Origin of the sequence: Streptomyces scopuliridis (genome assembly GCF_042790125.1) — a bacterium.
GTDB classification, from domain to species: domain Bacteria; phylum Actinomycetota; class Actinomycetes; order Streptomycetales; family Streptomycetaceae; genus Streptomyces; species Streptomyces scopuliridis_A.
Window position 1 is genome coordinate 57,220 of record NZ_JBHTZS010000010.1, and the last position, 49,172, is coordinate 106,391.

A 49,172-nucleotide genomic window follows, 5' to 3' on the forward strand; every position below is an offset into this window, starting at 1 on the left:
TTGACGGCCGGGGCACGCAAGGATCGAAGGGGGCCGGCGCATGAGCCTGGCGCAGCTGCACTACACCTCGGCCCCGCAGGGACCGGACGGACCCGACGGACCGGACTCCCGGTTCACCGCGGTCACCCCGGGCATACCCCGGTCGCTGCTCAGGGAGGCCGAGCCGCTGCTCGGGTACGAGCCGCCGCACGACGCCCCCGAACATCCCGGCCCCGCCGAACTCGCCGCGTTTCCGCAGGCGTTCAGCCACACTCTGCTCTCCGACGGTACGCGCCTGCTCGCCCGCGCGGTCCGCACCGGCGCGAACGGCGGCGGCCCGGCCGGCTCCCACACCCACGCCGTGCTGCTGCCCGGGGACGCGGGACTGCCCGGCGGAGGGCTGCCCATCTCCGCCTGGAACTCCTCGCGCTGGGCCTCCGCCGCCCCGGCCGGCGGGTCCCCCGCGCAGCTGGAGGCGCTTCCCCCGTCGGGTCTCCTCGGCCGGGAGGCGCTGGTCGGATTCGCCGCCTCGCGCGGCCCGTGGCTGCCCGGCTTCCTGGCCAGTCTGCGCGAGCTGACCGAGGAGGCGTCCGGGCCGCGGGACGGGGAGCGGGCGGCGCGGATCGTCCTCGTCGAGCGGGACAGCGCCGACGTGGCGCTGTGGATCGCGCTGGCCTGCGCCGTACTGCCGCGCGACCGCGCCGACCTGCTGACCTTCACCACCTATACGCGCCGGCCGCGCGACGCCCGGCAGCGGATCGTCGGCGTCCTGCCCGGGGACGCGCCGGAGCCGGACGGGCGCGACCACCACTGCCGGGTGCACGACTGCACCTCCCCCGCACCCGCACCCGCCGAGCAGACGACGACGGACGTCTGGGCCGGGATCGCCGCGCGCGTCTGGCTGGGCCGGGCCCCCGAGCTGTTCACGGAGGCGGCGGCGCTGCCGGGCGGCGTCTTCTCCCCCGGCGCCCTGGCCGTCGTCGCGCTCTGCGCGGATCTCGCGCCAGGCCCCGGCGGCCGTGCGGCCGCGGCCGACTGGGCACACACGCACGCGCGGGCCCTGGGCGACGCCCGGCTGCGCCGGCTCGTCGAGACGTTCCAGGCGGAATCCGATGACCGTACGACGGCCGAATTCGCCGCGCTGACACGGCTGTTCACCGCGCTTCCCGAAGACCTGGGGCAGCGGCTCGCCGCCGGGCTCGCGCCCGAACTGCGCGCGGGCGTCGCGGACTCCGGCCCCGGTATCACCCGGCCGGTGGAGCTGCTGCGCGTCGCCGACGCGCTCGGGGTGGACTGTACGGATCTGCTGCCCGGACTCGCCCGCCGACTGGCCCGCTCGCTGCTCGCGGACCCTGAGACCGCCGACACCCCGGATCTGCTCACCGTCCTGGAGGAGCATTTCGAGCTGCGTACCGCGCTGCTCAGCGCGCTGGACGCCGTCGCCGCCGAGGATCCGCCCGCCGCCGTCCGGCTGCTCGGCCGTACGTCCCTGGCGCTCACCGGGGTCCAGGCCCTGCCTCATCTGCGGATGTGCGCCGGCGCGCCGTGGACACCGGCCGCCGCCGGCGGCGACGGTCTCGCCGCGCTGCATGCCGCGCTGCGCGCCTGCGGGGTCTCGCCGTTCACCGATCCGCTGGTGCTGCGGACGGCCGTACGGCTGGTGTGGGACGGCGGCGCGCCGGCCCCGGGCGAGGCGCGGCGGCTGCTCAGCGAGACGGGTTCCGACGCGCACCGCGCCGCGGGCACCTGGCGCACGCTGGTACGGGCCGCGCTCGACAGCCCCGCCGATGCCCCCGCCGACACCGCCACCGGCGTCGACGACGCGGACGCCGCCACGCTCGCCCACGATCTGCTGCGCTGCTTCCCCGACGAGCTGGAGCCGCGCGTACGGGGCGCCCTGCTGCTCCTGGAGTTCGCCGGCGAGATCGGCGCGGGCCGGGCCGGGCCGCCGTGGACCGAGCGGGTGCTCGCGCTGCGCGCGGAGGCGGAGCCGGTGGAACCGGCCGTACTGGACCGGGTGTTCGGGACCCTGACCCGCCGGCTGCTCTCCGAGGAACGGCCGGAGGGCGAGCTGTACGCCCTGATCCACTGCGGCGAGCCGGAGCTGCTCACCGCGTACGCGACCGCCGCCCAGGAGGAGCGGGTACGCGACCGGCTGCGTACCGCCCCGGCCTACGCGGCCGACTGCTTCATCGCGTGGAGCTCCCTCCCCGGCGCGAACCGGGCCTGGGACAGGACCCGTACCTCACTGCTCGACAAGGTGCTGCGGCCGGCCGTGCGCGCGTTCTCCGACGAGGACACCGCCTCCGTCGAGCGCGGCCTTGAGCGCGCGGGGCTGCACCGCGCGGAGGAGTTCAGGGCCTGGAACCGCCCGGGAGCCCTCAGCCGGCTGAGCCGCCGCCTCGGCGGCCTCGGACGGCCCCGTTAGGTCTCGGACGGCCGCTGTCAGGTCTTGGACGGCCCCGTTGGCAGGGCCGTCCGTACCGCGCTCCTCGGGCAGGTCAGCTCTCGTCCGGGGCCAGCCGCAGCGAGATGCTGTTGATGCAGTACCGCTGGTCCGTCGGGGTCGGGTAGCCCTCGCCCTCGAAGACATGGCCGAGGTGCGAGCCGCAGCGTGCGCAGCGGACCTCGACGCGGACCATGCCGTGGGAGCGGTCCTCGATCAGCTCGACCGCGTCCGTGTCCTTCGGGTCGTAGAAGGACGGCCAGCCGCAGTGCGACTCGAACTTCGTGTCGGAACGGAAGAGATCGGCGCCGCACGCGCGGCAGGAGTAGACGCCGGTCGTCTTGGTGTCCGTGTATTCGCCGGTGAAGGCGGGCTCGGTGCCGGCCTTGCGGAGTACCTGGTACTCCGCGTCGGTCAGCTCCGCGCGCCACTGCTCGTCCGGCTTGTCGATGTCGTACGGCATGCGCTCTCCTCAGTCGGTCGGACGGGGCCGGCTGCCCGGTGGGCTCAGTCCCCCAGCCGGGCCAGGATGCCGGGACCGAGGTCCGTGACATCGCCCGCGCCCATGGTGAGAACGAGATCACCGGGGCGTGCCATTCCCGCGACCGCCTCGGCGACGGCTCCCTTGTCGTGGACGGCGGTGACGGTGGCGCCCGCCTCCTCGGCCGCGTCGATGATCAGGGCGCTGGTGACACCGGGCAGCGGGTCCTCACGGGCCGGGTAGATGTCCAGCACCAGCGAGGCGTCGGCGAGGGCCAGGGCCTGGCCCATCTCCGTGGCCAGCTCCTGCGTACGGGAGAACAGATGCGGCTGGAACACCACCAGCAGCCGGGAGCCCGGAGCCGCCGCGGCCCGCATCGCCTCCAGGTCGGCGGTCATCTCGGTGGGGTGGTGCGCGTACGAGTCGATCACCTGCACTCCGGCGGCCTCGCCCTTGAGCTGGAGGCGGCGCTTGACGCCGGTGTACGCGCCGAGGGCCGAGGCCAGATTGTGCGCCGGGATGCCGAGGGCGATACCGGCGGCGAGGGCGGCGACCGCGTTGTGGGCGTAGTGGCGGCCGGGGACCGAGACGGTGAAGGTCAGGAAGCGGCCGTCGAGCAGGACGGTGACCTCGCTGGTCAGCCCGCGTGCGGTGACCTTGTGGACACGTACGTCGGCGCCCTCGGCCTCCCCGTAGGTGACGACCTTGAGTGTGCTGAGCCCGCGGACCCGGGAGGCCAGCTCGACGGCGCCGGGCTGGTCGGCGGCGATCACCAGCGTGCCGCCGGGGACGATCTTGCCGGTGAACGCCTCGAACGACTCGTAGATCTCGTCCATCGACGCGTAGTTCGCGTGGTGGTCCAGCTCGACATTGAGGACGATCGCGACCTCGGGGTCGTACTTCTGGAAGCTGCGGTCGCTCTCGTCCGCCTCGGCCACGAAGATCTCGCCCGCGCCGTGCCGGGCGTTCGTGCCGGGTCCCGTGAGATCGCCGCCGATGGCGTACGAGGGGTCGAGGCCCAGTTCGGTGAGGGCGACGGCCAGCATGGAGGTCGTGGTGGTCTTGCCGTGGGTGCCCGCGACGGCGATCGCGCGCAGCCCGCCCATCAGCGAGGCCAGCGCGTCGGAGCGGTGCACGACGGGTACGGAGAGCTCGGCGGCCCGCGCCAGCTCGGGGTTGTCGGCCCGGATCGCGCTGGAGACGACCACGCACGAGGCGTCGTCCGCCAGGTGCTCGGCGGCATGGCCGATATGCACGGTGGCCCCCAGCGCCCGCAGCGCCTCGGCGGTCTCCGACTCCTTCGCGTCGCTGCCCGCGACCTTGGCGCCGCGCTGGGCGAGGATCTTGGCGATACCCGACATTCCGGCGCCGCCGATACCGATGAAGTGCGGCCGTTCCATGGCGGCGGGGATACCGGGTGCCGGTGCCATACGTGTTCTCTCCCAAGGTGCGGGTGGGGTTAGCGGGCGAGGTACAGCTCGCAGTTGCAGCGGACCCCAGCTTATTCGCTGTGCGCGAAGAGTTTGAGCACCGGTACGCCGACCTTGTGGCGCGCCCGGGACGCCCAGTCGCGGTGGAAGAACTCCTCCACGTAGTGCGGCTCGGTGAGCACGATCACCTCATCGGCGCCGGCCTCGTCCACGACCTCCTTGAGCCGGTCGAGCGGATGCTCCTCCACGACCTGGCCGGTGGCCGCCGATCCCTGGCCGCGCAGCGCCGCCAGCGAGTGTTCGAGAGCGAGTTCCGCGGGCTGTCTGGCTTCCTTGCCCTCCGGCACCTCGTCCTCCCTGGCCGCGTCCCGCAGTTCGCCGATCGCGATGTCGTCGATGGCGCGCAGCAGCAGGTCCGCCTGGTCGCCACGCGGCTGCATGAGCACCACGAACGAGGTCTCCTCGTCGCCGTGGAGGGTGGTGACGAACTCCACGTCCTCCCGCGACAGGGGCTTCTCGATCATCAATACGCTTGTGAACACGACAGGCGCCCTTCTTCTTCCAGGGCCGTGCGGCCCACTGCTGAAACCATCCTTCCCCGTGCCCGCACGGGGTCTGTGCCTGTAAGTCTGCCCAGCGGAAGCTAACCGGAACGACAAATTCCGCTGATTGTCAGACACACGGGTCCGGGTGGTTCAGCCGCGCCGGTAGCGGGTGAAGAGGAAACCGTCCTGCTCCAGCAGCGACACCAGCGCGAACCGTTCGGGCACGGCGGGAGCCGGCCCGCCCGCGATGCGCTGCGCGTACCCCGAAGTGAGCATCGGAGACACGGTCAGACAGAGTTCGTCCAGCACCCCCGCCGCCACGAACTGCCCGAGCAGCCGCGGTCCGCCCTCGGTGAGCAGCCGGACCAGTCCGCGATCCGCCAGGGCGTGGACGACCCGCTCCGGATCCGCCCCGGAGCCGTCTCCGGCGATCACCACCTCCACGCCCGCCTTCTCGGCCGCGAGGATCCGGTCCGCGGGCGCCGCCGCGCCGGTCAGAATGAGCGTCGGCACGAGCGGGGCGGTAAACAGCGGCAGCGAGAAGTCCAGCTCCAGACTCGCGCTGACCACGGCGATCGCCGGCGCGGGCGGCTGACCGGCCGCCGCCCGGCGCGCGGCGAAGGCGTCACGGGCACGGGCCGGCCCGTACTGCTCCAGACGAACCGTTTCCGCGCCCACCACCACCACGTCGGCGAGCGCCCGCAGAGTCCCGAGGATCCGCATGTCGGCGGCGGAGGAGATGGACTGCGAACGGCCCTCGTGGTGAGCGGCGCCGTCCAGCGTGGACACCATGTTGGCGCGCAGCCAGGGCCGGGCGCCGCCGTCGGCACCGGTGACGCGGGGGTACGCGTAGGCGTCCGCCAGCTCGTCGAGCGTCCAGTCACGGTCCGCGCCGGACACAAGGGCTGAATCCCCTCCGGAAGCCGCGGCGGAGTGTGTCTGATCGGTCACAGGGAACAGGCGTCGCATGCGAAGCAGTCTGGCATGGCGCATAGAGTTACGAACTGTGTCGTCCTCCACCGCGGCGTCCGGCCGTCAGTCGATAACCGAAACGGCCCCGCTCTCCCTCTGCGCACGTGAGCCACGCGTCCCCGCCGACCGGCTGGTCGCGGAGATGGTGCCGCCGCCGCGCTTCGACTCCGTACGGTTCGACACGTACGTACCCGACCCGCGGCAGCCCAGCCAGACCGAGGCGGTCTCGGTCCTGAGCGCGTTCGCGGCGGGGCTGGGCGGAGCCCATCGGGCCGGTGGCGGACACGGCGGACGGCGCTGGTTCGCCAGAAAGCCCTCGGCCCCCACCGGTCCGCGCGGGGTCTATCTGGACGGCGGCTACGGGGTCGGCAAGACGCATCTGCTGGCGTCCCTCTGGCACGCCACTCCGGCCGCGCCGGAACAGAAAGCTTTCGGCACGTTCGTGGAGCTGACGAATCTGGTCGGCGCGCTGGGCTTCCAGGAGACCGTACGGACGCTCAGCGGCCACCGGCTGCTCTGCATCGACGAATTCGAGCTGGACGATCCGGGCGACACCGTCCTCGTCTCCACCCTGCTCGGCAAGCTGGTCGACGCGGGGGTGGCCCTGGCCGCGACCTCGAACACCCTGCCGGGCAAGCTCGGCGAGGGCCGGTTCGCCGCCGCCGACTTCCTCCGGGAGATCCAGGGGCTGTCGGCGCGGTTCCGCCCGCTGCGTATCGACGGCGAGGACTACCGGCACCGCGGACTGCCCGCGGCTCCCGCTCCGTACTCCGACGAACAGGTCACCAGGGCCGCGTACGCGACCGAGGGCGCCAGCCTGGACGATTTCCCCGGGCTGCTCGAACATCTCTCGCGGGTCCATCCGAGCCGGTACGGAGCGCTGACGGACGGGGTGCGGGCGGTCTGCCTCACGGACGTCTCGCCGGTGCCCGACCAGTCGACCGCGCTGCGGCTCGTCGTCCTCGCGGACCGGCTGTACGACCGGGAGGTGCCGGTGCTCGCCTCCGGGCTCCCCTTCGACCGGCTGTTCAGCGAAGAGATGCTGAACGGCGGCTACCGGAAGAAATACTTCCGGGCGATCTCGCGGCTGACAGCCCTGGCGAGGGACGCGAAGGGGCTGGTCGCCCAGTAGGTTCGGTGCCGTCACGCCGTAAGCGGTAGTGCCGTGAGACGTCACACCGCTGTCCCCCGAAGCCGTCACATCCCGCTCACCGCTCACACCCGTTCACCAAGAAACCGATCAGAAGGGTTCCACCATGGCCACCACGCGCCAGGCGCACACGGTCTGGGAGGGCAATCTCCTCCAGGGCACGGGCACCGTCACCTTCGACTCCTCCGGCATCGCCGACCAGGCGGTCTCCTGGCCCTCCCGCGCGGAGGCGGCGAACGGCAAGACCAGCCCGGAGGAGCTGATCGCCGCGGCCCACTCCAGCTGCTTCTCGATGGCGCTCTCCAACGGTCTCGCGAAGGCCGGCACGCCGCCGACCAGGCTGACCACGCAGGCCGACGTCACCTTCCAGCCCGGCACCGGCATCACCGGTATCCACCTCACCGTTCAGGGCGAGGTCCCGGGCATGGACGCCGCGGACTTCGAGAAGGCGGCCGAGGACGCCAAGGTGAACTGCCCGGTCAGCCAGGCGCTCACCGGCACGACCATCACGCTGAGCGCGTCCCTGGCCTGACGCGACACCCGAGGCGCGTTGACCCGCATGGTTCACGTGTGACACCACACGTGCTACACACATGCGGGTCACGTCTCCTGTCCGCCAACAGGGAGTTGCCTCATGTCAGCAACACGGCGTCAGATCCTCGCCCGCACCGGCGCCATCGCCGCGGGCATCACCTTCAGCGGAGCCGTCTCCGAGCTCTTCTCCGGCACCGCCGCCGCCCAGGGACTCGGTCACCGCGGCTACGGTCCGCTGATCACCGACCCGGACGGCCTGCTCGATCTTCCCCGGGGGTTCCGCTACAAGGTCCTCTCCAGGGAGGGCGATCCGCTGCGCTCCGGCGAGGGCCGGGTCCCCAGCAACCACGACGGCATGGCCGCCTTCCCGGGCCGCCGGGGCCGCGTACACCTGGTCCGCAATCACGAGAACCGCGCCACCGCCCCGATCCCCGTCCCCACCGTGCCCGGCCTCACCTACGACCCGATGGGCAAGGGCGGCTGTACGGCACTGGAGCTGGACGGCCACGACAAGGTGCTGGGCGAACGCGTCGCCATCGCCGGAACCGCCGTCAACTGCGCGGGCGGGCCCACCCCTTGGGGCACCTGGCTCACCTGCGAGGAGACCGAGGACAGAGCCGGCACCAACGGCTACACCAAGGACCACGGCTTCATCTTCGAGGTCGACGGCGCCGATCCGCGCCGTACCGGAGCCGTACCGCTGACCGCCATGGGCCGCTTCCAGCACGAGGCGATCGCGATCGATCCCGGCACCGGCATCGTGTACGAGACGGAGGACGCGTTCGACCGTCCGTTCGGGCTCTTCTACCGCTTCCTGCCGGAGAAGCCGCACGGCGGGACCGGATCGCTGCGCGCGGGCGGCGCCCTGGAGGCCATGCGGGTGCCGGGGGTGCCCGATCTGTCGGCCGTCCGGGAGCCGGGCACGTCCTTCGACCGCGTGGAGTGGGTCCCCGTACCCGACCCGCTGGCGCGGGAGACCCCGATCCGGCTCCAGGACTTCGGCCCCCGGGGCATCACCCACGCGCAGAAGCTGGAGGGCTGCTACTGGGGTGGGAGCGCGGTCCACTTCGTGTCGAGCTACGCGCGCAGCGCGGAGGGCTCGGCGGCGGATCACTACGGGCAGGTGTGGAAGTACGAGCCGAAGCGGCGCCGGCTCACCCTGGTGATCGTCTTCGGCCCCGACACGGACATCCAGCTGCCCGGCGAGTCGCCCGACAACATCTGCCTCGCGCCGAGCGGCGGCCTGATGGTGTGCGAGGACGGCGGGGGCGCCCAGCATGTGTTCGGCGTGACGCGCCGGGGCGAGGTGTACGCGCTGGCCAGGAACGCTCAGGCGCTCACATCAGCCGCTGCCGCGGCGGGCGGCACCCCGGAGGAGCCCGAGTGGGGCGAGTTCGCGGGCGTCACCTTCTCGCCGGACGGCGCGACGATGTACGTGAACTGCTATACGCCGGGGACCACGTTCGCGGTGACCGGCCCCTGGAAGTAGTCACCCGCGGCAGCGGTCGCAGAACGCGCCGATCCGACGCACCCTCTAAGGAGTCGACCTAAGGGGTGCGCAGTGGCCAAGAAGGACAGGAAAGCCGGGCAGCGGAACCAGCCACCACCGGCGCTCCGTGAGCTGCTGCGCATCCCCGAGGGCGAGCCCGTCGACCTCTCCTCGTACGACTCCCGGGCCACCCCGGGCGGCCCGGCGAACAAGGCGGCGGCGCTCGCCGCCGTCGCTCCGCTGGCGCAGCGGCTGTCCGGTCTCCAGGACCGGCTGTACGCGGCCAGCACGGCGGGCGAGCGGCACCGGGTGCTGCTGATCCTCCAGGGCATGGACACCAGCGGCAAGGGCGGCACGATCAAGCATGTGATCGGCCATTTCAACCCGGCGGGCTGCCGGGTCAGGGCCTTCAAGACCCCGACCCCGGAGGAGCGGAGCCACCCCTTCCTGTGGCGTGTCAGACGGGCGCTGCCCGAGCCGGGCGAGATCGGGATCTTCGACCGTTCGCAGTACGAGGACGTCCTGATCACCCGCGTACGGGAACTGGTCCCCCGGCGGGATCTGGGCCGCCGCTACGGCCAGATCAACCGCTTCGAACAGGGCCTCGCCGACAACGGCGTGACGCTCGTGAAGGTCTTCCTCCACCTCGGCCACGAGGAGCAGCGCGACCGTCTGCTGGCCCGCCTCGACAACCCGGACAAGCACTGGAAGTTCAGTCCGTCCGATATCGAGGACCGCGAGCTGTGGCCCGCCTACCAGGAGGCGTACGAACTGGCCCTGCACCGCTGCTCGACGGCGGCGGCCCCCTGGTATCTGGTCCCCGCGGACCGCAAGTGGTACCGCAACTGGGCGATCAGCACGCTGCTGCTGGAGCATCTGGAGGCGCTGGACCCGGCGTATCCGCCGGCGGACTTCGATGTCGAGGAGAGCCGCCGGGAGCTGCTCGCGACGGGCTGATCCCGGGCGTGACCGTACGGGGCGACTTCGGCGTGGGCGAGTGCCGTGCGACCGATCCAGGCGGATCATCATATATTTTCCGTGAATGACCACATATGTACGTATTCTCGCCACCGTCGCCGTCGCCGTCCTGGGCGCTGCCCTCTGTGGTTGCGCCGGCGACGCCGGCAAGGCCGTGACCTCCGGCTCCTCCGCCGCGCGCGCCGCCGCGACGTCCAGTCCCGGAGCGGTGGAGGGACCACCGACCCTGGCCCCCGGTCCCGGCGGGCTGACCCCGGTCTTCAAGCGCGGGAACCCGGCCGCGGGCAAGACCGTGGCACTCACCTTCGACGCCGATATGACGGCGGATCAGGGCACCCGCGCGGCACAGGGCGAGCGGTTCGACAACCCCTCGCTGATCGCCCTGCTGCGCCGGCTGGAGGTGCCCTCGACGGTCTTCATGACGGGACGCTGGGCCGAGGAGTACCCGACGCAGGCGAAGGCCATCGGCGAGGATCCGCTCTTCGAGATCGCCAACCACTCCTACAGCCACTACGCCTTCACGGCGGACTGCTACGGGCTGCCACGGGTCGGCGAGACCAAGATGAACGAGGACGTGCAGCGGGCCTTCACCGCGTTCGCCGAGGCCGGGGCGCGCAATGTGGTGCCGTACTTCCGCTTCCCGGGCGGCTGCTACGACGACGCGGCGCTCCGCGCCCTGGCCCCCTCGAAGGTGACCGCGGTCCAGTGGGACGTCGTCAGCGGCGACGCCTTCGCCACGGACGCGGAGGCGGTCGCGCAGCAGGTGCTGGAGGGCGTGAAGCCCGGGTCGCTGGTGGTGATGCACTGCACCCGCAGCGCGGCGCCGGTGACGGAGGACGCCGTACAGCAGATCGTTCCCGAGCTGCGGAAGCAGGGCTACCGGTTCGTCAAGGTCTCCGAGCTGATGAGCCACTGAGACGCGCCACTGACGCGGCGGTCAGTGCGCGGCGGCCTTCTGCGGGGTGGCCTCGCTCGGGCGGACGATGACGAAGCCCTCGCCCTGGAGCATCAGCTGGACAGCCTCGCCCGAGCCGCCGCGGATCATCGAGCCGACGGACTGCGAGCGGTGCAGCGAGGTGGAGAGCTGCGCGCTCCATCCGACGACCGCGTCGGTGTCGACGTACACCGGGGCCTGGGCCGTGACGGGGATCACTATGGGGTTGCCCTCGCAGATGACGCCGAGCTTCCCGTAGCCGGTGAAGAGGCTGTTGAAGAGCCCGCCGCCGGTCATCCCGGCACCCTTCACCGTCTTGATCTCGTACGAGAGGGTCGAGTCGAAACAGAGCACGTTGCGGCCGTTGATGGTGAGCGCGTCGCCCTGCTCGACATCGACGATGAAGCAGTTGGCGGCCTCATGCGCGAACCACGCCTCGCCCTGGCCCGTGACGCTCATCAGGGGCAGGCCCTCGCCGGTGACGGCCCGCTTGAGCATGCCGCCGATGCCCTGGCCCTTGCGTTCGAACTGGAGGCTGCCACGGAAGGCGATCATGGATCCCTGCCGCGCGTACATCTCGCCGTGGACGGCGTACTTGATCGATTTGGGGTTCTGAAGCGTCATCCCGGGGGCGGTGGCCGGCTGCGCCAGGTGCTCGGTGGCAAAGAGATCGCTCTTCATGCCGTGCATACTCACCCGGACGCTCCTGTTCCGCCAAGAAAGGTTTGGCCAAGAAAGCGGGACCGGGGCTGCTGGCAGACTGGACCCGTGAGCAGTGACATCAGTGACCGTAGCGACCCCGGTGACCGTAGCGACCACGGCGACGGCAGTGACCGCGTGCCCGGCCGGACCTCCCCCGACGAGGCTCCCCAGTTCGTACTGCCGCTGGTGGTCCGGATCGAGAAGGCCGCGCCGCCCGCCCGTACCGACGCCCTGGAGACGGCCGCCCGCGCGGTGCTCATGATGCTCTCCGACGAGCGGTCGGTGGGCGAGGGCGAGTGGGCGCGGGCCATGCGGGACTGGCAGGACGCCCGGATCCGCAAGGTGGTACGGAGGGCGCGCGGCGCGGAGTGGCGCCGCGCCTCCGCGCTCCCCGGGCTCACGGTCATGGGCGCGGGGCCCACGACGGAGACGGCGTCCGCCGCCGAGGTACGGGTCTTCCCGCCCGTCCCGCTCGACGGCTGGCCCAAGGAGCTGGCCAAGCTCCAGGTCTCCGGGACCGAACTGGACGACGCCGGGCCGCCGCCCGCGCCGGACCCGGCGCGGCCCGTGCTCTGGATCGGCCCCGATCTGGACATGTCGGCGGGCAAGGCCATGGCCCAGGCCGGGCACGGCGCCCAACTCGCCTGGTGGGAGCTGTCGGAGACGGAGCGCAAGACCTGGCGCGAGGCCGGCTTCCCGCTCGCCGTCCGTACCGCCGACGCGGGGCGCTGGCGCGAACTCACCGCCAGTGGACTGCCGGTGGTCCGTGATGCCGGATTCACGGAGATCGCGCCCGGCTCCTGCACCGTGGTCGCTGATCATCCGGCGCTCCGGGGCTGAACACGGCGGCCGGGCCGTACGTATCTTCCGTTACCGCGAAGCGGGTTGAACAGCCGGTCGGACCGGCGGTGGGTTCAGCGGTGTCGGAATTCGGTTCGGGAGGCAGCACATTGTTGCGACGCATCAACGGTACGGCGCTCATCATCGCGGCCCTGGTCGTCACGGTCGGGGCCCTGGCCTTCCCCGTCTGGTCGTACGCCGACCGCTCCGGTACCGGTCAGGCGAACCTCAACGCGTCCAGTGTGGCCACCCAGTGGGGCCCGCTCTCCGCGACCGACCGCGACTTCCTGGTGAAGGTGCGGCTGGCGGGGCTCTGGGAGCTGCCGGCCGGGCAGCAGGCCATCGAGCGCGCCCCCAGCCGGGCGATCAAGGAGTGCGGTGACCATCTGGTCGTCGGCCACACCGATCTCGACAAGCGGGCCCGCGAGGTCGCGGCGAAGCTCGGGGTCGAGCTGCCGAACCAGCCGAACGAGCAGCAGCAGGGCTGGCTCAGGGAGTTGTCGGCGGCCACCGGCCAGGAGTACGAGCGAAAGTTCGCCAATCTGCTGCGCAACGCCCACGGCAAGGTCTTCGCGCTGATCGCGCAGGTCCGGCACACCACCAGGAACACGCTGATACGGCAGCTGGCGAGCGACGCCAACCAGACCGTCCTGGACCACATCACCATGCTGGAGGCCACCGGCAGGGTCGACTTCGACGCGCTCGCCAACGAGGCGGCCGGCACCATGACTGCCAGCCCGACCGGGCCGCCGCCGCCGAACGGGAATCTGCCGCCGGCGCCGGACGCCCTGGCGCCCAGCGGCAACGACACCTTCACCTCCCGGCCCTCCACCCAGCCGGGCGCCCCGACGGCGATCAACACCGACCGGCCGCCGCCGGGAACCGGTCCGTAGAGACCCGTCCGTACGTGAGACCCGGCGCCGGCCCGAAACCTCAAATCATCCTCTGAACGTCCCCTCGGGCGGATTGACCGGCGCGCCGCGGGGTCATGACCTCTGCACCGCGCCCGGCGCGGACAGGGGAGGACCTCGGACACCGAGGAGGGGGAGCCATGAACGGCACACCACAGCTGGGGATCGGCATCGGCTGGCGCCCGGAGATCGCGGACACGGTCGAGGCGCTGTCCGGTGTCGACTGGGTCGAGGCCGTCGCGGAGAATCTCTGCCCCGGCCATCTGCCCGACTCGCTGGTACGGCTGCGGGAGCGCGGCGTGACCGTCGTACCGCACGGGGTCTCGCTCGGCCTCGGCGGAGCGGACCGGCCGGACGCGCGGCGGCTCGCGGATCTCGCGGAGCGCGCCGAGGCCCTGGGCTCCCCGCTGGTCACCGAGCACATCGCGTTCGTACGGGCCGGCGGGGCGCTGACCGCGTCCCCGGTCCTGGAAGCCGGTCATCTGCTGCCGGTCCCGCGCACCCGGGACGCCCTGCGCGTGCTCTGCGAGAACATACGGATCGCCCAGGACGCGCTGCCCGTACCGCTCGCCGTGGAGAACATCGCCGCGCTGATCCGCTGGCCGGACGAGGAGATGAGCGAGGGTCAGTTCCTCGCGGAGCTGGTCGAGCGCACGGGTGTACGGCTGCTGATCGATGTCGCCAATCTGCACACCAACCAGGTGAACGGGGGCGAGGACCCGGCGAAGGCGCTGGACGAACTGCCGGTCGAGGCCATCGCGTACGTCCATGTCGCGGGCGGGACCGAGCGCGACGGTGTCTGGCACGATACCCACGCGCACCCGGTCACCGCGCCGGTGCTGGACATACTGGCCGAGCTGCGCGCCCGGGTCGCGCCGCCGGGCGTCCTGCTGGAACGGGACGACGACTTCCCGCCCGCGGCGGAGCTGGCCGGTGAACTCACCACGATCCGGGAGACGATCACGGCCGCGGCGGCCGTCGCGTCTCCGCGCCCGGCGGCGGGGGCGGGTCCGGCGGCCGGGGCGGGTCCGGCGGCCGGGGCGGCTTCGGCGACAGGGGCGGGTTCGGTGACAGAGGCGAGAACGGGGGCAGGGGCAGGGGCTGCGGAGGAGCGGGAGGCGGGCGACACCGGCGCCGCCCGTGGCCGGCTCGCGCTGAGCGAGGCCGCCCTGCTCTCCTCGCTGGTCGCCGGTACGCCCGTACCCGAGGGGTTCGATCCGCGGCGGCTGCGCGTCCAGAGCCGCGCCCTCGCCGCCAAGCGCGCCGGGGTCGTGGCCAAGGTCGCCCCCGAGCTGCCGGACATCCTCGGCACGGGCTTCCGCCCGGCGTTCCTGGCGTACGCCGCGCACACACCCATGCGCGCCGGATACCGCCGTGACGCGCTCGACTTCGCCGAGAGCCTGCTGACCGAGGGGCGCCCCGAGGACTCCGCCGCCCGGCGCCGGCTGGCCCTCTGGTGGCGGGAGCGGGCCGCCGCCCGTCCGCCGCGCCGGGCGACCCGTCTCCTCCGCGTGGCCCGCGCCGCGCTGGTCGGGAGATGAGGGCGGTGACTGCTGGGGGCACGTAGGGACCGGGGTTCCCAGGGATCCGGCCGGGCACATCCCGTACCGTACGGCCACCCCTCAGACCCTTCGGAGTGGCCGTACGACGCATCGGGGTCATTGCGACCGACACCGCGCACGGATGCTTGTCCGGCCCCGCCGCTCTGCCGACCCTCGGTCCGCGGATCACCCTCCGGTCCGCACGCACGGAAGGGAACGCGATGAGAGCAGTAGCGAAATACGGGGCTCTGGCCACCCTCGGCTCCGTGGTCCTGTCGGCCCTCGTCGCCGCCCCCGCGGACGGCGCCGACGCCACCGGCGCCCCCACCACACCCGGCGCCACCAGCGGTGTCGTCCGCGCCGCCCAGCGCGCCGCCACCGCCGGGATCGTCTTCGGCGCCTGCCCCAAGGCCGAGCGGCTGCCGGCCCCCATCGTCTGCGGCACGGTCGAGGTCCCGCTCGACTACACCGAGCCCGACGGCCGGACGATCAGCCTCACCGTCAGCCGTGTCCCCGCGAGCGGGACCCCGGAGCGGCGGCAGGGCGCGCTCGTCTTCAACCCCGGCGGGCCCGGCGCCTCCGGTATGTACTTCCCGATGGCCGCCGGGGTGCCCCAGTGGAAGCGGATCGCCGAGGCGTACGACCTCGTCGGCTACGCCCCTCGCGGGGTAGGCCGCTCCGCCCCGCTCTCCTGCGGGGATCCGGCGGACTTCGGCAAGGCCCCGACGCAGTCCCCGGTCCACCCCTCCGAGTCGTACAAGCGGGAGCGGATCGCCGAGGCCAAGGCGTACGCGCGGGGCTGCGCCCGCACCGCCGGTACCGCGCTCCCCCACTACAACTCGCTGAACAACGCCCGCGATCTGGAGGTGCTGCGCGCGGCGCTCGGCGAGCAGAGGCTGACCTTCATGGGTGCCTCGTACGGGACCTACTTCGGCGCGCTCTACGCGACGCTCTTCCCCTCGCACGTGGGCCGGATGGTCCTCGACTCCGCCGTGAACCCGGACCCCGCGCAGATCTGGTACCGCAACAACCTCGATCAGTCGGTCGCGTTCGAGCGGCGCTGGGAGGACTTCCGTACCTGGGTGGCCAAGCATGACGCGACGTACCACCTGGGCACCGACGCCGAGGCGGTGCGGCACAGTTACGAGCGGGTACGCGCCGGGGTGGCGCGCAAGCCGGCCGGCGGGAAGGTCGGGCCCGGCCAGCTCCAGGCGGCGATGCTCGGAGCCGGTTACCACGACGACTACTGGCCGGCGCGCGCCTCGGCCCTCTCCGCGTATCTGAAGGGCGATCAGCAGCCGCTGATCGACCAGGCCGCGCCCCGTCCGGCCGCCGCCGCGGAGAGCGAGAACGCCACGGCGGTCTATACCGCGGTCGAGTGCAATGACGCGCCCTGGCCCACGGACTTCGCGGTGTGGGACCGCGACAACACCGCGCTGGCGCGGCGCGCGCCGTTCGAGACCTGGGACAACGCCTGGATGAATCTGCCGTGCGCCTACTGGCCGGCGCCCCGGCAGCGGCCGGCCGACGTCCGCACCCGGCCGGGCCAGTTGCCCCCGACGCTGATCCTGGCCGCGGAGCGGGACGCGGCGACGCCGTACGAGGGGGCGGTGGAACTGCACAAGCGGCTGGCGGGTTCGGCCCTGGTGACCGAACGGGACGCCGGTACGCACGGGGTGGCGGGCGGCGGCAACGCCTGCGCCACCGCCTATGTGGAGGACTATCTGCTGCACGGAAAGACGCCCGCGCGGAGCGCCGAGTGCGCGCCGCGCGCGGAGCCGGACCCGGCGTCGCCGGAACCGGCCGACAGGATGGTCCACCTGCGCGCGAGGCACAATCCGGGGGCTCGTTTCTGAGCGCCCGGCGACCCGTCGCGGGCCCCGGAACGGACCGGGCCCGCTGCCGGGTCGCGGGCACCGGCCCGTCAGACGGTGCTCTGTTCCGCGGGTGAGACCCGGAACAGGAACGACAGCCCGTTGACCGTCGAGCGCGCCCTGTCCACCGCTTCCGCCGCGGTGGGGGCGGTCGCGCGGGCGCGGGCGACGCGGGCGAACGAGCCGTGGCCCGTCAGTTCCGAGCCCGGCGCGAGAAGCACCAGGACGTCGGCGTCCGGGCTCTCCGGTGCGCCGTCCGCCGGTCCGATGAACGTGCCCTGCGCCCGCGGAGCCGTGTACCAGATGGCCTCGCAGCGCGGAGCGCGGTCGGATTCCAGGATGGCCCGGATGTCGGGGAGCACCTTGTCGCCGAAGGTCTGCCGGGTCTGGAAGTCGATCATGTCGACGCCGACGGCGTCCTTGGTCAGCTCGAAGATCTCGTCGCCGCCCACCCGCAGGTGCGTCTCGATGACGCGCGGACCGTCGGCGGTCAGCACGATCTCGGTGTGCGTCGGGCCGAACTCCACCCCCAGGGCGTCGAGGACGTCCCTCACATGACCGTCGATCGCCTCCTCCGCTCCGGCGTCCAGCGGAGCCGGGAGGACATGGCCTAGCTCCACCATGTTCTCCGGGTCCGAGTACTTGCGCGTGATGGCGACGACCACGTGCTCGCCCGTCTCCGAGAACGCCTCCACGCTGTACTGCGGGCCGCTGTGGTACTGCTCCGCCAGGACCCCGAGCCGGGAGATGCCCGGGAAATCGCCGGTCGCCGTGCGGTACGCCGCCGCCGCCTCCTCCGGGGAGTGGACGAGGGTGACGCCGAAGCTCGCCGTGCCCGCCGCCGGCTTCACGATGAAGGGGTACCCGGCGCTCTCGCCGAAAGCCAGCAGGTCCGCCTCGCCGTACACGCGGGCGGCGGCCGTGTCCTCCACCCCCACCTGACGCAGCCGCTCGCGCATGGCGTGCTTGTCCTGCACCAGAGATACGGTCTCGGGGCTGTGGGTGGCGACACCGAGCGCGGCGCCCACGGCGGCGGCACGGTCCTGGTCGTGCTCCCAGAAGGTCGTGATCCGGGTGACCGGCAGGAGTTCGTGGACGGTGCGGGCCAGCGCGACGACCTCCCCCATCGGGGCGTCCTGGCGCACGGCGACGACCCGCAGGTAATTGCCGGACTCGGTGATCCGGGACAGGTGCTCCGGGCGGCAGATCACCGAGATCCGCGCCGACTCGTCCAGGGCGCGCAGCCGAGCGGCGTAGTCGAGCTTGGGGCCGATCGCGAACATCAGGAAGTGGTCCGACGCCGGGGCCGGTGCGACATCTGACATGGGGAAGCCTTTCGTGAGGGTCGGGAGACAGCTCTGGGGCACTACGGGGCGACAAGGCGGCTCGATCGGCCAGGGGCCGCCACTTCGCGCGACGGGGCCGCTTCGACCAGTCCGCGCGACAGCGCCGCTTCGATCAGCCGGAACGGCGGACGCGGGGTCAGGTAGAAGTGGTCCCCCGGCACGGTGTGGTGGGTGAACGGCCCCTCGGTCACCTCCGCCCACGCCGCCGCGTCCTCCGCACCGACCAGCGGGTCCGCGTCCCCCGCGATGGCGGTGACCGGGCAGGTCAGGGTCGCTCCGGGCCGGTGGGCGTACGCGTCGAACATCCGGAAGTCCCCGCAGACGTAGGGGAGTATGAGCTCGCGGAAGTCCGGGTCGGCCAGCAGCTCGGCGTCCGTTCCGCCCAGTGCCGTCAGGGCGTCCGCGATGGCGTCGTCGTCCATGTCGGCCGCGCCGGAGCCCTCGGGATGCGCCAGCTGCGGGGCGCGGGCTCCGGAGGCGAAGAGGTGGGCGATCCCATGGCCCCGTGCCTGGAGCAGACGGGCGGTCTCGAAGGCGACCACCGCGCCCATGCTGTGGCCGAGGAAGGCCACCGGCCGGTCCAGGAGCGGTCGTACCGCTTCGGCCACGTCGGCGGCCAGTCGCGGCAGGCTGGTGGGCAGCGGCTCGTCGAGCCGGGCGGCGCGCCCCGGGTAACAGACGGCGTGGACCTCGTACTCGGGGAGTCCTTCGGACCAGCCGCGGAAGGAGGACGCCGAACCTCCCGCGTGCGGGAAGCAGATGAGGCGGTACGCCGCCTCGGGGCGCGGGGCCGTACACCGCAGCCAGGTCGTCATCGCCGGTCTCCCGCCGGGAGCAGGGATTCCACGAGCGCCGTATGACGGGCCAGGGTGGAAGCGGTCATCAGAGCGCGGACCGGAACGCGGACCCCGAGGTCCTCTCCGATCCGGCGGGCGAGCCGGACCACGAGCAGCGAGTCCCCGCCGAGGTCGAAGAAGTCGGAATCGTCCGACAATCCGGTGCTGCCCAGCAGTTCGGTCCACCGGGCCGCCACCGACTCGGCCGGGGTCCTCGCGGGTGCCGGTGCGACGTCCGGGCCGGGCGCGACTGCCGTGGACGCGGGTACGGCGCCGGTACGGACCGATCGGACCGCTGCCGTACGGACCGCTGCCGCCGGTGCCAGCAGGCGCGGCCCCGCGAAGACATGGCCGGGCAGACGCACCGGGCGGCCGGGTCCGGTCAGGCCGGCCGGGTCCACGGGCAGGCCCCTCGCCCACAGCTCCGCCAGTGCCAGCAGAGTCTCCTCGCCGCGGCGTCGCGAGCGCCCGGCGCTGAGCGGCAGCGCGGCCAGCCCGGCGGCTTCCGCCATCCCGCTCAGCGCCTTGCCGGGACCGGCCTCGACCGCCACGGCGCCGGGGAAGGCCCGCGCGATCGCGGCCAGGCCGGCGGCGAACCGCACGGCTCCGCGCGCCTGTTCGGCGAACGAGCCGGGCTCGACGACGCTCCCGGCGGGAACGAGCGCCCCGGTGGCGTTGGAGAGGTACGGCAGCACGGGCCGGCCGAGGGTGACGCACCGCGCCGCCTCCCGCAGCCGGGCGACGGCCGGGTCGAGCATCCCGGTGTGGAAGGCGTGGCCGGTACGCAGCCGGCGGACGGTCTCCCCGCTGCCGAGCCATGCCTCGAAGGCGTCCACGGTCTCCACCGGCCCGGCCAGCACCACGCTCTCGGCGGTATTGACGGCGGCGAGCTCCAGCCGGTGCCCGCCCCCCGCCGGGGAGGACGTCGAGGCCGTGAACCGTTCCGCCAGCTCCAGCGCCCGCTCCTCGCCCACCGCGAGCGCGAGCATCGCACCCGGCGGACACGCCTGCATGGCCCGGCCCCGCACGGTGACCAGCGCGGCGGCGTCCGCGAGCCCCAGCACACCGGACAGCGCGGCGGCGGTGATCTCACCGAGGCTGTGCCCGGCGAGCGCGACCGGGGCGACGCCGAGCGCGGTGAGCGCCGTGGCCGCCGCGTACTCGACGCAGAACAGCGCGGGCTGCGCCAGTTCCGTACGGGCCAGCTCACCGGCCGGGAACTCCGCCGTGCGGAGGGCGGACCGCAGCCGGGCCGCCAGGGCGGGCTCGAAGTGGGCCAGGCACTCCTCCAGCACCCCGGTGAACCCGGGCAGCGCGTCCTGGAAGGGCAGGGCCATGCCCGGGTACTGGCTGCCCTGGCCGGGCAGCAGGAACACCACGGGCGCCGCCGGGGCGGCCGTCCGCGCCGAGGCGGACCGCAGCCGGTCGGCCAGCTCCTGGTGGGTGCGGCCCGCGACGGCGGTCCGGTACGGAAGACGGGGCCGCCCGGTCGCCAGGGTGTGGGCGATGTCCGTGAGCGCCGTGGAAGCCAGGTTGTCCGTCAGGTGGTCCGCGAGCCGCCGGGCCGTGCGCCCGAGGGCCTCCGGGCTCGCGGCCGAGAGCACGAGAACCCGGTCGCCCGGGTCGCCCGCCTGGATCTCATCGCCCGTCCGAGGGCCTGTCTTCGAAGTAGCGCCGTCCGCCCGCAGGGCGGGCCCGGCGGCGTCCGGTGCGTGCGATCGCAAGGCGGAGGGTCTCCCCAGTACTGGACGTACTGGGGAGACCCCGACAACGCCGCGAGCGTGCGTGCCGGGCGTCGCCGGGCAGGCGGGACTTTGAAGACAGGCCCGAGGTCGGACCGGCGGCTGCTCGACCACGACGTGTGCGTTCGTACCGCCGATACCGAAGGAACTGACGGCCGCCCGGCGCGGCTGCCCCGGCCCGCTGCCCCAGTCCTGGCGCTCGGTGGGCACGTACAGCGGCGAACCCTCCGTCTCCAGCAGCGGGTTGAGGCTCCGGAAACCGGCCACGGGCGGCACCTGGCCGTCCCGTACCACCAGCAGGGTCTTGATGAGCGAGACCAGGCCCGAGGCCGCGTCGAGATGACCGATGTTGGCCTTGACCGCGCCGACCGCGATCTGCCCCGGCCGGGCGCCGAGTTCGCGCAGGACGGCCGAGGCGGCCGACCACTCGATGGGGTCGCCGACCCGGGTACCGGTGGCGTGCGCCTCCAGATAGCCGAGGGAGTCGGCGTCGATGTCGGCGGCCGTGAGGGCGGCACGGATGACCGCCTCCTGGCCGGTGGCGGACGGCGCCTGATAACCCGCCTTCGCGGACCCGTCGTTGTTGACCGCGGTACCGAGAATGACGCCGTACGCGTCGCAGCCGCCGTCGACCGCGTCCGCGTACGGGCGCAGGACGACGGCCACGACACCGGAGCCGGCCAGCGCGCCGTCGGCGTCCGCGTCGAAGGGCCGGCACGCGCCCGACGCGGAGAGGATGCCGCCGGGCAGGTGGACATGCCCGGACTGCGGGAAGTCGACGGCCGCCGCGACGACCACGGCCTGTTCGCACTCGCCGTTCAGCAGCGCCTGCACGGCGAGGTGGACCGCGACCAACGAGGAGGAGCAGGCGGTCAGCACGCTGAGGGCGGGGCCGGTGAGACCGAGCCGGTAGGCGATGCGGGTGGCCATGTAGTCGGGCTCGTTGGCGCGCAGCGCCTCTTCGATGCCCGCCGCGTCCAGGGTGTTGGAGGTGAGCATGGCGCGCAGGTACGCGCTGCTGCTCGCGGAGGCGTAGACGCCGGTGACCCGGGACTCGGCGGTCGGATCGCAGCCCGCGTCCTCCAGCGCCGTCCAGGCCGCCTCCAGCATCAGCCGGTGCTGCGGGTCCATGAGTTCGGCCTCGCGCGGGCTGATGCCGAACAGCTCGTGGTCGAACCGGTCGGCGTCGTCGAGCAGTCCGCGCACCGGGACATAGTCCGGGTCGTCGACCAGGTGGGCGGGCTCGCCCGCGTCCAGCAGCCGCCGGCGGTCGAGGCGGGTGGTGAGGATCTCTCCGCGAAGCAGCGCCTGCCACCAGGTGGGGATGTCGGCACTGCCCGGGAAGCGCCCGGCCATTCCAGTGACGGCGATGTCCAGGGACCGGTCGCGCTCCGCGTCCTGTGCGTCCCACGCGTCCGCTGTGTTCTCGGCGTTCTCGGCGTTCTCGGCGTTCTGGGTGTTCTGGGTGTTCTGGGTGTCCCGGGAGTACGAGCCGGTCATCGGGCCGCTCCCTGCTGTACGCGGCGCCGGCGGGCACGGGCGGCGCGCTCGCGGCGGGCCCGCTCGGCCCGGCCGGCGGCCTGCTCTCCCGTGCCCGCACCGCCGGTGCCCACCGCGACGCCGGCCCGGACCAGCTCGGCCTGCGCGGTCACCGTGGCGCAGCGGAAGAGGTCGACGACGGAGGGCTGTACGCCGGTATGGCGGGCCAGGGCCTCCTGGAGACGGATCATCAGCAGCGAGTGCCCGCCGAGGTCGAAGAAGTTGACATCGCCCGGCACCGAGGAGATCTCCAGGACCTCGGCCCACGCGGCCGAGACCTGGGCGACGGCGTCGCCGTCCGGCGGTACGGGCACCTTCTGCCCGGCGGACCGGCCCTCCTCTTCGAGAAGTCCGGCCAGGGCGGCGCGGTCCGCCTTGCCGTTGACCGTGACGGGGAAGGCGTCCAGCGCCTTCAGCCGGGACGGTACAGCGGCCTCCGGCAGCACCCGCGCCAGGCTCTCCCGTACGGCGGACAGCTCGTCCGGCGCGCCGGTGACCACGAATCCGGTGAGCCGGGTGCCCGTGGCGTCCGGTACGACCACGGCCTCGCGGATGCCGGTGCAGGCGCGCAACGCCGCTTCCACGGCGCCGAGTTCGACGCGATGGCCGCGGATCTTGACCTGGTTGTCGCGGCGACCGAGGAACTCCAGGGTGCCGGTCCCGGTCCAGCGCACCAGGTCGCCGGTGCGGTACATCCGGGCGTGACCGCCGGCGAAGGGGTCGGGGGTGAAGGCCCGTGCGGTGGCGTCGGGGCGGTCGAAGTAGCCGCGGGAGACGCCGGCGCCACCGATGTGGAGCTCGCCGGTGACGCCGGGGGGCACCAGGCGGCCCGCTTCGTCCAGCACGTAGAGCCGGGCGCCCGGCACCGGACCGCCGATGTCGACCGGTCCGGCCGCGTCGAAGCGCCGGTAGGTGGCCCAGACGGTGGCCTCGGTCGGCCCGTACTCGTTGACGAGTACGGTGCCGGCGCCGAAGGCTTCGGTGTGCCGCCGCAGCAGGGCCTCGGGAAGCGCCTCACCGGCCGTGATCACCGTGGTGAGGGTGGCGAGCGGAGAGAGGCCGGAGCGTTCGCCCGCCACGAGCAGCGCGTCGTACAGGGAGGGGACACTCAGCAGATGCGTGACGGCGTGCCGCTCGACGAGGCCGAGCAGGGCCGGCGGGTCGCGGAACTCGTCGGGCCCGGCGACGACCAGCCGTCCGCCGGCCGTCAGCGTGCCCCAGAGGCCGGCCACCGACGAGTCGAAGGCGAGCGGGGAGAGCAGCAGGAAGACCGGTTCGCCGGGGTAGACGTCGCGGCGGGCCCGGGTGGAGGCGGCCAGCTGGCTGTGCTCGACGACAACACCCTTGGGGGCGCCGGTGCTTCCCGAGGTGTAGATGAGGTACGCGGCGTCCTGCGGGCCGCTCCGCGCGGGCGGCAGGATCTCGCCCTCCTCGCGTATCGACGGCTCGTCGACGGTGACGACGCTCAGGCCGGGCGATGTCACACGACGCGCCGCGTCGCCGGTCACCAGGACGACGGACACGCGGGCGTCGGCGAACACCGCGGCGATCCGCTCGTCCGGATTGGCCAGGTCGACCGGTACATAGGCGGCTCCGGTACGTACGACGCCGAGCACCGCGGCGACCATGGCCGTGGAGCGGTCGGCGAGGACACCGACCCGGTCCCCGGGGCCGATACCCGCGCCCGCCAGCCGGGCGGCGATCCGCCCGGCCCAGGCGTCGAGTTCGCCCCGGGTGACCTGGTCCCCGCCGCAGACGACGGCGACGCGGCCGGGTTCGGCCGCGGCGAGCGCGGCAACCTGTGCGTGCACCGGCTCCCGGCCGTCCTCCGGCAGCGGGCTGCCGAGCCCGAGGTCCAGCACCGCCCGCCGCCCGGCCTCGTCGAGCAGCGGCAGAGCGCCTCCGATGCCCAGAGGCCGGTCGGTGATGGCTGCGCGGACCTCGTCGGCCCGCTGCCGGAACTCCTCGCTACCGCCCCCGGCCGGGGGCTGGTCAAGATGTGCGGCGGACGGCGATGACATCGGAACTCCTTGGGTGACGGTCGGAACGCGTGGCGGTGGGGTCAGTCGGCCAGCGTCATCGTGAGGTGGATGCGCTCCGTGCCACCGGCGTTGTAGGCGGAGTGGTGGCGGAGGGTGTTGAGGATGTGGATCCGGCCGTCGGTGGGCACGTGGTACGTGTGGCCGCTGCGGAAGAGCAGTCGGCTGTCCTCGTTGCTCTGGATCGCCACGTGCGCCACCCGGGAGTGGTCGGTGTGCATGTGGTAGATCTCGCCCGGGCCCAGGGTGACCAGGCGCATCCGGCCGGGACGGAACGGCAGTTGCCGGTACAGCTCATGGAAGTAGGTGTCCTTGAGCGCGTCGTTGAAGAACGCGAACTCGTTCTCCTCGAAGTTCTTCGTGCCGGTCCGCTGGTCGAACTGGCCGTTGCCGGCGTCGCGCCACGGGTCCTCGGCTCCGGCGCGGTGCGTCAGGCCCAGGCGGCGCAGCCGGTCCTCGGGCCTGCCCGAGGGAGCGTCCGGGACGCGCTCGATGTACTGGTGGTACGCCTTGACGATCTCGTCGTGGTCGAGCTGGAGCCCGGGGACGATCTCGACGAGATCGCTGTCGATGGGGCTGAGGGTGGGCGTGGCCGTGGCCATGGTGATCTCCGGTTTCTCCGGGCGGTCGCCCGGACGCTGAAGGGGAAGGGGGTGAAGGGGTCGTTCGCGGGAGTTACGCGGAAGGGGCTTCGTACGCCCGGACCTGCGGTGAGGTACGGACCGTCCAGGAGACGAGCGGGCGGCTCACCAGGCCGACGACGAGGAACAGCGCGCCCAGCAGGAACCAGCCGGGCCGGCCGAGGCTGAAGGCGAGGGTGCCCAGCAGGGCGGGCGCGAGCGCTTCGGCGACACCGCCGCCGAGCCCGAAGATGCCGGAGTACTGGCCCTGCGCGTGCGGGGCGGCGAGTCCGAAGGAGTACTCCATGGCCGCCGCCGCGTGCCACAGTTCGCCGAGCGTATAGACGGCCGTTGCCACCAGGAGCAGCGCGGCGGCGGCCCATGGGGACACGCTGCCCGCCGTCATCATCAGCAGCAGGCCGGCGCAGACCGCGACTCCCGCCCAGCGCATCCGGGTGCCCGCCGACTCGGGGTCGGAGACGTTCTTGCTGACCGCCACCTGGAGGGTGATGACGAGGACGGTGTTGAGCACCAGTACCCCGGAGACCATCCAGCGGGGTGCCTCGGTGTGGTCGACGATCCACAGCGGCAGGAGGAAGGTCGGCACCGCGAAGTGCAGGGACATCAGGCAGTTGAGGACCGTGGCCGCGAGGTACGGGCGGTCCCGCAGGGCGTCCCAGCGGCCACTGAGCGGCGGTGCGGGGACGGGCACCAGCCGGGGCAGCCACAGCAGCGCCACCGCGCTGCCCGCGAAGGCCAGGGCCCGGCCGCCGACCAGGCTCAGATAGGCCGGCGCGGTGTCGAGCTGGATGGCCACACCGGCACCCAGCGCGCCGAGGGAGATGCCCAGGTTGGTCGCGGCCCGCAGGTAGGCGCGGAATCTGGCCGGGTCGTCCCCGCCGAAGCCGCGCACCAGCGGCGCCCGGCTGGACTTGTCGGCCGCGAAGACCACACCGGTGAGGACCGAGATCAGGACGAACGACCAGAAGGCGTCGACCAGCAGGAAGCAGCCCATGAAGACGGTGCCCGCGAGCATGACCGCGATCTGGGTCTCCCTGGCGCCCCAGCGGTCGGCGATCCGGCCGCCGAAGACGCCGGCCACCAGGCCGACCATCGCCCCGGCGAACAGCCCGAACGCGACCTGGGACATCGGGAGGTGCACGACCCTGGTGAAGTACAGGGCGCTGGACGACATGAACATCCCACTGCCGAGGGCGTTCACGAAGGTGGCCAAGGCCAGGGGGCGCTTGGGCCCGCGCTCCGGCAGGAGCCGCGCGAGCGGCCCCGGCCGGCCGGCGGAGGTGCCCGCCGGCGGCTCCGTGGTCACTGCCACAGCGGGTCCCGGAAGTCGGCGTCGGGGCGCGTCTCACGGCCCCAGGCGCGCAGTTCGCGGCCGGTGACACCCTGGGGGGCCACGACCATGCGCTCGTCGAACCAGGCGCGTACCTCCGCGAACCGGGTTTCGAGCTCCTCCTCGCTGCGGGCCGACACCAGCACCTGACCCATCCGGTGATTGGTGTTGTCGATGTCGCCGAGGAATGTGCCGCCCGCCGGGAACTCCACCCGGGCGTACTCGACACCGGGCAGGGCGCGCAGTTCGGCGGGGGACGGGCAGGAGAAGAGTGTCCCGGCCCGCCCCTTGAGGTAGGTGGTGCCGAAGAGCTCGGGGCGGTGGTCGAGGTCCCCGCGCGGCTCCCGCCCGAGGGCGCTCAGCAGCGCCTCCTCGCCCAGGTGGATGCCGAACTTCGCCTGGACCTGCTCGTGCACGAGGGCTCCGCCGCGCCGGGCCGCGCACTCGCTGAAGGTGAGGCGGCCGGTGCGCGGATCGTGGAAGAGCTCCATGTGGAAGACGCCGTCCCGCAGGCCGAGCGCCTCCAGGCAGCGGCGGACCGTCGGTTCGGCCCGGTCGTAGGCCCAGGTCTCGGACTTGGGGTCGAAGTGCCGCATCCACAGCGGGGTCTGCTCGTCGATCATGGTGAGGCAGGGCGCGCCGTACCGTCCGACGGCCAGGAAGCGCAGCTCGCCGTCGCGGAGAAAGCCGTCGGCGATCCATTCCTCGCCGCCGATGTACTCCTCCAGGACGAAGGTGCGCTGTGCGGAGCGGTCCGTGCGGTAACGGCGGCTCAGGACGCTCAGCGCCGCCGGGCTGTCGACGACGGTGGTCCGCGCGGTCGCCGCGCCCGCCACCGGCTTGAGCACGGCCTTCTCGTACTCCCACGGGACACCGGAGACGTCGTGCACGTCGTCGATGACGGTGACGCGGGCGGTGGGCACGCCGGCGGCGGCGACCTTGCGCTTCTGGAGCGACTTGTCCCGGAAATGGACGGCGGTCACCGGGTCGATGGCACGGCAGCCGAGATACGAGGCGAGGACGCCCGCTGTCACCAGCCCCCATTCGTCGGAGGTGTGGACGGCGTCGAACCGGTGCTCGCCGAAGCCGTTCCGGTGCAGGGCCATCAGGATGGCCTCCGGGCTCTGCTGGTCGTCGACGAGCAGCCGAGTGAACTCCCGCGGTACCTCGGCGAATCCATGGTCGTACCCACCGGGGCCCTGGACGACGACCGCGCCGACACCGTTGCGTACGCAGGCCTGCATGACGTACTTGTCGGTGCCGAGCAGGAGCACGCTGGGGCGGGAGTCGCCCTCGGTCACCCGGTAGACCTCGTCCTTCAGGGTCTGGATGGTCGCGCGGTCCGCGCGGATCGTGGCCGGGTCGGGTGCCGTCAGGAAGATCCGCAGCGGGCTGGTGAGCAGGTCGGCCGTGGGCCTGATCCGCTTGCCGGGCGCGAGCTTGACGCCCACCAGGTGCACGCTGGGCAGGGCCGCGATGCGATCGACGGCGTCCTGGTTCACGGCTTCCACGACGCCGTCGCGTTCCGTACGGGTGCTGTGTACGGCCGCCGCCGCGCGGGGGGAGTAGACGAGGCCGGCGTACCGGTGCGCGAACTCCTCGGGGCGGGCGTAGGCGAGGGCGGTGAGGTCGGCCTGGTTGGCGCCGAGGCAGCGGTCGTGGAACCCGGGGTTCATGTTGCCGTTGAGGCGGGCGCCGATCTCGACCAGGGCCGGACCCCGCGGGGTCATGATGACCTCGGCATGGGCGGGGCCGTGCAGGATGCCGAGCGCCTTGAGCACGGTGTCGACGTAGGCGATCAGCTCGGGGACCGGCTCGGTGGCCGGGTCGAGCAGGACATCGAGGTCGTAGACGTTCTTGCCACCCGGCAGGATCTGCTTCTCGTACTCCCAGACTCCGCACACATAGCGGTCGCCGTCGACGCTGACGGTGTCGACGATGTACTCGGTGCCCTCCAGGAACGACTGGACGAGCGCCTCGGTGTTGGGCCGGTCGAAGATGTCCGTGGAGCCGAGCACCGCGCGGGCCGCCGCCAGGACCTCGGCGGAACTGTGGCAGCGGTAGACGTGGTCGGTCGAGGCCGAGCTCAGCGGCTTGACGACGACGGGGTACGAGCCCGCCCGCTCGGCCCAGTCGGCGAGGGCCTGGGGGTCACTGCCCTTGTACTGGTCGGCGCACCGCACTCCGGCCCGGCGCAGGGCCTCGATCATCTCGTACTTGTCCCGGCGGGCGCCGGAGAGCGCCGTGCCGTTGGTGGCCAGCCCGAGGCGCTCGCTCAGCGCGTCGGCGAGCGGGACCCCGGGCTCCTGGCCCGCCAGCACGGCCACCGGTCCGAGTGCGGCGAGAGCCTCGACGGTCCGCTCGAAGGAGCCGTCCGGGCAGTGGTAGTTGTCCCGGTAGGCGCCGAGGTCCGGCTGGAGCATCGTCGACATGGGTTCGGCGGTGCTGTGGACGTGCACCACGTCGACGCCCAGCCGGGCGAAGGCAGGGGGCAGGAAGGTGCCCGTGGAGTACCCGTCCACGATCACGGCGGTCCTGACCGCGCGAGCGGGTGGCAAGTCGGAAGCCATCGAGTCCATCACTCTCTGTGCGGTATCGGGTATCTGACGGTGCGTTACGCGGCCGGCGGGACGGGCCAGCCGATGTCGCCCTCCGCGATGACGGCGAAGCCGGGCAACGGCGCCGGACCGGGCCAGCCGATGTCATCCGCGGCGACGAGGGAGTTGGTGGGCGGAACCGGCCAGCCGATGTCATCCGCCGTACCGGCGGCGATCGCGAAGAGGGCCACGAAGGCGAACGCGCCGGCTGCGACACGGATCCGGGTGACACGGGGGAAGGGCTCCACAACTACTCCTTGGCAGAAATGAAAGACGAGGTGCGGCCCGGCTCGGCGGCTGCCGCTTGCCCAGGAAGCTAATACAGTCATCACAAGCTTGGCAAGGAGTTGCCAACTGATTGGCAATCCCGATCTCCACCAGGACCGCACGATCCACGCCAACCCGTTCCACATCCCTGGGCAAGGATTTGCCTAGCTGCCCCGTTTCTGGCTAGCCTCGTCCTCACTTACGGCAACCTGTGCTGGAGTCGGCGCACCCGGCTCCCCGCCCCTTTCCCCCCACCTCGCAGTACGACCAATGGGGTTGATCACGTGCTGGAACAGCCTTCCTTCGGGCGGCGGCTCAAGCAGCTGCGCAGAGAGCGGGGCCTGTCCCAGGCCGCGCTCGCCGGCGACGGAATGTCCACCGGGTACCTGTCCCGGCTGGAGTCCGGCGCACGACAGCCCACCGCGCGCGCCGTGGAACATCTGGCCTCCAGACTGGGCATCGGCGTCGCCGCGTTCGAGGAGTCCGGCGCCACCGACTCACTGGCCCAGGCCCTCGCCATCGCCACCTCCACCGATTCCGACGAGACCTTCACAACGCTGGAGCGCGCCCTCCGCGCGGACGACGGCCAGGACCCGCTGCTGCGCTGGCAGGCCCTGTGGCTCGTCGCGCAGTGGCGGCGACGGCACAACGAACACGCCAAGGAGCGCACGTTCCTGGAGGAACTCGTCGCGCTGGGTAACGAACTCGGCCTGCCCGCCCTGCGCTCCAGAGGCTTCACTCAACTGGCACGCTGCCTGCGCGCCTGCGGTGAGATCGTCCCCGCCGTCGAGGCGGCAACCACGGCCCACCAGCTGGCGCGGGACAACAAGTTGCCCACGCAGGACATGGTTTCCAGCCTGCTGGCCCTCGTGTCGGCCGAGACCGAGGTCGGGCGGCTGGCCCAGGCGCGGGCGCACGCGGACGAGCTGACCGCCCTGACCGTGGGGCGCTCGGACTCCCTGTGGGCGGAGGCGCTGTGGACGGCCGCCGCCGTCCGGGTGCGCCAGGGCGATCTCGGCGCCGCCCAGGAGCTGCTGGAGCAGGCGCTGGACCGCTTCAGCAGCGCGAAGAACCTGACGCTGTGGACGCGGCTGCGGGTGGCGGCGGCCCGGCTGCACCTGCAGAAGACACCGCCGGAACTGGACATCTCGGAGCAGTACATCGAGCAGGCCGAGACGAGCCTGGTCTTCGTCAGCATTCCCGCGCTGGAGCAGGAGGTGACGTTCCTCAAGGCCGAGATCGCCTTCCAGCGGGGGCAGTTCGCGGACTCACGCGCACTGCTCGACCGGGTGCGCGGCACCGATCCCCATATGACGTACCGCAACCGGGTGCGCCTGGAAATACTCGACAGCCGGCTGCTGATCATCGAGGGCCAGGAGCAGGAGGGCCTGAAGCGGATGCGGGCCCTGGCCGAGGAGGCTCAGGCGGCGTCGAACATCGACCTCGCCGCCGACATCTGGCGGCTGCTGGCCGAGACCCTCGCGAAATCGCACGAAGCTCCCACTGCCTGAACGAGTAAGTCCGGCCGGTCTTCGCGGGTCCGCGAAGACCGGCCGGACAGGAACACGCGGCCGGGGTCAGCCGAGGCGGCGGCCCCGCAGCAGTCCGACGGCCGCCAGGAGCAGGAAACCGCCGCACCCCAGGATCATCCCGGTCCAGCCGTATCTGGCGTGGAGCGCGGTGCCGGTCAGTGACCCCACCGCGCCGCCGGCGAAACTGGCGAGCATGAAGAGGGTGTTGAGCCGTGCGCGGATCCGCTCGTCCAGCCTGAAGACGCGCACCTGATTGGCGACCTGCCAGCAGCTTCCGCCGTACACCAGCAGGTTCGAGCCGATGACGAGCGCGGTCATGGAGTCGCCGCCGTAGACGCCGAGGATCAGGAAGGCGGCGGCGACGCAGGCCAGGGCGAGTGTGTTGACGTACAACGGTCCGCGCTGGTCGCTCAGCCTGCCCGCCGAGTACGACAGCAGCGCCGCCGGCAGGCTGAACAGACCGAACAGCCCGGCCCACGCCACCCCTTTCTCGAAGGGCGGCCCGGCGAGGTGGAAGGCGAGTGTCGCCCAGAAGGCGCTGAACGCGGCGAAGACCGTCGCCCCCAGGAACGCCGAGAGCCGCAGCTCGGCGTGGGCGAGGATCAGCTTGGGCATGGTCCCGATCAGCTTCCAGTACGGGACGGACCGTTCCCCGCCGCCGTACTCGGGCAGCAGCCGCGGCAGGACGAGGACGAGCCCGCCCGTGAGCGCGGCGGCCACCAGGTAGGCGGTGCGCCAGTCGCCGCTGAGCCCGACGACCGCGCCGGAGAACGTGCGCGAGAGCGTCGACCCCAGAGTGATGCCGATGCCGATCATCCCGACGGTACGGCCGCTGTGGGCGGGCCCGGCCATCGAGGCGGCCGTCGGCATGAGCACCTGCGGCAGCACCGTCGTGGTCGACAGGGCGACCGTGGCGACGGTGAGCGTGGCCAGATTAGGGGCGGCGGCCGCGACCAGCAGTCCGGCCGTCGTGAGCAGCAGCAGCGCGGTGGTGAGCCGGCGCAGCCGGGCGACGTCCGCGAGGGGGACGACCAGGCTGATGCCCAGCGCGTACCCGACCTGCGCACCGGTGGCGATCAGGCCGGCGGCCGATCCCGACACCCCGAGCCCCGACGCGATGGCGTCCAGCAGGGGCTGCGGGAAGTAGATGTTGGCGACCGTGAGGGCGCCCGCGATCGCGATGGTCAGTGCGGTCCCGCGCCCCAGTCCTGAGCGGGGCTGCGCGGGGGGTGCTTCGACGGTCATGGGCGGTTCCCTCGTGTGGCGAGCTCTGCGGATGGTGCGAACAACATTGCCATCTAGGCAAACCATATGGCAACCTCTTACCAATCCCTGCAAGCCACCCTGGCCGATTCCGGCTGGAGACTGCCCCCTGAGCACAAGGTGGAGCACATGAAGAGCGCCGAATCACGCCCCGTTGCTGTACTGGTGGACGCCTACACCACTGGCAATCACTTGCCACCAGCGTTTGCCAAACTTGGCATTGACGTGGTGCATGTACAGAGCACCCCTGAGCTGATGACCTCGATGAGGCTGCCCGATCTCACCGCGTACCGGGCAGCCGTGCCCTATGGCACCGCGGCCGAAACCGCCGCGCTCCTCACGGAGTTGGCGCCGATCTGCGTGGTCGCCGGACAGGAACCGGGCGTACCGCTGGCGGACGAGCTGTCCGAGCTGCTCGGACTGCCGGGCAACGGCACGGCCCTGTCCGCCGCCCGCCGCGACAAGTACGAGATGATCGAGGCCCTGCGCCGGGCCGGCGTCCGCTGCGCCGACCAGTTCAAGAGCGACAGCGTCGAAGCGCTCGTCTCCTGGGCCGAGCGGCGCGGCGATTACCCCGTGGTCGTCAAGCCGCTGTCCTCCGCCGCCACCGACGGCGTGGCCATCTGCGGCAGCGTCGAAGAGGTACGCAAGGCCGCCGAGGCCGTGCTCGGCACCGTCAACATCTTCCACGAGCGCAACGACGAAGTCCTCATCCAGTCCTTCCTCCAGGGCGAGGAGTACATGGTCGACTTCGTCTCCTACGGCGGCGAGCGGTACGCCTGCGGCATCTGGCAGTACCACAAGCGGCTCAAGGGCACCCATCGCATCTACGACCGCGACTCGATCACCCCGCCGCTGTCGAGCCCCGCGCCCGAGATCATCGCGTACATGCACGAGGTGCTCGACGCCCTGGGGATCCAGTACGGGCCCACACACGCGGAGATCATCGTCACCCCCGAGGGCCCCACGCTCGTCGAGGTCGGGGCCCGGCTCAGCGGTGGGCTGGTCCCCGACTTCCACGACGTCTGCCTCGGCGGCAATCAGGCCGCTGTCACCGCGCTGGCCTACGCCCGTCCGCGGGAGTTCCTGGACCGTTACGCCGGCGGCACCTACCGCAAGCTGACGCACGCCACCTGGATCCTCGCGTCCACCGACCTCGACGGCGTCGTCGAGGAGATCGACCAGGACGTCGTCGCGGAGATCAAGGCGCTGCCGTCGGTCCATACCTTCGTCCCCAAGCTGGGCCCCGGCAAGCGCATCCGCCCGACCGTCGACCTGTACACCGCCACCTTCGGGGTGCACCTGTGTGACCCGTCGGCCGACGTCGTGGAGCGGGACTACGCGCGCATCCAGCAGCTCAAGGACCGCGTCTACCGGCTGCGCGACGACTCGGGGCGGGCCGCCGCATGACATCCGCACTTCACCGTCCCGAACTGCTGCTGATCGGCGGCGGCAGCGAGATGACGCTCAGCGTCGACGTGGCCGTACAGGCACTGGAGCAGGCGCGCGCCCGCGGACTGCGTACGCAGGTGACCAACCTCGCCGACACCCTCACCGCCACCCCGGCGGTCACCGCCGCGGCCGACGGCGCCGGCGCCGTCGACTTCACGCGCCCCGGCGACACCGCCGGCTGGGCGGCCGCGCGCGCCGCCGCCGGTGAGCGCCCCGCCGTCGTCTTCGGCGTGCGCGAGCTGGCCCAGGAAGCCGTCGCCGAGACCGCGCGGGCCCTGGCGCTGCCGGGCAACCCGCCCGCCGCCGTGCGCCGGATCCGTACCAAGGACGCGTGCCGGGCGGCGCTGGCCGCCGCTGGATTCCGGCAGCCCGCTGTCCGGTTGTGCGCGGACGAGGCCGAGGCCCGTGCCTTCCTCGCCGGTTCGGCCGGCCCCTGGGTCGTCAAGCCGCGCGACGGCATGGACAGCGCGGGGGTGCGCAAGATCACCGACGCCGACGAGCTGCCCGCCGCGCTCGCGCAGCTCCCGGAGCGCGACGTCCCCTTCCTGATCGAGGAGTTCGTCGACGGCGCGGAGTTCAGCGTCGAGGGTGTCTTCCTCGGCGGCAGCCCGCGTGTCCTCGCCGTCACGGCCAAGGAGAAGCTGGCACCCCCGTACTTCGTCGAGATCGGGCACGTGCTGCCCGCCGACATCCCGGAGGAGACCCGCCGCCGCATCGAGAACACCGTCACCACGGCGCTCACCGCCCTGGAGCTGAGCTTCGGCCTCTTCCACGTCGAGCTGTGGCTCACCGCCGACGGGATCGTCCTCGGTGAGGTGCACGCCCGGATCGGCGGTGGCTGGATCCACCGGATGCTCCCGCACGCCCTGCCCGGCCTGGAGCTCTACGGGACCGTCTACGACGACGTACTCGGCCGGCCCACGCGACTGCCCGTCGCCTCACGCGCCGCCGCCACCCGCTACTTCGCCCCGCCGGCCGGCCGGGTGGTCGCCGTCGAAGGCTGGGACGCGGTCCGCTCGCACCCGGCCGTGCTCCACGCCGAACTGCATGCCTCCCCCGGCGATGTGATCTCCGGCTTCCGCTGCGGCGGCGACCGCGTGGGCGCGGTGGTCGTCGGGGCGCCGACCCCGGCCGAGGCGCGTGAGCTCGCCCGTCGGCTCGTCGACTCGGTGCGGTTCACGGTCGAGCCGGTCACCGAACCGGACCAGGACCCCGGCCCGCCCGAGGTGTCCGTCACCCTCGAATCCCGGCCGCTCACCAGCTCGTTCCAGATCTCCCACATGACCATCGAGACGGTCGACCTCCTCCGGCTGCGGCTGCTCTCCGGCGGCGAGTGCGCAGGCGAGGGCGAGATCGCCGCCGACAGCGGTTACGGCCAGGACGGCCCGGCCATCGCCGCCGAGGCGGAAGCGCTGGCACGTACCGTGGCCGCGACATGCGACCGCGGTGAGGACCCGGTGGCGCCGATCCGCGCGGGCCTGGAGAGGGCCGCCGCCGACGGCGTCAGCGCCGCCGCCCGGATGCTCGTGGAGATGGCCTTCCTGGACCGCGCGGCCCGGCTGGCCGGCGTACCGGTGTGGCAGCTGCTCGGACTGCCCGAGCCCGGTCGCGTCCAGCTGCTGCACACCGTGCCCATCGGCGAGGACATCCCTCTCGACGGCCGGCCGCTCAAGATCAAGCTGGGCGGTGCGGACGACGAGCGGGTCCTGCGCTCGCTCCTCGGCGTCGACGCGCCGCTGATCCTCGACGCCAACCGCGGCTGGGACAGGCAGGACTGGGAGCGGCTGCGCCCCCTGGTCACCGAGCTGGCTCCGGCCGTCCTTGAGGATCCGGTGCGCGACCCGGCGCTGCTGCCCGGGATCCGCGCCGCGCTGCCCGGCACCGCCGTCGTCCTCGACGAAGGCGTCGCCACCCCGGCGGACGCCGAGTTCGCGGTCGGCGCGGCCGGTGGACTCAACGTCAAACTGATGCGCTTCGGCGGAATCCTGCCCGCGCTGACCGCCCTCACGGGCGCGACCGAGCGGGGGGCGGCCCGGATGCTGGGCTGCTTCCTGGAGCCGCCACGGGCCATCGCGTACGCCGCCCAGCTCGCCGGCCTGTGCGACTGGTCCGATCTGGACGGCCACTTCTGGGTGAGCGACGACCCGGCCGTCCCCGGGTACGAGCTGGACAGCGGCGCCCCCGGCATCCCCCGGATCTCGTACGGGTCATACCGCCCGAGCCGCCCGTACCGCGCGCACGAGGAGGCGCTGCCGGCATGACGGACGTCAAGCAGTGTCATCCGTACGGTAGTTGGCCCTCGCCGGTCGGGGCCGGGGACGCCGCCCGCGGCGACGCCCTGCTGGAGTGGGTCGGGTTCCTCGGCGAGGACGTCTGCTGGACCGAGGTGCTCCCCGACGAGGACGGCCGCAGCGGCCTCATGTGCCGCTCAGCCGACGGCATCCGCGAGGTGCTTCCGGCGGGCTGGGACGTACGCACCCGGGTCATCGAGTACGGCGGCCGCCCATGGCTGGCCCTGTCCGGCCGGGCCGAGGACGGCCTGGTCTTCACGCACGGTGCCGACCAGCGGGTCTACCGCTGGCGGCCGGGCACGGCCCCGGAACCGCTGAGCCCGGCCGGCGGCCGGCCCGGCGAGCTGCGGTACGCGGACTTCGCCGTGCGCGGCGACGAGGTCTGGTGCCTGCGCGAAACCGTGACGGACGATACCGCACGCTCGGCACGACGCCATCTCGTGGCGCTTCCGCTGGACGGCAGCGCCGCCGCCGACCCGTCGCGGGTACGCGAACTGGCCGCCAGCCACCACTTCATGACGGGCCCGCGCGTCGAGCCCGGCGGCGACCGGGTGGCCTGGCTCGGCTGGGACCACCCGGACATGCCCTGGGACACGACCCGTCTGATGGTGGCCGAGATCCAGCCGGACGGGACGATCGGCGAGGCGGTGGCCCGCCTGGGCGGCGACCGTGAGGCGGTCACCCAGGCGGACTGGGCCACGGACGGCACGGGCACCCTGTACGCCGTCAGCGACCCGGACGGCTGGTGGAACGTCCACGCGATCGGCCGGGACGGCCGGGTCCGCCAACTGTGCCCCGGTCCGGAGGAGTTCGGCGAGGCGCTGTGGCGGATCGGCCTGCGGTGGTGCCTGCCGCTGCTGGACGGGTCGCTCGCCGTGATCCACGGCGTGGGCGAGCGCAGGCTCGGCGTCCTCACCGCCGACGGCACCCTCACGGACTTCGCCGGTCCGGCCACCGAATGGCACTTCGCCGCGACCGACGGCCGACGGATCGCCGCGGTCTCCTCCTCGCCGGGCCGGCGGCGCACCGTCGTGCTGGCGGATCCGGCCGACGGCAGCGTCGAAACCGTACGGGCCCCCTCCGGGGCAACGGCCGGGACCTCCTTCGACGCCTACGCCACCACCCCGTACCGGCGCACCTACCGGGGCGCCGACGGCGAACCGGTCCACGCACACGTGTATCCGCCGTACCACCCCACGGTCACCGGCCCCGAGGACGAACTGCCGCCCTGGCTGGTCTTCGTGCACGGCGGCCCGACCAGCCGCACCCATCTGGTGCTCAACCAGGAGATCAGTTACTTCACCAGCCGGGGCATCGGTGTCCTGGACGTCCAGTACGGCGGCTCCACCGGTTACGGCCGGGCGTACCGCGAACGGCTGCGCCACAGCTGGGGCCTGACCGATGTCCGCGACTGCGCCACCGCGGTGCGCGGCCTGATCGCCGAAGGACTCGCCGATCCGCGGCGCGTCGCGATCCGCGGCGGCAGCGCGGGCGGCTGGACGGCCGTGGCGTCGATCGCCGCCGAACCCGGCCTCTACCGGGCGGCCGGGATCTACTACCCGGTACTCGACCCGGTGAGCTGGCGCGAGGAGACCCATGACTTCGAATCCCGTTACCTCGACACGCTGATCGGCCCCTGGCCACAGGCCCAGGACCGGTACGAGAAGCAGTCGCCGCTGCTCGACGCGGCACGTATCCGCGCCCCGTTCGTCCTGCTGCAAGGACTCGACGACACCGTCTGCCCGCCCGCCCAGGCGGAGCGCCTGCTCCAGCGGGTCGACGCCGCCGCGGTCCCGTACCGCTACCTGGCCTTCGAGGGCGAGGGGCACGGCTTCCGCCGCTCGGGCACCATCGCCGACTCGCTCCGGGCCGAACTGGATCTCTACGGACACGCACTGGGTTTCACCCCCGCGCTCTGAGCCGGCCCCCAGGGCAGCGCGGCTCCCACACTCCTCGAACGAACAGAGGCATTCCCATGTCCACTTTCGAGCCATTGAACTTCGACCGGCTCGCTCCAGGCATCCGCAAGGAACTGCGGAACCTCCGGGCCCTCGACAACCACCACGCACCGCTCGCGATCCTCTTCGAGTACGCGCTGATCGCCGCCTGCGTGGCGGTGTGCGTCGGAGTCTCGTACTGGTTCTATCCGGTGGCGCTGCTCGTCATCGGCTCCGTACAGCGGTTCCTCGCACACTTCCTGCACGAGTCCAGCCACAAGGTGTTCGCCAGGAACAAGACCCTGAACCTGGTCGGCGGCTCCCTCTTCTCCGGCTACCTCGTATGGCACCTCTACGGGCCGTACCGCAGCTCCCACGTCGGCAATCACCACCGCAACCTGGGCGACGCGCAGGACGACCCCGACTACAGCTTCCACATCGAGTGCGGTCTCTACGACACCGAGCGCTCCGACCGGCACTTCTTCCTCAAGGAGGTCGTGGCCTCCGCGCTGGGCCTGCGCACCGTCAACTACCTCGGTTACATCGCGCGCGAGCGGGTCTTCTGCGACAGCTCGCAGATCACCGTGTCGGTTCCCGTGCGGCTGCGCACCGAGCAGCTGGTCTTCGTCACCCAGTGGGCCATGATCTTCGGTGTCTGCGCCTGGTTCGGGGTACTGCCGGAGCTGCTGCTGTTCTGGTTCGTACCGCTGTTCACCACCAATGTGGCCATCGGCTGGCTGGCCGAACTCTCCGAGCACTACCCGATGCCGGAGAGCGAGAACAAGCAGATCCTGCTGACCCGGAACCGCCACGGCGTGTTCCTGGAACGGTTCTTCCTCAGCCGTCACAACGACCGTTACCACCTGGTCCACCACATGAACGCCGGCATTCCCTTCTGGAACCTCGGCCGCGCCCACAAGGTGCTGCTCAACGACCCCGGCTACGCCGCCTGGGACGGCCTGTGGGCGGGCGCCTTCACCCGGCCGCGCGGCCGGCGCGACAAGGAGACCGTGATCAGTTACGCCGCCAAGTACCGCGCCTGGCGCCGGCTCGGCGGTGACCCGGCGGCGGCCGGTGCCAGCTTCGCCCAGTTGATGGTGCTCGCCGCCGAGTCCGGCACCCCCGACCCCGCCGCCTCCGTCCTCGCCGGGGCCGGGCAGCTCGCCATCGACGACGAAAAGGCCAAGGTCCTCTCATGAAGTCCGCAGCATCGGTGCTCTCCCCCATGTCCCAGCGCGCCCTGCACGAGTCCGCCAGCCAGGGCCTGCGCATCCTGGCCGCCGACGAGCGGTGCCGCGACGCGTTCACCACGCCCGGTTCGGTCCTCCAGGACATACTGTCGCCGGCCGCGCGCCGGTATGTGCTCGCGGCGGACCGGGACGAGTTCCTCGGCCACCTCGAAGTCCTGCGGGCCAAGTCGTACCGGATCGCCGTGGAGTTCGTGGGCGAGGAGAACTCCGACCCCGTCGAGGTCGAGCGCGTCGTCGACGAGTACCTGGCGGTCCTGGCCCACGAACCGGTCCCGGAACAGCTCGGCTTCGACCTCTCCAACGTGGGCCTCGCCTTTTCCCGGGGGCTCTCCGAGAAGAACACCGCGCGGATCACCGGGGCCGCGGCTGCCCGGGGCTGCGAAGTCGTCCTCAGCATGGAACGGGCGCCCGCCGTGGACGACGTGCTCGCCACGTACCGCGATCTCGCCGCCGACCACGCCAACCTCGGCATCACCCTCCAGGCCTATCTGCACCGCACCGAGGCCGACCTCGATACGATCCCGGTCGCCGGCCGCAAGATCCGCCTGGTCAAGGGTGCCTTCGCCGCGCCCCCCGAGGTGGCCCTGGGCCGCGGCCCGGCGCTCGACGCGCGCTATCTGCGGCTCGCCGGAGACCTGGTGAACCGGGGCGCCCGGCTCAGCCTGGCCACCCAGGACGCCGCCATACTCACCGCCGCCGCGGCGAGCGGGCTGCTGGACCGGGTCGAGGAGATCGAGATGCTCCACGGCGTGCGTCCCGAGCTGCTGCGCGCCTACCGCGAGGCGGGCTACACGTGCCGCGTCTACGCCACGTACGGCGAGAACTGGTGGCTGCACCTGCTGCACCGGCTCGCCGAGCACCCGCCGATGGTGCTGACGGCGCTCGCGGACATCGCCGAGCGCCACCAGGCCGGCGGTCACACCGCGGGTGCGGGCTACTAGTAGGTCCTGCCCGGCCGAGGAAGTCCGCCGATCACGTATCCGCACACGAGGGAGCGAGTGAACAGCATGATCCACCTGAACACGGCCGGAGCGGGCCTGGTGCCCGCCGAGGTGCGGCAGACCATGGCCGAGGTCCTCGACCGTGAGGCAGCGACCGGTTGTTACGAGACGGAGGCCTTCCTCGACGGGATCGTCAACGACGAGGTCTACCGCCGGCTCGCCCGGGCGCTCGACGCCCCGGTCGCCGATGTGGCCCTGTTCGACAGCGCCACCCGCGCCTGGTGCGCCGTCGTGCCCCGGCTGTCCCTCGGCCCCGGCGACCGGGTCTGGGTCACACCCTACGAGTACGCGGGAAACCTCATCTCGCTGTTCAATCTGCGCGACCGCACCGGCTGCGTGATCGAGGTCGTACCCACCCTGCCGGGCGGCGACCTCGACCTCGAATGGATGGCCGCCCACATCGCGGACGACGTCGCCCTCGTCTCGGTAACGCACATCCCGTCCGGCTGCGGCATCGTCAATCCGGTCGAGGAGATCGGGCGCCTGCTCGCGCCGTACCGCTGCTTCTACGCCGTCGACGCCTGCCAGTCCATCGGCCAGCTGCCGGTCAGCGTGGCACGTATCGGCTGTCAGCTGCTCACCGGCGCGGGCCGCAAGTTCCTGCGCGGCCCGCGCGGTACCGCCTTCGCCTATGTGGCGCCCGAGCTGCGCGCCGCGCTGGTCCCCGAGTTCCACGATCTGCACGTGGCACGGATCGACTCGGCCGCGGGCTACCGGATCGACGACCACAGCGCCCGCTCCCTGGAGCTGGCCGAGCGCGGCACCGCCGCCGTGGCCGGGCTCAACACCGCGCTCACGCTCTTCGAAGAGGGCACGCCGTTCGACCACAAGGAGGTGTTCCGGGCGCTGCGCGCCACGGTCGAGGACATTCCGGGCGTCGAGCTCATCGCACCCGGCACCGAACAGTCGGGCATCCTCTCCTTCCGCCACCCCGACGCCGAGGCCGGAACCGTCATGGCGAGGCTCGCGGAGCAGCGCGTCAATGTATGGAAGATCGTCGGCCACCACACCCCCCTCTACATGGCGGAGCGCGGCGTGGAGACCGCCGTGCGCGTCTCGGCCCACTACTACAACACCCTTGAGGAGATAGAGATCTTCGGACGGGCGCTGCGCGGGGTCGTCGGAGTACGGACATGAGCGCGGCCACAAGCACGTCCACGAAGACGTCCACGAGCACGGGCACGGGCATCGGCGCGGGCGTGGAGACAGGCCCCGGCACGGGCGGCGGCCATCAGGAGACCCTGCACACCACCGTCAGCCGCTGGGCCGCCGAACGCCCCGGAGCCACCGCCGTCGTGCACGGGGCACGGCGGGTGAGTTACGCCGAACTCGACCGCACCGCCGACGCCTTGGCCGCGTCGCTGGCCCGCCGGGGCATCGGCCCCGGCGACCTGGTTCCCGTACTGCTGCCGCGCGGCATCGAGCTGATCTCCTCGGTGCTCGCCGTGCTGAAACTGGGCGCCGCGTACGCCTTGCTCGACGCCGCCTGGCCGGACCGGCGGATCCGGGAGGTCACCGCCCAGCTCGGCGCGCGCCTGATCATCACGGGAGATACCGCATGCGGGCGGGCGGGGCTGCCGGTGTGGTCGCCCACCGGTCACGACCACACCGCCCCGCGGCCGCCCGCCGGTTTCCCGCCGCCCGCCGACGTCGCTCCCGACGCGCCGGCCAGTGTCTTCTTCACCTCCGGAACGACCGGGCGGCCCAAGGGAGTTCTGACACCGCACCGGGCCACCGCGCGTCTGGTGCGCCCCGGCACCTTCGCCCGCTTCGACACCGCCACGGTGATCCCGCTGGCCGCCGCGCTCCCCTGGGACGCCTTCTCGCTGGAGCTGTGGAGCGCGCTGCTCAGCGGTGGCACATCACTCGTGGTCGAGGAGCCGTATCTGTCCGGACAGGCGCTGAGGGACGCGGTCGCCGGCCACGGCGCCGACACGGTCTGGCTCACCAGCGGTCTGTTCAACATGATCGTGGACGAGGACCCGGACGCCTTCCTCGGGCTGGCCCAGGTGATGACCGGCGGCGAACGGCTGTCCGTCCCGCACGTACGCGCCTTCGTCCGCCGCCACCCCGGCATCGCCCTGATCAATGGTTACGGGCCGGTCGAGAGCACCGTCTTCGCCACCACCCACCGCGTCACCGAGGCCGACTGCGACCTGCCCGGCGGCATCCCGGTCGGCCGGCCGGTCCCCGGTACGCGGATCCACCTCATCGACGGCGAGATCTGTGTCGCGGGCGACGGACTGGCGCTGCGCTACCTCGGCGACCCGGGGCTCACCGAGGCCAGGTTCCCCCTGGTGCGATCGGCCGACGGCGAGGACGTACGCGTCTACCGCACCGGCGACCTCGGCCGGCTGGACGACGACGGGGTGCTGCACTACCTGGGCCGCGCCGACCGGCAGGTGAAGATCCGGGGCCACCGGATCGAGCCGGCCGAGGTGGAGCGGCAGATCCGCGAGCTGATCCCGGGCGTCCGCGACTGCCGGGTGGTGGCGCGCCGGGACGAGGCCGGCAACGCCTCGGGTCTGGTGGCGTTCTGCGTGCCCGAGCGGCCGGATGACCGCCTGACCGGCGCCGAGGAGGTGCTGCGGACCGGCCTCGTGCACTATCAGCGGCCGGACGCCGTCGTCATGGTGTCCGCCTTCCCGGTGACCGCCCAGGGCAAGCTGGACGAGCGGGCCCTGCTCGGGGAACTGCCCCCGGACGTGGGGCCCTCCGCGACCGGTGCCGGTGCCTGCCCCGCCGACGGCACCGGCGACGACCGGTCACCGGCCCGCCGTACCGCCGCCGTCTTCGCGGCGGTACTGGGCCTGCCCTCCGTCCCGGCCGACACGCCCTTCGCGGAGCTGGGCGGCACCTCGCTGGCCGCCGGCCGGGTGTGTGCGCGGCTCGCGTCGGAACTGGGGCGGCCCGTGCCCGTGTCGCGGCTGTACGAGTTCCCGACCGCACGGGGCCTCGGACAGTGGCTGGCGCGCACGCGCCCGGCCGGCCCGGCGCCCCTCGCGGAGGGCGCCGACATACCCCTGACGCCCATGCAGACCGGCTATCTGACCCACCACCTCCTCACACCGGAGGACCGCTCCGCCCACTGCCTGCTCGTCTTCCGGATCGACGGCGCGCTGGACCTGGACGCCCTCGACAGCGCCGTCGAGGCCGTGCACGAGCGCCACGAAGTACTGCGGACGGCGTACCTCGCCACGCCCCGGCCCGTCGCGCGCGTCGTGGAGTTCCCCGCGCCCGTCCTGGAGATCCTGGAGGCGGAACCGGACGCGGACGCGGCGGCCGAGGCGCTCCGCGCGACACTCGGCGCCCCGCTCGCACTCGCCGAGGGCGAGGTGTGGCGTACCGCGCTGGTACCGCTGGAGTCCGGCCGTGCCTGGGTGTTCGGCTGCGTCGTCCACCACATCGCGTTCGACGGCTGGTCGGAGTCCGTCCTCACCGCGGACCTGGCGAGGGCGTACAACGCGTCCCGCGACGAGTCCGCCGCCGCCAGGTCCCCCACCGCCCCCGCGCGCCGCCCCGTGCCCCCCGCGCTGTCCGTCGCCGAGACCGCACGCCTGCGCGCGGACCGCTTGGCCCAGGCCGACCTGGAGCGCCAACGCACCACCCTGCACGCCGAATTGCGCGGTGTACCGGAACTGGTCTGGCCCCTGACGCCCCATCCCAGGGACCCCACAGACCTCCAACGGCCGGCCCCCCGACGCATCGAGCGGCTGCTGGACGAGGATGCCTCGGCCCGCCTGGACGCCGCCGCGGCCCGCGCGGGCGTCACGCGGTACGCCGTACTGCTGGCCTGCTACGGGCAGTTGCTCGCCGGGCTGACGGACCGGCGCGACTTCGCGGTCGGTGTACCGGTCGCCCAGCGCTTCGACAGCCGCCTCGACGACGCCGTCGGCTGCCACATCGAGATGGCCTGTCTGCGACTGCGCGGCCCGGCCGTCGGCGGCGGGCCGGAGGCCGTCGCCGAGGCCGGCCGGATCCTGGACCGGGCCTTCAGGGCCCAGGACGTGGCCTTCCACGACCTCGTACGGCTGCTCAACCCGCCGCGCACCGGACGCGCCCCGCTCTTCCAGACCCTCCTGGTGCTCCAGGACAACGCCGTCCCCGAACTGAACCTCGCCGGTCTCAGGACCGCGCAGCTGCGCCCGCCCTACCTGGGCATCCCGCTGGAGGTACACACGGAGTTCTGGCCGCTGCCCGACGGCCGGCTGCGGCTCGCGGTCAACTACCGTCCCGACGCCGTCCCGGACACCCTCGCCCACGAGCTCGCGAAGCGGCTCGCCGACCTCGTACACACCCTGCCGCTGCCAGAAGGAGACCCGTCATGAGCGTGCTCGCCCCCGAGACCGTCAGTCTTGTCGACCCCGGGCTGTACGCGACCGGCGACCCGTACCCGGTCTGGCGCTGGATGCGCGACAACGACCCGGTCCGCCGCTACGACGCCGCGGAGTACCCCGCGTTCTGGTCGCTCACCCGGTACGACGACATCCGTACCGTCTTCCAGGACGCACGGGTCTTCAGCTCGGCCCGGGGCATCCTGCTGCGCCCCCGGGCCCACGGCGAGGACCCCGGCGGCGGCCGTACCCTCGCGCTCACCGACCCGCCGCGCCACAAGGCGCTCCGTACGCTGGTCGCCGACTGGTTCACCACGCGTTCGGTGCGCTCGCTGGAGGACGCGATGCGCGGCGCCGTACGCCAGGTCGTGTCACGCGCGGCCGCGCTGGGCGAATGCGACTTCGTCACCGACGTCGCGGCGCGGCTGCCGCTCTATGTGATCTGCCGGCTGATGGGCGTACCGGACCATGAGCAGGAGATGCTCTTCTCCCTCACCAGCAAGGCGTTCGGCGCGGGCGAGCCGGAAACCCGCAGCGTCGCGCATCAGGAAATCATGGCGTACTTCGTCGAGCTGATGTACCGGCGGATGGACGAGCCCGAGGACGACCTGGTCAGCGCGCTGGTCAACGGCGAGGTCGACGGGGACCTGCTCAGCGAGGAGGACATCCTCCTGAACTGCGACAACCTCCTGGTCGGCGGCACCGAGAACGTCCGCCTCGCGGTGTCCGGCGGGATGAAGACCTTCCTGGACCGTCCCGCCGACTGGGAACGCCTGCGCGCGGACCGCGCTCTGATGCCCACCGCGGTGGAGGAAGTGCTGCGCTGGACCTCCAGCGCGACCCACATCATGCGCACGGTGACCGAGCCCGTGATGCTGCGCGACCGCCCGCTGGAGGCGGGTGACCGCGTCGTCATGTGGACCCCCTCGGCCAACCGGGACGAGCGTCACTTCGAGAACCCGGACACGTTCGACCTCACCCGCCGCCCCAACCGCCACCTCGCGCTGGGTGCCGGAACGCATTTCTGCCTCGGGGCGATGATGACCCGTACCGAGATGCGGATCCTCTTCACCGAGCTGCTGGACTCGGCGTACACCATCGAACAGACCGCCCCGGCCGTACCGCTGCGCTCGATCGTCGTGAACGGCCTGGAAAGCCTCCCGGTGAGGATCACAGCGAAATGAACCTCTACACCATCCTCACCCTGACCACCCCGCGCCCGCCCCGGCGAACGCGACGGGAGCACCGACTCGGGTTCCATCGGCCGCGATCGGCGCGGCCGATGGACCCGGAGCCGGACCCGGTGTCGCTGGACGAGCGGGTGAGCGGGCATGCGCCGCCGCCGGTCGTCTGATCTTCCGGGCGGGGTGACCGGGCCGGCCCACGGCGGGCCGGCCCGGTCACCACATCCACATCGCCTACGGAGGCCGGGAGTTACGCGAGTCCCGCCACGAGGTCCGCGACCGACTTGCGGCGGCCCGTGTAGAACGGGACCTCTTCGCGGACGTGCATCCGGGCCTCGGAGCCGCGCAGATGGCGCATCAGGTCGACGATCCGGTAGAGCTCGTCGGCCTCGAAGGCCAGCACCCACTCGTAGTCGCCGAGCGAGAACGAGGCGACCGTGTTGGCGCGTACGTCGGGGTAGCCGCGGGCCATCTTCCCGTGGTCGGCGAGCATCCTGCGGCGGTCCTCGTCGGGCAGCAGGTACCAGTCGTAGGACCGTACGAAGGGGTAGACGCTCACATAGTCGCGGGGCGTCTCGTCGGCCAGGAAGGCCGGTACGTGCGACTTGTTGAACTCGGCGGGGCGGTGCAGCGCCATGTTCGACCAGACCGGCTCCAGCTGCCGTCCGAACCGGGTGCGGCGGAAGCGGTTGTACGCGTCCTGGAGTTCGTCCGAGGTCTCCGCGTGCCACCAGATCATGACATCGGCGTCCGCGCGCAGCCCGGACACGTCGTAGGTGCCGCGTACGGTGACGTCCTTGGCGCCGAGCTGGTCGAAGAGCTCCTGGACCTCGTCCGCGAGGCCGGTCCGGTCCTCGGGCAGCACGTCGCGCAGCTTGAAGACGGACCACAGCGTGTAGCGGATGACCTCGTTGAGGTCCTTGGCCTTCTTGCCCGCGTTCGGGGTCTTCTCTGGTGCAGCAGTCATGGGGCTATTCTCCCGCGCCCCGGTCCGTGCCCCGCGCCAGGGTCGACGTGGCGATGATCTCGTCGGCGGCGCGCCGGGCGGACGCGACGCACGCCGGGATGCCGACGCCGTCGTACGCGGCGCCGCACAGCCGCAGCCCCGGGAGCTTGGCGACGGCCTCGCGGATCCGGGCGGTCCTGGCCAGGTGGCCGACGGGGTACTGCGGCAGGCCGCCGGTCCAGCGGGTCACTTCCGTGGCCACCGGCTTCGCGGTGAGCCCGACCGCGTCCCCGAGGTCGCGCAGCGAGACAGCCACGAGATCGGCGTCCTCGCGCTCCAGCTGCTCCTCCTCGCCGTACCGTCCGATGGAGGTGCGCAGCAGGAAGAGGCCGGGCGCGGCGTCCGCGACCCATCCCCACTTCCGGGTGGAGAACGTGGCCGCCTTGATCGTGCGGCCGTCCACGGGCGGTACGAGAAAGCCGCTGCCTTCGGGCATCGTGCCGAGATCAGCGCGCCGGAACGCCATCGTGACCAGCGCCATCGAGGCGTACTCGATCGCGGCGAGTTCGGCGGCGGCGGCCGGTGACTCCTCGGCGAGCAGCGCCGAGGCGGACCAGGCGGGGGTGGCGAGCACCACGCCGTCGGCGGCCAGGGCGGTCCGCTCGGTACGGATCAGCCAGCCGTCGGAGGTGCGCCGGAGGCCGAGGACGGGCGTCTCCATGAGGATCTCGCCGCCGCCCGCCCGTACGGCGTCCGCGACGGCGCCCGGCAGTCTGCCCACACCGCCGGCGATGCCCGCGAAGACCGCGCCCGGCGTCGCGCCGTCGCGCTGTCCGGCCGCGGCCCTGGCCTGGAGCTCGCGCACACCCGCCAGCAGGGAGCCATGGGTTCTGGCCAGATCGAAGAGCTGCGGGACGGCCGCCTTCATGGAGATGCGGTACGCGTCGCCCGCGTAGACCCCGCCGAGCAGCGGTTCCACGAGCCGGTCGACGACCTCGCGGCCGAGCCGCTCCGCGACGTACGCGCCGACCGGCACATCGTCGCCGACCTCGGTGGGCGGCAGTTCCGGTTCGCGGGCGATCCTGGCGAGCCCCTCGTCGGAGAGCAGCCCGGCGAGGGCGGCGGGATCGCCCGGCACACCCATCACATGGCCCTTGGGCATGGGCCGCAGCTTTCCGCGCGTCCACACCGACGCGGTGGTGGCGGTGGGCGGCTGGAGCAGTTCCCCGAGCCCGACGGCCCCGGCCAGCTCGACGGCCTCGGGCCGGCGCGCGAGCATCGACTCGGCCCCGAGGTCGACGGGGGCGCCCTCGATCTCGCCGGTCCGCAGCTTGCCGCCGAGCCGGCCGGTGGCCTCCAGCAGCGTCACCCGGATCCCGGCGCCCAGCAGCCGGTGCGCGGCGGCGAGACCGGCGATGCCGCCCCCGATGACGACGACATGGCCGGCAGGCGTGTCCACGTGCTGCGCGCTCGACTCCATGTCCCCACTCTCTCAAACCGTCAGGGACGTTCCATAACGAGTCCCGACCGTGACCGCTTCGGAACCGTAAATGAGCATCCGTGCAGGGGCCTCGCACGTCGAACGGGCGTCACACTCTCTCGCTTTCATCAACCGTCCCTGGGGGGCCGACATGCGCGCGATGCCAGCGTTCGCGGCAGCACTACTCACCGTCTCACTCGCTCTCGCCGGATGCGGCGCCTCCGACGGCGCCGACAACAAGTCGATGGCGGACAGCGCCGCGAAACCGGCGGAGCGGGCGGACTCGGCGGAGGCCGCGCCGGGCGCGGGCGCTCCGGCGTCGGTGAGCGAGGGGGCGGATGGAGAGCAGCGGCCCGCGAAGGCCGGTACGCATGTGATCCGTACCGCGGAACTCACCGTGCGCGTCAAGAACACGGAGAAGGCGCTCGCCACGGCGCGGACCGTGGCCGTGGACTCCGGTGGTCTCGTCGAGAACGAGTCCACCGAGCGGGTCGAGGGCGACCATGTCGGCTCGCGCATCGTGCTGCGCGTACCGCAGGACGCGTACGACGACGTGCTGGCCGAACTGGCGGGCACCGGCACGCTGGTGGCGCGCAAGGCCGACGCGAAGGACGTCACCGACCAGGTGGTCGATGTGAACAGCAGGATCGCCTCGCAGCGGGCGAGCGTCGCGCGCGTACGGGAGTTGATGGACCAGGCGACCTCGCTCAGCGATGTGGTGTCGCTGGAAGGCGAGTTGAGTACGCGTCAGGCCGCCCTGGAGTCACTGCTCGCGCAGCAGGCGTCGCTCAAGGACCGCACGTCCCTGGCCACCATCACGCTGGAACTCACCGAGGCTCCGGTCGCCAAGAAGGAGAAGAAGGAGGACGATCCCGGGTTCCTGGACGCGCTGGGCGGCGGCTGGGACGCGCTGACCGCGACGGTGCGCTGGATCGGCGTGGTGATCGGCGCGGTGGCACCGTTCGCCGCCGTGCTCGCGGTGCTCTATCTGCTGTGGCGGCTGGTACGCGGCCGGCTGGTACGCAGGCCGGAGCCCGTACCCGTGCCCACCCCCGCGCCCACCCCCACTCCCGCGCCCGCGGCCGAGCCCGCGCCGGTTCCCGGCGGACCGGCCGCCGGGGGGACACGCGAGGACTGACCTGATCCGTCCGCGTAGCGTTCCCCTGGAACACGGAAGCGAGAGGGGCGCGCAATGGCGGCGGAGCGCATGGTGGTCATCGGCGGCGGGGGGGGGGGGGGGGGCCCCCCCACCCCGGCCCCCCCGGGGGTGGGGCCCGCGGGGGGGGGCCCCCCAGGAACCACCAGGTGGGGGGGGGCGAGACAGGGACGGGGGGGCCCCCGCGCGGGGGGTTTTGAGGG

General features: G+C 72.5%; 37 protein-coding genes. 21 read left to right on the plus strand and 16 right to left on the minus strand.

What is annotated here, in order from left to right; genetic code table 11:
- Nucleotides 1-40 precede the first annotated feature (40 nt).
- Nucleotides 41-2,407 (plus strand): GTPase-associated protein 1-related protein, encoded by a 2,367-nt coding sequence (locus ACFRKB_RS17675; protein WP_383106765.1) that lies wholly within the window; start codon nucleotides 41-43, stop codon nucleotides 2,405-2,407.
- A 73-nt stretch (nucleotides 2,408-2,480) separates the two neighbouring features.
- On the opposite strand, the gene msrB is transcribed toward ACFRKB_RS17675, so the two are convergent.
- The 4 genes from msrB to ACFRKB_RS17695 all read right to left on the minus strand — a co-directional run bounded on the left by msrB (nucleotide 2,481) and on the right by ACFRKB_RS17695 (nucleotide 5,850).
- Nucleotides 2,481-2,888 (minus strand): peptide-methionine (R)-S-oxide reductase MsrB, encoded by a 408-nt coding sequence (msrB, locus tag ACFRKB_RS17680; protein WP_030350719.1) that lies wholly within the window; start codon nucleotides 2,886-2,888, stop codon nucleotides 2,481-2,483.
- A gap of 44 nt (nucleotides 2,889-2,932) precedes the next feature.
- Nucleotides 2,933-4,336, minus strand: coding sequence for a UDP-N-acetylmuramate--L-alanine ligase (murC, locus tag ACFRKB_RS17685; RefSeq protein ID WP_383106767.1), 1,404 nt, complete (start codon nucleotides 4,334-4,336; stop codon nucleotides 2,933-2,935).
- Nucleotides 4,337-4,407: 71 nt separating this feature from the next.
- Nucleotides 4,408-4,878: an indole-3-glycerol phosphate synthase gene (locus ACFRKB_RS17690; RefSeq protein WP_383106768.1), complete on the minus strand. Its 471-nt coding sequence runs from the start codon at nucleotides 4,876-4,878 to the stop codon at nucleotides 4,408-4,410.
- A 153-nt stretch (nucleotides 4,879-5,031) separates the two neighbouring features.
- Nucleotides 5,032-5,850 carry a pyrimidine reductase family protein gene (locus ACFRKB_RS17695; protein ID WP_383106769.1) on the minus strand — a complete coding sequence of 273 codons (819 nt, stop codon included), beginning with the start codon at nucleotides 5,848-5,850 and terminating at the stop codon, nucleotides 5,032-5,034.
- A 37-nt stretch (nucleotides 5,851-5,887) separates the two neighbouring features.
- Here ACFRKB_RS17695 and zapE point away from each other — a divergent pair, with 37 nt between their 5' ends.
- From zapE to ACFRKB_RS17720, 5 genes are all read left to right on the plus strand, one after another.
- Nucleotides 5,888-6,985 (plus strand): cell division protein ZapE, encoded by a 1,098-nt coding sequence (gene zapE / locus ACFRKB_RS17700; RefSeq protein ID WP_383106770.1) that lies wholly within the window; start codon nucleotides 5,888-5,890, stop codon nucleotides 6,983-6,985.
- Nucleotides 6,986-7,109: 124 nt separating this feature from the next.
- Nucleotides 7,110-7,535 carry an OsmC family protein gene (locus ACFRKB_RS17705; protein WP_383106772.1) on the plus strand — a complete coding sequence of 142 codons (426 nt, stop codon included), beginning with the start codon at nucleotides 7,110-7,112 and terminating at the stop codon, nucleotides 7,533-7,535.
- A 102-nt stretch (nucleotides 7,536-7,637) separates the two neighbouring features.
- On the plus strand, nucleotides 7,638-9,026 hold the full coding sequence (locus ACFRKB_RS17710) for an alkaline phosphatase PhoX (RefSeq protein ID WP_383106773.1): 1,389 nt from the start codon (nucleotides 7,638-7,640) through the stop codon (nucleotides 9,024-9,026).
- A 72-nt stretch (nucleotides 9,027-9,098) separates the two neighbouring features.
- A complete protein-coding gene (locus tag ACFRKB_RS17715) occupies nucleotides 9,099-9,983 on the plus strand; it encodes a PPK2 family polyphosphate kinase (RefSeq protein ID WP_383106775.1) in 885 nt (294 codons plus the stop codon).
- A gap of 85 nt (nucleotides 9,984-10,068) precedes the next feature.
- Nucleotides 10,069-10,920: a polysaccharide deacetylase family protein gene (locus ACFRKB_RS17720; protein WP_383106776.1), complete on the plus strand. Its 852-nt coding sequence runs from the start codon at nucleotides 10,069-10,071 to the stop codon at nucleotides 10,918-10,920.
- Between the two features lie 21 nt (nucleotides 10,921-10,941).
- On the opposite strand, the gene ACFRKB_RS17725 is transcribed toward ACFRKB_RS17720, so the two are convergent.
- Complete coding sequence (locus ACFRKB_RS17725) at nucleotides 10,942-11,619, minus strand: AIM24 family protein (RefSeq protein ID WP_383106960.1); 678 nt, start codon at nucleotides 11,617-11,619, stop codon at nucleotides 10,942-10,944.
- An 87-nt stretch (nucleotides 11,620-11,706) separates the two neighbouring features.
- On the opposite strand from ACFRKB_RS17725, the gene ACFRKB_RS17730 reads away from it, so the two are divergent.
- The 4 genes from ACFRKB_RS17730 (at nucleotide 11,707) to ACFRKB_RS17745 (ending at nucleotide 16,788) form a co-directional block, all read left to right on the plus strand.
- On the plus strand, nucleotides 11,707-12,480 hold the full coding sequence (locus ACFRKB_RS17730) for a peptidyl-tRNA hydrolase (protein ID WP_383106777.1): 774 nt from the start codon (nucleotides 11,707-11,709) through the stop codon (nucleotides 12,478-12,480).
- 113 nt (nucleotides 12,481-12,593) lie between these two features.
- Nucleotides 12,594-13,373, plus strand: a complete 780-nt coding sequence (locus ACFRKB_RS17735) for a DUF4142 domain-containing protein (RefSeq protein WP_383106778.1) — start codon at nucleotides 12,594-12,596, stop codon at nucleotides 13,371-13,373.
- Between the two features lie 158 nt (nucleotides 13,374-13,531).
- A complete protein-coding gene (locus ACFRKB_RS17740; protein ID WP_383106779.1) occupies nucleotides 13,532-14,932 on the plus strand; it encodes an MbnB/TglH/ChrH family RiPP precursor modification enzyme in 1,401 nt (466 codons plus the stop codon).
- Between the two features lie 221 nt (nucleotides 14,933-15,153).
- The gene (locus tag ACFRKB_RS17745) at nucleotides 15,154-16,788 is read left to right on the plus strand and encodes an alpha/beta hydrolase (RefSeq protein ID WP_383106780.1); all 1,635 of its coding nucleotides are present in this window, start codon (nucleotides 15,154-15,156) and stop codon (nucleotides 16,786-16,788) included.
- 68 nt (nucleotides 16,789-16,856) lie between these two features.
- Here the strand turns inward: ACFRKB_RS17745 and ACFRKB_RS17750 are convergent, their stop codons facing one another.
- From ACFRKB_RS17750 to ACFRKB_RS17785, 8 genes are all read right to left on the minus strand, one after another.
- Nucleotides 16,857-18,131, minus strand: coding sequence for an ATP-grasp domain-containing protein (locus tag ACFRKB_RS17750; RefSeq protein WP_383106781.1), 1,275 nt, complete (start codon nucleotides 18,129-18,131; stop codon nucleotides 16,857-16,859).
- A gap of 41 nt (nucleotides 18,132-18,172) precedes the next feature.
- Entirely contained in the window at nucleotides 18,173-18,967 is a 795-nt protein-coding gene (locus ACFRKB_RS17755; protein WP_383106783.1) for a thioesterase II family protein, read from the minus strand.
- Nucleotides 18,964-22,230: a type I polyketide synthase gene (locus ACFRKB_RS17760; RefSeq protein ID WP_383106784.1), complete on the minus strand. Its 3,267-nt coding sequence runs from the start codon at nucleotides 22,228-22,230 to the stop codon at nucleotides 18,964-18,966. The genes ACFRKB_RS17755 and ACFRKB_RS17760 overlap by 4 nt, the downstream gene beginning before the upstream one ends.
- Entirely contained in the window at nucleotides 22,227-24,290 is a 2,064-nt protein-coding gene (locus ACFRKB_RS17765) for a non-ribosomal peptide synthetase (RefSeq protein WP_383106785.1), read from the minus strand. The genes ACFRKB_RS17760 and ACFRKB_RS17765 overlap by 4 nt, the downstream gene beginning before the upstream one ends.
- Before the next feature lie 41 nt (nucleotides 24,291-24,331).
- On the minus strand, nucleotides 24,332-24,910 hold the full coding sequence (locus tag ACFRKB_RS17770) for a hypothetical protein (protein WP_383106786.1): 579 nt from the start codon (nucleotides 24,908-24,910) through the stop codon (nucleotides 24,332-24,334).
- Nucleotides 24,911-24,983: 73 nt separating this feature from the next.
- On the minus strand, nucleotides 24,984-26,261 hold the full coding sequence (locus ACFRKB_RS17775) for an MFS transporter (protein WP_383106788.1): 1,278 nt from the start codon (nucleotides 26,259-26,261) through the stop codon (nucleotides 24,984-24,986).
- Complete coding sequence (locus ACFRKB_RS17780) at nucleotides 26,252-28,849, minus strand: ATP-grasp domain-containing protein (protein ID WP_383106789.1); 2,598 nt, start codon at nucleotides 28,847-28,849, stop codon at nucleotides 26,252-26,254. Before ACFRKB_RS17780 ends, ACFRKB_RS17775 begins: the two co-directional genes overlap by 10 nt.
- A gap of 44 nt (nucleotides 28,850-28,893) precedes the next feature.
- Complete coding sequence (locus tag ACFRKB_RS17785) at nucleotides 28,894-29,124, minus strand: hypothetical protein (RefSeq protein WP_383106791.1); 231 nt, start codon at nucleotides 29,122-29,124, stop codon at nucleotides 28,894-28,896.
- Between the two features lie 303 nt (nucleotides 29,125-29,427).
- Here ACFRKB_RS17785 and ACFRKB_RS17790 point away from each other — a divergent pair, with 303 nt between their 5' ends.
- Entirely contained in the window at nucleotides 29,428-30,654 is a 1,227-nt protein-coding gene (locus ACFRKB_RS17790; RefSeq protein ID WP_383106793.1) for a helix-turn-helix domain-containing protein, read from the plus strand.
- A 66-nt stretch (nucleotides 30,655-30,720) separates the two neighbouring features.
- Here ACFRKB_RS17790 and ACFRKB_RS17795 read toward each other — a convergent pair whose 3' ends face one another.
- On the minus strand, nucleotides 30,721-31,920 hold the full coding sequence (locus ACFRKB_RS17795; RefSeq protein WP_383106794.1) for an MFS transporter: 1,200 nt from the start codon (nucleotides 31,918-31,920) through the stop codon (nucleotides 30,721-30,723).
- A gap of 147 nt (nucleotides 31,921-32,067) precedes the next feature.
- On the opposite strand from ACFRKB_RS17795, the gene ACFRKB_RS17800 reads away from it, so the two are divergent.
- The 9 genes from ACFRKB_RS17800 (at nucleotide 32,068) to ACFRKB_RS17840 (ending at nucleotide 45,557) form a co-directional block, all read left to right on the plus strand.
- Complete coding sequence (locus ACFRKB_RS17800) at nucleotides 32,068-33,348, plus strand: ATP-grasp domain-containing protein (RefSeq protein WP_383106796.1); 1,281 nt, start codon at nucleotides 32,068-32,070, stop codon at nucleotides 33,346-33,348.
- The gene (locus ACFRKB_RS17805) at nucleotides 33,345-35,651 is read left to right on the plus strand and encodes an ATP-grasp domain-containing protein (protein WP_383106797.1); all 2,307 of its coding nucleotides are present in this window, start codon (nucleotides 33,345-33,347) and stop codon (nucleotides 35,649-35,651) included. Before ACFRKB_RS17800 ends, ACFRKB_RS17805 begins: the two co-directional genes overlap by 4 nt.
- Nucleotides 35,648-37,600 carry a S9 family peptidase gene (locus ACFRKB_RS17810; RefSeq protein ID WP_383106798.1) on the plus strand — a complete coding sequence of 651 codons (1,953 nt, stop codon included), beginning with the start codon at nucleotides 35,648-35,650 and terminating at the stop codon, nucleotides 37,598-37,600. Before ACFRKB_RS17805 ends, ACFRKB_RS17810 begins: the two co-directional genes overlap by 4 nt.
- Nucleotides 37,601-37,656: 56 nt before the next feature.
- Nucleotides 37,657-38,817: a fatty acid desaturase gene (locus ACFRKB_RS17815; RefSeq protein WP_383106799.1), complete on the plus strand. Its 1,161-nt coding sequence runs from the start codon at nucleotides 37,657-37,659 to the stop codon at nucleotides 38,815-38,817.
- The gene (locus ACFRKB_RS17820; protein ID WP_383106800.1) at nucleotides 38,814-39,809 is read left to right on the plus strand and encodes a proline dehydrogenase family protein; all 996 of its coding nucleotides are present in this window, start codon (nucleotides 38,814-38,816) and stop codon (nucleotides 39,807-39,809) included. Before ACFRKB_RS17815 ends, ACFRKB_RS17820 begins: the two co-directional genes overlap by 4 nt.
- Before the next feature lie 66 nt (nucleotides 39,810-39,875).
- A complete protein-coding gene (locus ACFRKB_RS17825; protein WP_383106801.1) occupies nucleotides 39,876-41,006 on the plus strand; it encodes an aminotransferase class V-fold PLP-dependent enzyme in 1,131 nt (376 codons plus the stop codon).
- Nucleotides 41,003-44,197, plus strand: a complete 3,195-nt coding sequence (locus ACFRKB_RS17830; protein ID WP_383106802.1) for an AMP-binding protein — start codon at nucleotides 41,003-41,005, stop codon at nucleotides 44,195-44,197. The genes ACFRKB_RS17825 and ACFRKB_RS17830 overlap by 4 nt, the downstream gene beginning before the upstream one ends.
- Nucleotides 44,194-45,387, plus strand: coding sequence for a cytochrome P450 (locus tag ACFRKB_RS17835; RefSeq protein ID WP_383106803.1), 1,194 nt, complete (start codon nucleotides 44,194-44,196; stop codon nucleotides 45,385-45,387). The genes ACFRKB_RS17830 and ACFRKB_RS17835 overlap by 4 nt, the downstream gene beginning before the upstream one ends.
- Nucleotides 45,384-45,557 (plus strand): hypothetical protein, encoded by a 174-nt coding sequence (locus ACFRKB_RS17840; RefSeq protein ID WP_383106805.1) that lies wholly within the window; start codon nucleotides 45,384-45,386, stop codon nucleotides 45,555-45,557. The genes ACFRKB_RS17835 and ACFRKB_RS17840 overlap by 4 nt, the downstream gene beginning before the upstream one ends.
- Before the next feature lie 80 nt (nucleotides 45,558-45,637).
- Here the strand turns inward: ACFRKB_RS17840 and hemQ are convergent, their stop codons facing one another.
- Together hemQ and hemG are read right to left on the minus strand one after the other, a co-directional pair.
- The gene (gene hemQ / locus ACFRKB_RS17845) at nucleotides 45,638-46,354 is read right to left on the minus strand and encodes a hydrogen peroxide-dependent heme synthase (protein WP_383106806.1); all 717 of its coding nucleotides are present in this window, start codon (nucleotides 46,352-46,354) and stop codon (nucleotides 45,638-45,640) included.
- A gap of 4 nt (nucleotides 46,355-46,358) precedes the next feature.
- A complete protein-coding gene (gene hemG, locus ACFRKB_RS17850; RefSeq protein ID WP_383106807.1) occupies nucleotides 46,359-47,813 on the minus strand; it encodes a protoporphyrinogen oxidase in 1,455 nt (484 codons plus the stop codon).
- A gap of 151 nt (nucleotides 47,814-47,964) precedes the next feature.
- Between hemG and ACFRKB_RS17855 the strand changes: the two genes are divergently transcribed.
- On the plus strand, nucleotides 47,965-48,951 hold the full coding sequence (locus tag ACFRKB_RS17855) for a DUF4349 domain-containing protein (protein ID WP_383106808.1): 987 nt from the start codon (nucleotides 47,965-47,967) through the stop codon (nucleotides 48,949-48,951).
- Nucleotides 48,952-49,172 lie beyond the last annotated feature (221 nt).

What these genes read in the sequence shown, in the direction of transcription:
- ACFRKB_RS17675 (WP_383106765.1), top strand. Translation starts at nt 41, where the DNA reads ATGAGCCTGGCGCAGCTGCACTACACCTCGGCCCCGCAGGGACCGGAC.
- msrB (WP_030350719.1), bottom strand. Translation starts at nt 2,888, where the DNA reads ATGCCGTACGACATCGACAAGCCGGACGAGCAGTGGCGCGCGGAGCTG.
- murC (WP_383106767.1), bottom strand. Translation starts at nt 4,336, where the DNA reads ATGGCACCGGCACCCGGTATCCCCGCCGCCATGGAACGGCCGCACTTC.
- ACFRKB_RS17695 (WP_383106769.1), bottom strand. Translation starts at nt 5,850, where the DNA reads ATGCGACGCCTGTTCCCTGTGACCGATCAGACACACTCCGCCGCGGCT.
- ACFRKB_RS17705 (WP_383106772.1), top strand. Translation starts at nt 7,110, where the DNA reads ATGGCCACCACGCGCCAGGCGCACACGGTCTGGGAGGGCAATCTCCTC.
- ACFRKB_RS17710 (WP_383106773.1), top strand. Translation starts at nt 7,638, where the DNA reads ATGTCAGCAACACGGCGTCAGATCCTCGCCCGCACCGGCGCCATCGCC.
- ACFRKB_RS17720 (WP_383106776.1), top strand. Translation starts at nt 10,069, where the DNA reads ATGACCACATATGTACGTATTCTCGCCACCGTCGCCGTCGCCGTCCTG.
- ACFRKB_RS17725 (WP_383106960.1), bottom strand. Translation starts at nt 11,619, where the DNA reads ATGAAGAGCGATCTCTTTGCCACCGAGCACCTGGCGCAGCCGGCCACC.
- ACFRKB_RS17740 (WP_383106779.1), top strand. Translation starts at nt 13,532, where the DNA reads ATGAACGGCACACCACAGCTGGGGATCGGCATCGGCTGGCGCCCGGAG.
- ACFRKB_RS17745 (WP_383106780.1), top strand. Translation starts at nt 15,154, where the DNA reads ATGAGAGCAGTAGCGAAATACGGGGCTCTGGCCACCCTCGGCTCCGTG.
- ACFRKB_RS17750 (WP_383106781.1), bottom strand. Translation starts at nt 18,131, where the DNA reads ATGTCAGATGTCGCACCGGCCCCGGCGTCGGACCACTTCCTGATGTTC.
- ACFRKB_RS17755 (WP_383106783.1), bottom strand. Translation starts at nt 18,967, where the DNA reads ATGACGACCTGGCTGCGGTGTACGGCCCCGCGCCCCGAGGCGGCGTAC.
- ACFRKB_RS17760 (WP_383106784.1), bottom strand. Translation starts at nt 22,230, where the DNA reads ATGACCGGCTCGTACTCCCGGGACACCCAGAACACCCAGAACACCCAG.
- ACFRKB_RS17765 (WP_383106785.1), bottom strand. Translation starts at nt 24,290, where the DNA reads ATGTCATCGCCGTCCGCCGCACATCTTGACCAGCCCCCGGCCGGGGGC.
- ACFRKB_RS17770 (WP_383106786.1), bottom strand. Translation starts at nt 24,910, where the DNA reads ATGGCCACGGCCACGCCCACCCTCAGCCCCATCGACAGCGATCTCGTC.
- ACFRKB_RS17780 (WP_383106789.1), bottom strand. Translation starts at nt 28,849, where the DNA reads ATGGCTTCCGACTTGCCACCCGCTCGCGCGGTCAGGACCGCCGTGATC.
- ACFRKB_RS17795 (WP_383106794.1), bottom strand. Translation starts at nt 31,920, where the DNA reads ATGACCGTCGAAGCACCCCCCGCGCAGCCCCGCTCAGGACTGGGGCGC.
- ACFRKB_RS17800 (WP_383106796.1), top strand. Translation starts at nt 32,068, where the DNA reads ATGAAGAGCGCCGAATCACGCCCCGTTGCTGTACTGGTGGACGCCTAC.
- ACFRKB_RS17805 (WP_383106797.1), top strand. Translation starts at nt 33,345, where the DNA reads ATGACATCCGCACTTCACCGTCCCGAACTGCTGCTGATCGGCGGCGGC.
- ACFRKB_RS17810 (WP_383106798.1), top strand. Translation starts at nt 35,648, where the DNA reads ATGACGGACGTCAAGCAGTGTCATCCGTACGGTAGTTGGCCCTCGCCG.
- ACFRKB_RS17815 (WP_383106799.1), top strand. Translation starts at nt 37,657, where the DNA reads ATGTCCACTTTCGAGCCATTGAACTTCGACCGGCTCGCTCCAGGCATC.
- ACFRKB_RS17820 (WP_383106800.1), top strand. Translation starts at nt 38,814, where the DNA reads ATGAAGTCCGCAGCATCGGTGCTCTCCCCCATGTCCCAGCGCGCCCTG.
- ACFRKB_RS17825 (WP_383106801.1), top strand. Translation starts at nt 39,876, where the DNA reads ATGATCCACCTGAACACGGCCGGAGCGGGCCTGGTGCCCGCCGAGGTG.
- ACFRKB_RS17830 (WP_383106802.1), top strand. Translation starts at nt 41,003, where the DNA reads ATGAGCGCGGCCACAAGCACGTCCACGAAGACGTCCACGAGCACGGGC.
- ACFRKB_RS17835 (WP_383106803.1), top strand. Translation starts at nt 44,194, where the DNA reads ATGAGCGTGCTCGCCCCCGAGACCGTCAGTCTTGTCGACCCCGGGCTG.
- ACFRKB_RS17840 (WP_383106805.1), top strand. Translation starts at nt 45,384, where the DNA reads ATGAACCTCTACACCATCCTCACCCTGACCACCCCGCGCCCGCCCCGG.
- hemQ (WP_383106806.1), bottom strand. Translation starts at nt 46,354, where the DNA reads ATGACTGCTGCACCAGAGAAGACCCCGAACGCGGGCAAGAAGGCCAAG.
- hemG (WP_383106807.1), bottom strand. Translation starts at nt 47,813, where the DNA reads ATGGAGTCGAGCGCGCAGCACGTGGACACGCCTGCCGGCCATGTCGTC.
- ACFRKB_RS17855 (WP_383106808.1), top strand. Translation starts at nt 47,965, where the DNA reads ATGCGCGCGATGCCAGCGTTCGCGGCAGCACTACTCACCGTCTCACTC.